Source organism: Pseudomonas sp. WS 5412 (assembly GCF_012985615.1).
GTDB classification, from domain to species: domain Bacteria; phylum Pseudomonadota; class Gammaproteobacteria; order Pseudomonadales; family Pseudomonadaceae; genus Aquipseudomonas; species Aquipseudomonas shahriarae.
The window spans coordinates 57,108-113,352 of the sequence record NZ_JAARMB010000021.1 but is presented as its reverse complement, the minus strand read 5'-3'; the positions used below and the strand labels follow the sequence as shown (position 1 = coordinate 113,352).

Below are 56,245 nucleotides of genomic sequence, written 5' to 3'. Positions count from 1 at the left end.
ACGCCAGGTGTTGTAGGCCATCAGCAGCATGCCGCCCAGGAAGAACACCCCACCGGCAAACCGCACCACAAACCCCGGGTGGCTGGCCTGCAAGGCCTCGACGAACGAGTAGGTGAGGGTGCCGTCGTCGTTGACCGCCCGCCACATCAGGCCCTGGGTGATGCCATTGACCCACATCGAGGCGATGTACAGCACGGTGCCGATGGTTGCCAGCCAGAAGTGCAGGTTGATCAGCGGCACGCTGTACATCTGCTCGCGGCCGAAGACTTTCGGGATCATGTGGTACAGCGAGCCAAAGGTGATCATCGCCACCCAGCCCAAGGCACCCGCGTGGACGTGGCCGATGGTCCAGTCGGTGTAGTGGGACAGGGCGTTGACCGTCTTGATCGCCATCATCGGCCCCTCAAAGGTCGACATGCCGTAGAACGCCAACGACAACACCAGAAACCGCAGGATCGGGTCGGTGCGCAGCTTATGCCAGGCACCCGACAGGGTCATCATGCCGTTGATCATCCCGCCCCAGCTGGGCGCCAGCAGGATCAGTGACATGGCCATGCCCAACGACTGCGCCCAGTCTGGCAGCGCGGTGTAGTGCAGGTGGTGGGGGCCGGCCCAAATGTACAGGGTGATCAGCGCCCAGAAGTGCACGATGGACAGGCGATAGGAATACACCGGCCGCCCGACTTGCTTGGGCACGAAGTAATACATCATCCCCAGGAACCCGGTGGTCAGGAAGAACCCTACTGCGTTATGCCCGTACCACCACTGCACCATGGCGTCGGTGGCGCCGGAATACACCGGGTAGGACTTGAACCAGTCCACCGGGATGGAAAGGTGGTTGACCACGTGCAGCATAGCGATCACCACGATAAACGCGCCGAAAAACCAGTTGCCGACGTAGATGTGCTGGGTCTTGCGTTGTACCACGGTGGTGAAGAACACGATGGCGTAGGCCACCCACACCACAGTCATCCACACCGCGCCGGAGAATTCGATCTCGGCGTATTCCTTGGTGGTGGTGTAGCCCAGGGGCAGGGTGATCAGCATGATCACGATCACCGACTGCCAACCCCAGAACGTAAAGGCGGCGAGCCAGTCGCTGTACAGGCGCACCTGGCAGGTACGTTGGACCGCGTAGTAGCTGGCGGCAAATTGCGCGCTGCCGGCAAAGCCGAAAATCACCAGGCTGGTGTGCAGCGGCCTTAACCGGCCGAACGTGGTCCAGGGCAGGTCCAGGTTCATGTCCGGCCATACCAGTTGCGAGGCGATCCAAACGCCCATGGCCATGCCGATAACGCCCCAAACCACGGTGGCGATGACGAATTGACGGACAACCTTATAGTTATAGGCCTGCCCGGTTGATGCTGTGCTCATGGTCAGTCTTCCACGGTTTCAAGTCCCGGGCACTGTAGGAAATCCATGAAAAACAAAACAGGCTCAGAAAAACTACATTAATACGGATCAGAATCTATCCCTTAAAACATGGGGTATTCCGTGGCTGATATGGTTTTTTAGTTTTTAGCTGAATCTGTGACGTCTTGAGCTGTAGGTGCATAGTCGCCCCCATTGAAACCGCTGCCGTCGAGCGCGGTCAGCCATGATGAGGTAGCGAGATGTATCGGTACGATGAGTACGACCGGGCTCTGGTCTTCGAGCGTGTGGCGCAGTTTCGTGATCAGGTCGAACGGTTTGTCGCTGGCGACTTGAGCGAAGAGGAATTCCTGCCGCTGCGCCTGCAAAACGGCCTGTACCTGCAAAAGCATGCCTATATGCTGCGGGTGGCGATTCCCTACGGCACCCTCGGTGCGCAGCAGCTACGCACCCTGGCGAGCATTGCCCGGGATTACGACCGCGGCTACGGCCACTTCACCACGCGCCAGAACATGCAGTTCAACTGGATCGAGTTGCAGCAGGTCCCCGACATCCTCCAGCGCCTGGCCGAAGTCGACATGCATGCGATCCAGACCTCGGGCAACTGCGTGCGCAACATCACCACCGAAGCCTTTGCCGGGGTGGCCGCCGACGAACTGCTGGACCCGCGCCCGCTCGCAGAGATCCTGCGGCAATGGTCGACCATCAACCCCGAATTCCTGTTTTTGCCGCGCAAGTTCAAGATCGCCATCTGCTCGGCCCGCCAGGACCGGGCGGCGATCATGATGCATGACATCGGCCTTTATCTATATCAGGACGCCGACGGCCAGATGCTGTTGCGCGTGCTGGTGGGCGGTGGCCTCGGGCGCACGCCGATCCTCGGCTTGCAGATTCGCGATGGCTTGCCCTGGCAGCATCTGCTGTCGTATGTCGAAGCGGTCCTGCGCGTGTACAACCGCCATGGTCGGCGCGATAACAAATACAAGGCGCGGATCAAGATCCTAGTCAAGGCCCTGGGTATCGAGGCGTTTTCCCGGGAAGTGGAGGAGGAGTGGCAGCACCTGCGCGATGGCCCGGCGCAATTAACCGAGGATGAGTACCAGCGCGTGGCCTCGGCCTTTGTACCACCGGACTATCAGGCCCTGCCCGATACCGACCTGGACTTTGGCACGCACATGGCCGACAGCCCGGCGTTCGCGCGCTGGGTGACACGCAATGTGCAGCCCCACAAAGTACCCGGCTATAGCAGTGTGGTGCTGTCCACCAAGCCGGGGATCGCCGCGCCGCCGGGCGACGTGAGTGCCGCGCAGATGGACGCCGTGGCGCAGTGGGCCGAACAGTTCGGCTTCGGTGAAATCCGCATCGCCCATGAACAGAACATCGTGCTGCCGGATGTGCCCAAGGCGCAGTTGCATGCCTTGTGGACCCTGGCCTGCGAGCAGGGCCTGGGCAGCGCCAATGTCGGCTTGCTGACCGATATCATCGCCTGCCCGGGCGGCGATTTCTGTGCCCTGGCCAACGCCAAGTCGATCCCCATCGCCCAGGCGATCCAGCAGCGCTTCGACAACCTCGACTACCTGCATGACCTGGGCGATATCAGCCTGAATATCTCCGGCTGCATCAATGCCTGTGGGCATCACCATATCGGCAATATCGGCATCCTGGGGGTCGATAAAAATGGCAGCGAGTGGTACCAGATCACCCTGGGCGGTGCCCAGGGCAAGGCCAGCGCGCTGGGCAAGGTGATTGGCCCATCGTTCAGTGCGGCACAAATCCCGGATGTGATCTCCCGCCTGATCGCCACCTACGTCCGCTACCGGGAGAGTGACGAGCCCTTTATCGACACCGTGCAACGCATCGGCCTGGAGCCGTTCAAGGAGCGGGTGTATGGCAGCGTGGTACAACCGGCATGAACAATCTGTTGAGCCTGGAACAGGGCGTGGCGCGTATCAAGCACGATGACCCCTGGACCCTGGTGCGCGATGCACAAGTACCGCTGCCCGAGGGTGCACTGATTCTGCCGCTGGCCCTGTGGCTGAGCCGGCGCATTGCGCCAGACCCGCCACAGGACGCGGTGTGGCTCGGCCCGGATGATGAAGTGGAACACCTGCAGCCGTGGCTGGATGTGCTGCCGCTGATTGCCCTGGACTTCCCCAGCTTTCGCGATGGCCGAGCCTACAGCCAGGCCTACCTGCTGCGCACCCGCCTGGGCTGGCAGGGTGAGTTGCGGGCGGTGGGGGATGTGCTGCGCGACCAGCTCAGCCATATGCGCCAGTGTGGCTTCGATGGGTTCGCCGTGCGCGAGGACAAGTCGGCCGCTGACGCGCTCAAGGGCCTGGCGGGCATGAGTGTGAGCTATGGCCGCTCGGTGATTGAGCCGCGGCCGCTGTTTCGGCGGCGCTGAGGTTAAGCAGGAGCGCCCAACTGCGGGGCAAATCGAAGCTGCGAAATAACCCGCACTTGGGGGCTGGAGGCAGGTTATTTCTGAGGAATTGGCTATACCTGTAACTTCACGTTTCGGCGATAAACGCCAAGGAGTTGCGCCATGAAGTTAGGGCTGATGATCAGTGCGTTGTGTATTGCCTCACTCGGGGTGTCCGGTTGCGCGAGTAAAGTCCCGCAGCCGGACGAGTATTCGGGGTTTCTTTCGGACTACAGCCAGTTGAAGGAAGCCAAGTCGCCATCGGGCGTAGAGGTGATGCGCTGGGTCGATCCCAAGCTGAATCTGAAACGCTACACCTCGGTGTATATCGAGCCGACCCAGTTTTTCCCCAAGCCCCAAGCCACGGCGCAAATCCCCGAAGACACCTTGCGCAGCATCAACGAGTACTACAACCAGGCGCTAAAGCGTGAGCTGGTCAAGTCATTGCCATTGGCCAGCGCTCCGGGCCCCGGGGTGATCGTGGTACGGGCGGCGATCACGGCGGTCAGTCGCAAGACTGAAGGCCTCAAGCCCTATGAATTCATTCCGGTGGCCCTGGTGGCAGCAGCGGTGAGTACCGGCACAGGGATTCGCGACCAGGAAACCACCTTGGGCACCGAGGCGCAGTTTCTCGATGGTGACAGTGGGCGGGTGCTTGCCCAGGTTGTGCGCAAAGGCACTGGCAAGCCGCTGGACAACGATAGCCAGGTCATGAGAGCGGCTGACGTGAAGGGGGTGATAGACGGCTGGGCGGCTGATTTGCACCAGTCCTACTCCAAGTTCAAGGCCAAATAGCGAGCGCGAACAGTGGCTTGTGGTGAGCGGGCTGGCCCCAGTCTCGTTTCAGGGTCGCTTCGCGCCCCAGCGGGAGCAAGCCCCCTCGCCACAACAAGGCCGCCTACGGACACCTGGGTGCGATCAGCCGCCCACCAGCATGCCTTTGACTTTGTCGCGCAGTTGCTCAATGGAGAACGGCTTGGCAATCATCTGCACACCGCCAGGCAACTCGATGTTTTCGGCATAGCCACTGGCAAGCAGGATGGGCAGGGCTGGGCGCAATGTGCGGGTTTTTACCGCCAGTTCCTTGCCATTCATGCCCGGCAGGCCCCAGTCGGTCATCATCAGGTCGATCACATGGGCGCTGTCTTCCAAGAACGCCAGCGCCGCTTCGGCGTCTGCAGCCTCAAGCACCTTGAACTCCAATTCTTCGAGGACATCGACGATCAACATGCGCACGATGGCGTCGTCTTCGACGACAAGGATGGTGGAGGCTGCGGACATAGTGAGGGTTCCCAGATAGTGGAGGTACAGGTCTTGAGCAGTTGAAAGACCATCCTCTAGTGAGTTGCGTCGATCCCGGCAAGTTCCCGAAACAGGGCGGGCATTGTGCCGATAATCAGGCTTGATGTCCTGGCTGTGTCGTTGAAATACGGCAGAAACATAGCCCTTGTGGTCGATTTTGGGGCAAACTTCCGGTTTTTCCGCACTTGGCCAAGGCACGCCCATGACTCCCGCTTCGTCAGTCGATGAAAACAGCTTCCGCAAACTCCTGAGCCGCAACGTGGCTTTGCCGTTGGGTGTGGGCGTGCTCAGCGCGGTGTTTTTCGTGTGCCTGATCACCTATCTGTTGTCGGTTATCCAGTGGGTGGAGCACACGGACCGGGTGATCAATAACCTTAATGAGACCGCAAAACTGACGGTGGATCAGGAAACCGGCATGCGCGGGTTCCTGATTACTGGCGACGAGCATTTCCTCGACCCCTACGAGGTGGCCAAGCCGCGGATCATTTCCGATCTGCGCAATTTGCAGTCGTTGGTCGCGGATAACCCCCAGCAAGTGGATCGTCTCAAGCGCCTGGAGTCATTGCAGCTGGAGTGGAACAAGTACGCCCAGACGATGATCGACATGCAACGGCAAAACGGTGACTACCGTGGCGCGGTGAAGGCCGGGCGGGGTAAGCGTCTGACCGACGAGATCCGCAAGGAATACGACGCAGCGATTGCCATGGAGCAGCAGTTCCGGCTCGAGCGTAATGAGGACGTGACCCGCACCACGGTATTCAGCGTGGCGATTTACTTGCTGTTCGTGTTGGGCTTGAGCGGCTTCCTGGCCTATGTCGGAAGGAAGAATCTATTAGCTCTTTCAGACAGTTACAGTGCCAACCTGGCCTCGCAGATGAAGATTGCCAAGCGCCTGGAACAGCAGGCCTGGCTGCGCAACGGCCAGACCGAGCTGGCCGAACAGGTGCTTGGTCAACTGACCCTGAACCTGCTGGGGCGCAATATCCTGCAGTTCTGTGCCCAATACATGGGCTCGGTGGTGGCCGCGCTGTATGTGCGTGAGGAGCACGGTGGCCTCAAGCGCGTGGCGACGTATGGCTTCTCTCGTGAGCAGGAGCAGCAGGAGCAGGCGATCTACCGCGACGAGGGCATCGTCGGCCAGGCTGCCCAGCAGCATCGCTTGATTCGCCTGGATGATGTGCCGGTGGACTACTTCAAGGTCAGTTCCGGCCTGGGCGATGGCGCACCGCGCAGCGTACTGGTGGTGCCGACCAGCGATGATGATCGGGTCAACGGGGTGATCGAGCTGGGCTTTCTGCGCGCACTGGACGAGCGCGATGTGGAGTTGCTGGAACTGATCGCCGGCAATATCGGCACGTCCATCGAGGCGGCGCGCTATCGCCAGCGCCTCCAGGAAGTGCTGGCCGAGACCCAGCAGCTCAATGAAGAGCTGCAAGTGCAGCAGGAAGAGCTCAAGACCGCCAACGAGGAGCTGGAAGAGCAGTCGCGCATCCTCAAGGAGTCCCAGACCCACCTGGAAACCCAGCAGGCCGAGCTGGAACAGACCAACGAACAGTTGGCCGATCAGGCCCAGATCCTCGCCGACCAGCGCGACGCCATGGACCGCAAGAACGTCGAGCTCAATCGCGTGCAGGTCGAGCTGGAGGAGCGCGCCGATGAGTTGCAGCGCTCGAGCAAGTACAAGTCCGAATTCCTGGCCAATATGTCCCATGAGCTGCGTACGCCGCTCAACAGCTCGCTGATCCTGGCCAAGTTGCTGGCGGAGAACTCCGAGGAAAACCTCAGTGCCGAACAGGTCAAGTTTGCCGAGTCGATCTACTCGGCGGGTAACGACCTGCTCAACCTGATCAACGACATCCTGGATATCGCCAAGGTCGAGGCCGGCAAGCTCGATATGCGCCCCGAGAACACCAGCGTGGCGCGCCTGGCCGAGGGCTTGCGCGGGATGTTCGAGCCGTTGGCCAGCGACCGCAAGCTGGGTTTCCAGGTGGAGGTCCAGGCCGGCGCGCCACTGATGCTGTTCACTGACCGCCAGCGTCTGGAACAGATCCTCAAGAACCTGCTGTCCAATGCGGTCAAGTTCACCGAGAAGGGCCAGGTCAGCCTGACCATTTCCCGTCAGCCGGGGGAGGGTATCGCCTTTACCGTGCGCGACTCCGGGATCGGCATCGCCCTGGACCAGCAGGAAAGCATCTTCGAGGCGTTCCGCCAGGCTGATGGCACCACCAACCGTCGTTATGGCGGTACGGGCCTGGGGCTGTCGATTTCCCGTGACCTGGCCACCTTGCTTGGCGGCTATATCAATGTCACCAGTGAGCCGGGCCAGGGCAGTATCTTCACCCTGGTGCTGCCGGAGCAGTATGTGGAGCGCGACGAAGACGCGCCGGCTATCGAGCAGCCGCGGGCCGTGACGGTTGCTCCCGCACCCGTGGCGCCAGTGAAGATTTCGCCGCTGCCGATGGCTGACGAAGCATTGATACCGCGTTTTGCCGACGACCGCGAGCTGGCACCGTTCGCCACCCGTTGCATCCTGGTGGTGGAAGATGAGCCGAACTTTGCGCGGATCCTCTTCGACCTGGCCCATGAACTGGGCTACCACTGCCTGGTGGCCCATGGTGCGGACGAGGGCTACAACCTCGCCGAGCAGTACCTGCCCGACGCGATCCTGCTGGACATGCGCCTGCCTGACCACTCCGGGCTCACCGTGCTGCAACGCCTCAAGGAGCACGCCGAGACCCGCCACATCCCGGTGCATGTGATTTCCGTGGAGGATCGCGTGGAGGCCGCCATGCATATGGGCGCCATCGGCTATGCCGTCAAGCCCACCACCCGCGAAGAGCTCAAGGACGTGTTTGCACGCCTGGAGGCCAAGCTGACGCAGAAGGTCAAACGCATCCTGCTGGTGGAAGACGACGACTTGCAGCGCGAGAGCATCGCCCGCCTGATCGGCGATGAAGACATTGAAATCACCGCCGTCGGCTTCGCCCAGGAAGCATTGGACCTGCTGCGCAGCACGGTCTACGACTGCATGATCATCGACCTCAAGCTGCCGGACATGCTCGGTAACGAGTTGCTCAAGCGCATGGCCACCGAGGATATCTGTTCGTTCCCGCCGGTGATCGTCTACACCGGGCGCAACCTGACCCGGGACGAAGAGGCTGAGCTGCGCAAGTATTCGCGCTCGATCATCATCAAGGGCGCACGTTCACCTGAACGGTTGCTGGATGAAGTGACACTCTTTTTGCACAAAGTCGAATCCCAGCTGTCCCAGGAGCGGCAGAAGATGCTCAAGACCGCCCGCAGTCGCGACAAGGTCTTCGAGGGGCGCAAGGTGCTGCTGGTGGACGACGATGTACGCAACATCTTCGCCCTCACCAGCGCCCTGGAGCACAAGGGCGCGATTGTGGTCATTGGCCGTAACGGCCGTGAGGCCATCGAGAGACTCAATGAGGTCGAGGACATCGACCTGGTGTTGATGGACGTGATGATGCCGGAGATGGACGGCTACGAAGCCACCGCCCTGATCCGCCAGGATCCACGCTGGCGCAAGCTGCCGATCATCGCGGTGACGGCCAAGGCGATGAAAGACGACCAGGAACGCTGCCTCGCGGCGGGCTCCAACGATTACCTGGCCAAGCCCATTGACCTGGACCGCCTGTTCTCGCTGATCCGGGTGTGGTTGCCCAAGATGGAACGCATTTAAGTGGAAATACACTAAGTGGATCGAAGTACTGATATTGAACTGCGCTTGCTGATCGAGGCGATTTACCTCAAGTACAGCTATGACTTTCGCGACTACTCAGGGGCTTCGGTCAAGCGCCGTGTGGCCCATGCCTTGCGCCAGTTCGACTGCAAGACCATTTCGGCCTTGCAGGAGCGGGTGTTGCACGATCCCACGGCCTTTATGCAGTTGCTGCAGTTCCTGACCATTCCGGTCAGCGAGATGTTTCGTGATCCGTCGCACTTCCTGGCAATTCGCCAGGAAGTGGTGCCACTGCTCAAGACCTATCCGTCGATCAAGATCTGGATCGCCGGTTGCAGCACGGGGGAGGAGGTGTACTCCATGGCTATCCTGCTGCGTGAGGAGGGGCTGCTCGAACGCACGATCATCTATGCCACTGATATCAACCCCAGCTCCCTGGAAAAGGCCAAGCAGGGGATCTTCTCCCTGGAGAGTGTGCGAGCCTATACCCACAACTACCAGCAGGCGGGCGGGCAGCGGTCGTTTGCCGATTACTATACGGCGGCCTACGATTACGCAATCTTCGACAAGACTCTGCGCGAGAACGTAACGTTCGCCGACCACAGCCTGGCGACGGATAGCGTATTCTCAGAAACGCAATTAATTTCATGTCGTAACGTACTGATTTATTTCAATAAAAAGTTGCAGGATAGGGCCTTTGGATTGTTTCATGAGTCACTGTGTCATCGTGGCTTCCTGGTGCTGGGCAGTAAGGAAACCCTGGACTTCTCCGCCTACAGCAAACAGTTCGAACCCCTGGTCAAGCAAGAACGGATCTACCGCAAATCATGAATGAAGCAGCTGCCAGCCCGGCCTTGGTGTCGGGTGTCCAAGCCATTGTCGTTGGCGCTTCCGCCGGCGGGGTCGAGGCGTTGCTGAGTGTTTTCGGGGCCTTGGCGCCCGGGTTCAACCTACCGATCATCGCCGTGCTGCACTTGCCGGATGAACGTCGCAGCCAGTTGGCAGAAGTCTTTGATCGGCGTCTGGCAATACCGGTAGTAGAAGCCCGGGACAAGGAAACGATCCAGCCCGGCACCCTGTATTTTGCCACCCCTGGCTACCACCTGTCGGTGGAGCATGACCACAGCCTGTCCTTGAGCCAGGAAGAGCGCGTGCATCACTCCCGCCCGGCCATTGATTATCTGTTCGAGTCGGCCGCCGACGTCTATGGCCCGAACCTGCTGGCGATCCTGCTGACCGGCGCCAACCAGGATGGCGCGCGCGGCCTGGCCCAGGTCAAGCAGCTCGGCGGTACCACCGTCATCCAGGACCCTGCGGAGGCCCGGGTGGCCGTAATGCCCATGGCGGCCCTGGCGCTGCATACCCCTGACCATATTCTCACCTTGAGCCGCATTGGCGATTTGCTGGCTTCCCTGGAACCCTCCTCATGCTAAGTACTATCCAGGCCAAACTGCTGATCGTCGACGATCTGCCGGAAAACCTGCTGGCCCTTGAAGCGCTGATCAAGCGCGAGGACCGTCATGTCTACAAGGCATTGAGTGCCGACGAAGCTTTGTCGCTGCTGTTGGAGCACGAGTTCGCCATGGCCATTCTCGACGTGCAGATGCCCGGCATGAATGGCTTCGAACTGGCCGAAATGATGCGCGGCACCGAAAAGACCAAGAACATTCCCATCGTGTTTGTCAGCGCCGCCGGTCGTGAGCTCAACTACGCCTTCAAAGGCTATGAGAGCGGTGCGGTGGACTTCCTGCACAAGCCGCTGGACATCCATGCGGTCAAGAGCAAGGTCAATGTGTTCGTCGACCTGTATCGCCAGAGCAAGGCCATGAAGCTGCAGGTCGAAGCCCTGGAGCACAGTCGCCGCGAGCAGGAACTGTTGCTCAACCGCCTGCAGGCGACCCAGGCGGAACTGGAGCAGGCGGTGCGCATGCGCGATGACTTCATGTCGATCGTCGCCCACGAGGTGCGCACGCCCCTCAACGGCCTGATCCTGGAAACCCAGCTGCGCAAGATGCACCTGGCTCGGGATAACGCGGCCGCCTTTACCCTGGACAAGATGCACGCCATGGTCGACCGCGATGAGCGGCAGATCCAGAGCCTGATCCGCTTGATCGAAGACATGCTCGACGTCTCGCGGATCCGCACCGGCAAATTGTCGATCCGCCCGGGGCATTTCGACCTGGCGCAGTTGGTGCGCAACCTGCTGGAGAACTTTGCCCCACAAGTGGCAGCGGCCGAGTCGTCGGTGCAACTGGATGCGCCGCAGCCGGTGGAGGGCAAGTGGGATGAGTTTCGTATTGAGCAGGTGGTCTCCAACTTGCTGACCAATGCCCTGCGCTACGGCGCCAAGAGCCCGGTGACGGTGCGGGTGTACGCCGAACATGACGAGGCCAGGGTGGAAGTACGGGATCACGGCATCGGCATCAGCGAAGACAATCAGAAGCGGATTTTCCAGCAGTTCGAGCGGGTGTCCGCCAACCATGCGGTGGCAGGGCTGGGCCTGGGGCTGTTTATCTCTGAGCAGATCGTTGCGGCCCACGGCGGCACGATTGAAGTCGAGAGCCGGATAGGCGAGGGCGCATTGTTCCGTGTGTGCCTGCCTTTGGCGGGCGCGGCGTGAAATCAATCGTCAGCCAGACGCAACCTCTGCGTGACCCAAGGGTCGTATCAGCAGCAATTGACCGGACAAAGGCTTCCCATGAGTGAAGATGCGCAAGATGTTGTACTGATCGTCGAGGACGACGAGTCGATCATGTTCGTATTGGGCGAGTACCTTTCGGGCCTGGGGTACCGGGTACTGAAGGCCATCAACGGCGAGCAGGCCTTTGAAATCCTCGCTTCCAAGCCCCACCTGGACTTGATGGTGACTGACTATCGCCTGCCTGGCGGAATTTCCGGGGTGCAGATTGCCGAGCCCGCGATCAAGCTGCGGCCGGAGCTGAAGGTGATCTTTATCAGTGGTTATCCGCAGGAGATCCTCGACTGCAATAGCCCGATTACGCGCAATGCACCGATCCTGGCCAAGCCGTTTGATCTGGATACGTTGCAGGAGCATATCCAACGGTTGTTGGCGTGAAGTAAAAAACCAGCACTGGCTTGCCGATAATCAGCATGCAGCCGTCTTCACCAAGGCCCGCGTGCTACGCGCACCTGCTGCCTGATCGCTGTGCGATGCGGGAGCCTGGCTCCCGCTGTGCTCATCCGTGTCACGTCGCAATCATCTCCCGCACCTTCGCCGTCAGCAGGTCGAAGGTAAAGGGCTTGGTGATCAACTGCATGCCCGGATCCAGGAACCCCCCGCGCACCGCCGCATGCTCGGCATACCCGGTAATGAACAACACCTTCAAGTCCGGGCGAATCTGCCTGCAGATCTCTGCCAACTGGCGACCGTTCATCCCCGGCAACCCTACATCACTGATCAATAGATCAATGCGCTGGCTGGATTCGATAATCGGTAGCGCACTGTCAGCATCCGCGGCTTCGACAAAGGCATAGCCCAGCTCACTCAGCACCTGGCTCACCAGCACCCGTACCGCCGGGTCATCCTCGACGATCAGCACGGTTTCACCGGCGTTGGCGAATGGCGGCAGGGTCGAGTCGAGGGGGACATCGGCGGTGACTTCACCGACAAAGCGCGGCAGGAACAGGCTCACCGTGGTGCCTTTGCCGACCTCGCTGTGGAGGATCACATGGCCATGGGACTGGCGGGCGAAGCCGTAGATCATCGACAAACCCAGGCCGGTGCCCTGGCCGATGGGCTTGGTGGTGAAGAAGGGGTCGAAGGCTCGGTTGATGACGTTTTCCGGCATGCCGCAGCCGGTGTCACTGACACTCAGCTCCACGTAGTCGCCGGGGGTTAAAGTGCCGTAGGCGGCGGTAAACACGTTGTCGAGGTGGCGATTACGGGTTTCCACCACCAGCCGACCACCATCAGGCATCGCGTCCCGGGCATTCAGGGCCAGATTGAGCAGGGCGCTTTCCAGTTGATTGGGGTCGGCTTCGGCGGTCCACAGCTGCCCGCTCAACTGCATGTCGAGCACGATGCTTTCATTGAGGCTGCGTTGCAGCAGTTCGCCCATGGAGGTCACCAGTTGGTTGATCTCCACCGGCTTGGAATCCAGCGACTGGCGGCGGGAAAACGCCAGCAGGCGGTGGGTCAGGCCGGCGGCGCGGTTGGCCGAGGTCACACCCAGGTCGATCAGGCTGTCGAGGTCATCCAGGCGGCCCCGGGCCAGGCGCCGGCGCAGCAGCTCCAGGCTGCCGATAATCCCGGTGAGCATGTTATTGAAGTCGTGGGCGATGCCGCCGGTCAATTGACCGACGGCTTCCATTTTTTGTGACTGGCGCAAGGCTTCTTCGTTGCTGCGCAATTGCGCAGTGCGTTCTTCGACTTGTTGTTCAAGGGTTTCCAGGGTGCTTTGCAGGCGCAGTTCGCTCTGGCTCAGGTCGATCAGGCGGTCGCGGGCTTCGTACTGTCGTCGCCGCCCGCGCAGGGCGGTGGTCACCAGACTGATCAGGGTCACCGGGTGAAACGGCCGCTCCAGCAAGGTGATGTTGCCCAGCCTGGCACTCAAGTGCGATGAGGCGTTCTGTTCGGTGCCACCATGGTGGGTCAGCAGTACGATGGGCAGGTCCGACCAGGCTGGCTGCTGTTGCAGATACTCCAGCAGCGGCTCCAGCCCGACTCCGTGCAACGCTTCGGCGGCGATGATCAGCAGGCCCGCGCCTTGTTCCAGTTCATCGCAGAGCGATAACAGGTTGGGGGCTGCAATGCCGCTGAAACCTGCTTCGTTGAGCATCATCAGCGCCAGCGTGCTGTCCCGTCCCAAGGGCGCGAGAATGATCGCGCGCTCGGAAATGGCCGGCAGGCTGCTCACAAGCGCTCATCCTTGAGCAGCGGGTTGCCGGCACCCATGTAGGTGGGGACGCCGCGCAGCACGCCCTGGAAGGCTTCAATGGGCTCGCCGATAGTCATGCCCTGGCTGCCGATGCGGTATTCGCGAATGGTCGATTCATGGCTGCCGGTGCGTTTCTTGATGATGGAAATGGCCCGTCGCACTTTGCCCAGGGCCTCGAAGTAGCGCAGCAGGATCACGGTGTCGGCCAGATAGGTGATATCCACCGGCGCTTGCATGTCGCCGACCAACCCGTGCTGGGCCACGGTCATGAAGGTCGCTGCGCCCCGGCGGTTGAGGTACAGCAACAGCTCGTGCATGTGCAGCACCAAGGCGTTTTCCTCGGGCATGGCCGCCTGATAACCGTTGATGCTGTCGATAACCACGGTCTTGATCTGGCGCTCATCCACGCAGCGCCGTACCCGGTGGGAAAATTCTCCGGGCGACAGCTCGGCGGCGTCTACCTGCTCGATCAGCAGATTGCCGGTGGCTTGTAGGGCAGCCAGGTCGATGCCTATGTTGTTCATGCGGTCGAACAACAGGCCCAGTTCTTCATCGAAAATAAACAGAGCGGCTTTTTCGCCACGGGCCACTGCGGCAGCGGCGAAGATCATCGAGATCAGCGACTTGCCGGTACCGGCAGGGCCGAGGATCAGGGTGCTGGAGCCGGTCTCGATACCGCCGCCCAGCAGCGCATCCAGCTCGCGAATGCCGCTGGTCAGGGTCTGGCGGTTGTAGCCACTGCGGTGCTCGGCGGCCACCAGACGCGGGAACACATGCACGCCGTCTTGCATAATGGTGAAATCGTGGAAGCCGCCGCGATACTTCTGGCCCCGGTACTTAACCACCCGGACCCGGCGTCGTTCCGCGCCGTAGTTGGGGGTCAGTTCTTCCAGGCGGACCACCCCGTGGGCCACGCTGTGCACGGTTTTATCCAGGGATTCGGTGGTCAGGTCATCCAGCAGCAGCACGGTGGCGTCGTAGCGCACGAAGTAGTGCTTGATCGCCAGGATCTGCCGGCGATAGCGCAACGAGCTTTGCGCCAGCAGGCGGATTTCCGAGAGGCTGTCGATCACCACGCGGGTCGGCTTGACCCGTTCCACCACCTCGAAGATCTGCCGGGTGGCCTCGCCCAGCTCCAGGTCGGAGGAGTACAGCAGGCTTTGCTGATGCTCGGCATTGAGCAGGCTTTCGGGTGGGGTCAGTTCAAAGATATGGATATGTTCATCCAGCTCCCAACCGTGGGACTGGGCACCCTGGCGCAGCTCGCGCTCGGTTTCCGACAGGGTGATATACAGCGATCGTTCCCCGGCCTTGGCCCCGGCCTGGAGAAAATGCAGGGCCACGGTGGTCTTGCCGGTGCCGGGCTCACCTTCGAGCAGGAACAGATGGCTACGCGATAGCCCCCCGGAAAGAATGTCATCAAGACCTTCGATGCCGGTGGCCGCCTTTGCTGTGAACAGCTCTTTGGATGTAGACAAGAAGTGCCCTCGGGTCACGTATAAGTTGAGCGGCGTGCCGGCTAAGGCGCGCCATATTCACTTGACCGTGGGGCTGTGGGGCGGTTCAACGTATTCTCGTTTTTGTGCAGGCCAATCCACAGTTTTCAATGCCTGCAGCGCTTCAAAGGCCCTGCTGCAGCGCGGGATCGTCCGGGTTTTGCTGCTCCAGTTGGGCCAGCAGTACCTGCACGTTCTGCAACTGGCCGCTTTCCTTCCAGTAGTTGATCAACAGCACCCGCGCCTTGCGGTTGGCGGGATGGCGCTGGACGATTTCTTCCAACTGGCGCTGGGCGGCTTCCAGTTCCTCCTGGTCATGCAAGGTGGTGGCCAGGTCGTAGCGGTAATCCTGATTGTCGGGCTCCAACTCCACCGCCTTGGACAGGCCCAGCAGTGCGTATTCCCGTTCGCCATGGTGCAGCAGCCACATGCCCAGGGCGTGTTGCAGATAGGCTGACTCGGGGTGGGCTTGCAGTTGGGTGGCGAGGATCTGGCGCGAGTCATCGACCTTGCCCTGTTTATCCAGCAACTCGATGCGTGAAACCACCGCCGGCAGGTTGTCCGGGTCCAGGCGCAGCGCCTGCTCCAGGGCATGTTGGGCCTCGGGCAACAGGGCGCTGTGGATGTACAGGCGCGCCAGCTGGATCCAGCCATCAGGGCTTTCGGGCTGGGCCTTGAGGTACTTTACATACTCATCCAGCACGAGCTGCAAGGGGCCGAAATACAGGCCCAGGGTGTCGGGCGACAGGCCCAGCAGGGCGTTGGCGGCGGCAAATCGCACGCTTTGCTCGTCATCCTCGAGCAACGGGCCCAGCAACAGGGTGCGTTGGCCGCTGGGCACCAGGCCGACAATGCTGGCAATGGCTGCCTGGCGCACCAGGGGGGATGGGTGGCTCAAGTCCTTGTCCGCCAGCTTCAAGGCCTGGGGGCTTGGGTAGTTGTGCAATTCGCTGTGCAGGGCGGCGCGGCGCACGTCGGACAGGTCTGGTCGCGCCAGTTGCTGATAGAGCACGCGCGCGGCGCCGGGTTCGCCGTTATGCGCTTTTTTCAGGGCTTTGGAGTAACCGTGGGCAACAGCCGGCGGCACGGACACGCTCGGGCTGCGGGAGAAATACCAAAAAACCAGTACCACCAATAACAGGGCGCTCAGGCCGATGATCGCGTAACGGCGTGACTTTGACATGCAGGCGTCCGAAAGCTGGGCAGCTAGTGCAAAGCGCTCAGCTTCGGTCAGACACCGGCGAGTGTCAAACCCGCGTCACGTCAGCACATAGTCCACGGGCTCCAGGGGCGCTGGCAGGGCAGTTTCGCCCAGGGCGGCGAGGATCTCCCGTTCCAGGGTGCGCACGATGGCATTGCACGGCAGGTCGTTCTCGTCGAAGCCGAAGGGGTCCTCCAGGTCATCGCCGATTTCATCCAGACCCAAGAAGGTGTAGCTGACGATGGCAGTAAAAATCGGCGTCAGCCAACCCAGGGGCTCGGCCATGGCAAAGGGCAGCAGGATGCAGAACAGATAGATGGTGCGGTGCAGCAGCAACGTGTAGGGGAAGGGCAGCGGTGTGCTCTTGATCCGTTCGCACGCCGCCTGGACTTGGCTGAGCCCCACCAGGCGGGTTTCCAGCTGGGTGTAGCGCCAGTCGCTGATCCGCCCCTGTTGCGCGGCATCCGAGCAGTGGGCGCCGAGGGTTTGCAGGATCCGGTCCGGCAGGTTCGGGTGGCCGGGCTCGACATTGACCCACGACTGGGTGGCACGGGCCTCGTCTTCCAGGCGCAGGCGCGCCACCAGGCCATGGGCAAAACCACACAGGCCGCGCAACAGGCCCTCGCGTTCGCCTGGCTGGGTAAAAACCTGGGTTTGGCGGATCAGCGAGCGGATTTCAATGACCATCTGCCCCAGTTGCTTGCGGCCTTCCCACCAGCGGTCGTAGCAGGCGTTGTTGCGAAAACTCATGAAAATCGACAGCGATAGCCCGAGCAGGGTGAACGGCGTGGCGTTGACCTTGGAGAAGTAGGCCGGGTGCAGGGTTTCCACCAGCACGATCACCGAGGCCAGCAGGGTCACCAGCAGGCTGCGCAGGGCAATACGCTTGGCAATCGAACCCTTGAGGGAGAACAGGATGCCGAACAGGTTGGGTTTGGGGCGAACAATCATCGAGGGGCTTCTTCGTGGCGCAGGCCCTCAGATTAGAAGCCGGCGGGCGGGGCGTCCAATCGCTTGCGTTGACCGGCTGATTGTTGGCCTCTATGACGCAACGGTTTGGTCCATGGCGCCATTGGCCAAACCAGTCAGCCACATTGAAAGCTTTGACCATTGTCCCTGCGCCGCTCTGGCGCCACTATTTCCCCTGATTCAACCCCGCAAAAGCACGCCCCCCAAAACAACAAAAGACACAGGGATTTGCCACGATGCGCGATTATTTGGCTGCTACCACCCAGTTCAACTACCAGCAAACCGTCGAGGCCGCACTGGCCGGCCACTTGCAGGCGCTCAACGCCTGCGTCGAATGCTGCGACCGGCACGCGTTGCCGGGGCGCATTGCGTTGTTTTGGGAGGGCAAGGATGGCCGCAGCGCCACCGTGACCTTCAGCGAATTGCAGGATCAGGCGGCGCGCTTGGCCAACTTCCTCCTGGCCCAGGGCGTCAAGCGTGGCGACAAGGTCGCCGGCCTGTTGCCACGCACTGCCGAATTGCTGGTGACGGTGCTCGCCACCTGGCGCATCGGCGCGGTCTATCAACCGCTGTTCACGGCCTTTGGCCCCAAGGCCATCGAGCATCGCCTGAACAGCTCCGGCGCGGCGCTGGTGGTGACCGACGCGGTCAACCGCAGCAAGCTTGCCGAAGTCGCTGACTGCCCGACCATCGTCACCGTGGCCGGCGCCAAGGGCGAAGGCATTGTGCGCGGCGATTTCAGCTTCTGGGCCGAGTTGCCCAACTATTCGAATGTGTGCGAACCGGTACTGCTGGGCGCCGATGATCCATTCCTGCTGATGTTCACCTCTGGCACCACCGGCCCGTCGAAATCCCTGGCCGTGCCGCTCAAGGCCCTGGTTGCGTTCCAGAGTTATACCCGCGACGCCGTGGACCTGCGCCCCGAAGATGCGTTCTGGAACGTCGCCGACCCGGGCTGGGCCTATGGCATCTACTTCGGTGTGACCGGGCCGTTGTCCATGGGCCATCCGATCACCTTCTACGATGGCCCGTTCACCCTGGAAAGCACCTGCCGGGTCATCAACAAATACGGGATCACCAACCTGACCGGTTCGCCCACGGCCTACCGCCTGCTGATCGCCGGTGGCGAACAGTTCGCGCGCTCGATCAAGGGCCGGTTGCGCATTGTCAGCAGCGCCGGCGAGCCGCTGAACCCGGAAGTGATCCGCTGGTTCGCCGATAACCTGGGGGTGACCATCCACGACCATTACGGCCAGACCGAACTGGGCATGGTCCTGTGCAACCACCACGGCCTGGAACACCCGGTGCATGTCGGCTCCGCCGGCTTTGCCTCGCCGGGGCACCGCATCGTGGTACTGGACGACAACCACCAGGAACTGCCCGCCGGCCAGCCCGGCATCCTGGCGATCGACCGCGAGCAGTCACCGATGTGCTGGTTCGCCGGCTATGAAGGGGTCAAGACCAAGGCCTTCGTCGGCAAGTACTACTTGAGCGGCGACACCGTGGAATTGAACCCCGATGGCAGCATCAGTTTTGTCGGGCGCAGCGACGATGTGATCACGACGTCTGGCTACCGGGTAGGACCGTTTGATGTGGAAAGCGCCTTGGTCGAGCACCCGGCGGTGATCGAAGCCGCGGTGGTCGGCAAGCCGGACGCCGAGCGTACCGAACTGGTCAAGGCTTTTGTGGTGATCAACAGCCAGTACCGCGCCGACGCCGCGTTGGCCGAGGAACTGCGCCTGCATGTGCGCAAGCGCCTGGCGGCCCACGCCTACCCACGGGAAATCGAATTTGTCAGCGACTTGCCCAAGACCCCAAGCGGCAAGCTGCAGCGGTTTATTTTGCGTAACCAGGAAATCGCCAAGGTCCAGGCAGCGACCACGGCTTGATCCCTCTTTAAGGAAACAACGATGCAGATTGAAAACAAGGTATTTATGGTCAGCGGCGGCGCTTCGGGCCTCGGCGCGGCTACCGCCGAAATGCTGGTGGCTGCGGGTGCCAAGGTGATGCTGGTGGACCTGAATGCCGACGCCGTGGCGGCCCAGGCTGCAAAACTGGGCGCGCAGGCGCGCAGTGTGGTCGCGGATATCAGCCAGGAAGCGGCCGCTGAAGCTGCGGTACAGGCCACGGTGGCGGCGTTTGGCGCCCTGCATGGCCTGGTCAACTGCGCGGGCGTGGTGCGTGGCGAGAAAATCCTCGGCAAGAATGGGCCCCATGCCCTGGCCAGCTTTGCCCAGGTGATCAACGTCAACCTGGTCGGCAGCTTCAACCTGCTGCGCCTGGCCGCAGCGGCGATTGCCGAAACCACGGCGGATGCCGACGGTGAGCGCGGGGTGATCATCAACACCGCTTCGGTGGCGGCCTTCGACGGGCAGATCGGCCAGGCCGCCTACGCGGCGTCCAAGGGCGCGATTGCCAGCCTGACCCTGCCGGCCGCCCGTGAACTGGCGCGCTTCGGCATCCGCGTAATGACAATCGCCCCGGGCATCTTTGAAACACCGATGATGGCCGGCATGACCCCGGAGGTTCGTGACTCCCTGGCGGCCGGCGTGCCGTTCCCGCCACGCTTGGGCAAACCGGCCGAATACGCCGCGCTGGCCCGGCATATCATTGAAAACAGCATGCTCAATGGCGAGGTGATCCGTCTTGACGGCGCCTTGCGCATGGCGGCCAAGTAAGGAGGATTTGTCATGACTCAGCTCCACGATCCGATTGTTATTGTCAGTGCCGTACGCACGCCCATGGGCGGCTTCCAGGGCGACCTCAAGGGCCTGACCGCGCCGCAACTGGGCGCCGCCGCGATTCGTGCGGCTGTCGAGCGCGCCGGTATCGCCCACGACGCCGTGGATGAAGTGCTGTTCGGTTGCGTGCTGCCCGCCGGTCTCGGCCAGGCCCCGGCACGCCAGGCCGCGCTGGGTGCCGGCCTGGATAAATCGACACGTTGCACCACCCTCAACAAAATGTGCGGTTCGGGCATGGAGGCGGCGATTCTCGCCCATGACTCGCTGCTGGCCGGCAGCGTGCAGGTGGTGATCGCCGGCGGCATGGAAAGCATGTCCAATGCCCCGTACCTGCTGGATCGGGCCCGTAGCGGCTACCGCATGGGCCATGGCCGGGTGCTTGACCATATGTTCCTCGACGGCCTCGAAGACGCCTATGACAAGGGCCGCCTGATGGGCACCTTTGCCGAGGATTGCGCCGAGGCCAATGGCTTTACTCGCGAAACCCAGGATGCGTTTGCCATTGCCTCGCTGACCCGCGCCCAGCAGGCGATCAGTGCCGGGCGTTTCAGCGCCGAGATCGTCCCGGTGCAGGTCACCGTGGGCAAGGAACAAAAGACCATCACTGACGACGAGCAGCCGCCCAAGGCGCGCCTGGACAAGATCGCCACCTTGAAGCCGGCGTTCCGCGAAGGCGGCACGGTGACGGCGGCCAACTCCAGCTCGATCTCCGACGGCGCGGCGGCCTTGCTGATGATGCGCCAGTCCGAAGCGCAGAAGCGTGGGCTCAAGCCTCTGGCAGTGATCCACGGCCATGCGGCCTTTGCCGATGAGCCGGGGCTGTTCCCGGTGGCGCCGGTGGGGGCGATTCGCAAGCTGATGAGCAAGACCGGCTGGGACCTGGGCGATGTCGACCTGTTCGAGATCAACGAAGCCTTTGCCGTGGTCAGCCTGGTGACCATGAGCAAGCTGGAAATCCCCCACGACAAGGTCAACGTCCACGGTGGCGCGTGTGCCCTGGGGCATCCGATTGGCGCATCCGGCGCGCGGATCCTCGTGACCCTGCTTTCAGCGCTGCGCCAGCGGGGCCTCAAGCGCGGCGTTGCAGCCATCTGCATCGGCGGCGGTGAAGCCACCGCCATGGCCGTCGAATGCCTGGATTAAGGAATTTTTATGTTGCCCAATGACGAACAACTGCAAATCAGCGACGCGGCCCGGCAATTCGCCCAGGAGCGGCTCAAACCGTTCGCTGCCGAGTGGGACCGCGAGCATCGCTTCCCCAGGGAGGCTATCGCTGAGATGGCCGAGCTGGGCTTTTTCGGCATGCTCGTGCCGGAACAGTGGGGCGGCTGCGACACCGGCTACCTGGCCTATGCCATGGCCCTGGAAGAGGTCGCTGCCGGTGATGGCGCCTGCTCGACCATCATGAGCGTGCACAACTCGGTGGGCTGCGTGCCCATTCTCAAGTTCGGCAATGACCAGCAGAAAGAACAATTCCTCAAACCCCTGGCCAGCGGCGCAATGCTCGGTGCGTTTGCCTTGACCGAGCCCCAGGCCGGGTCCGATGCCAGCAGCCTGAAAACCCGCGCGCGTCTTGAGGGCGATCATTACGTGCTCAATGGCTGCAAGCAGTTCATCACCTCCGGGCAGAACGCCGGGGTGGTGATTGTGTTTGCCGTGACCGATCCTGCGGCCGGCAAGCGTGGGATCAGCGCGTTTATCGTGCCCACTGACTCGCCGGGCTACACCGTCGCGCGGGTCGAGGACAAGCTGGGCCAGCATGCGTCCGATACCTGTCAGATTCTGTTTGAGGATGTGAAGGTGCCGGTCGCCAACCGCCTGGGCGAGGAGGGCGAAGGCTACAAAATCGCCCTGGCCAACCTGGAGGGCGGTCGCGTGGGTATTGCCGCGCAATCGGTGGGCATGGCCCGTGCGGCGTTCGAAGCTGCCCGGGATTACGCCCGTGAGCGGGAAAGCTTCGGCAAACCGCTGATCGAGCACCAGGCTGTAGCGTTTCGCCTGGCGGACATGGCCACCCAGATCGCTGTGGCCCGGCAGATGGTGCACTACGCGGCGGCCCTGCGCGACAGCGGCAAGCCTGCGCTGGTGGAGGCTTCCATGGCCAAGCTGTTTGCCTCGGAAATGGCCGAGAAAGTCTGTTCTGCCGCCTTGCAAACCCTGGGTGGATACGGTTACCTGAGCGACTTCCCGTTGGAGCGGATCTACCGTGATGTGCGGGTCTGCCAGATTTATGAAGGCACCAGTGATATTCAGCGCATGGTCATTTCGCGCAATCTTTGAAGAGGAACGGATCAATGAGTTATGAAACCATTTTGCTCGACGTTCAAGGCCGTGTCGGGCTGATTACCCTCAATCGCCCCCAGGCGCTGAATGCCTTGAACGCGCAATTGGTCAGCGAAGTGAACCAGGCCCTGGACAGCCTGGAAGCCAATCCCGACATCGGTTGCATCGTGTTGACCGGCTCGAAGAAAGCCTTTGCCGCTGGCGCCGACATCAAGGAAATGGCCGAGCTGACCTACCCGCAGATCTACCTCGACGATCTGTTCAGCGACAGCGACCGTGTGGCCAACCGCCGCAAGCCGATCATCGCGGCGGTCAATGGTTTTGCCCTGGGTGGCGGCTGTGAACTGGCCTTGATGTGCGACTTTATCCTGGCCGGTGACACGGCCAAGTTCGGCCAGCCGGAAGTCAACCTCGGCGTCCTGCCGGGCATGGGCGGCACCCAGCGCCTGACCCGTGCGGTGGGCAAGGCCAAGGCCATGGAGATGTGCCTGACCGGGCGTTTTATCGACGCCGTGGAGGCCGAGCGTTGCGGCATCGTGGCGCGGATTGTGCCGGCGGACGAACTGCTGGACGAGGCGCTCAAGGTTGCGGCGCTGATCGCCAGTAAATCGGTGCCGATCAGCATGATGGTCAAGGAAAGCGTGAACCGCGCCTTTGAAGTCAGCCTGTCGGAAGGCGTGCGCTTTGAGCGCCGGGTGTTCCACGCCGCCTTCGCGACCCAGGATCAGAAGGAAGGCATGGCCGCGTTCGTGGCCAAGCGTGCGCCGCAGTTCAAGGACCAATAAGCCCCTGACCAACTGCCCCGTGGCGAGCGGGCTAGCCCGCGTTGGGATGCGTAGCCGCCCTGAAATCCGGCCCCGCGTGTTCAACTGAAGCAATGCGCTGGGTGTATTGGGGCTGCTACGCAGCCCGGCGCGGGCAAGCCCGCTCGCCACAACCGTTGCGCTGGCAAGGCAAATAGGGTCATGCCAAAGCGCTTTATCGCCTGTAACATGAGGCCCTGATACGCCCCAGATACAATTTTCAGGTTTCAGGAACCCGTCATGACCCAGAAGCAACGCTTGATTTACTCGATTCTGATTTCCCTGGTCGTCCTCGGCACGATGTTTGGCCTGTCCTATTTGCAGAACATCGGCGCCATCAGTGAGAAGACGTTCCAGTACATCGCCATTGCCGTGGCGGTGATTGTGGTGGTGATCAACGGCATCATGCGCCGCAAGGTCAAGCCCAACCTGTAAGTCAGGCGCTGGTCGCCAGGACCTTGGCAGCCTCTTCATGGAGGCTGTAGCTTTTGTCGCTGTTGAGGGTGATCACGCCCTCGCTGCACAGGCGCTTGAGCACCTCGCGCACACTGAGAAACGACAGCGGGATGCCCAGTTCCAGCAAGTGGCTGTGCACACCCCGTACACCCAGCGAGCGGCCGTTGTCGGCGGCGGTGAGCAGGGCGTCGATGACTTTCAGCCGGATCAGGCTGGTACGCAACCCAAAACACTTGAGCAGATGCCGGATGCGTTGGTTGCCTTGATGCTCGGGGGCCTTGCCGAAGGCTTGGTTACTTGCGCCGAAAGCGGCGTCGTGTGCCATAAAATGTCCGTCCGTGGGCAGTTGCGGGTTGTGCATGCAAAAACTCCTTATCAGAGCCTGATCAGGAAAACGATGGTGCTCTCTAGTTAATAAGACGTATGAGCCACGCAAATCATGAAGTCCAAGCCGGATAAATTTTCTCGGTCTTACGTCTGTCACCTTCCTGGCGCCGGTAAATAAGGCGCGCGCGGCCTAAATTTCTGCGGATTTCTACGTCTTTATCCATGGGCTGGTGTTGGCGAGTCGGCCCCGCCTTGGGCGTTCAATTTGGTTTGATGATGGGGTCTGCGTGATTATTTCCAACGGGTTGTCCAGGGTTTGCGTGGCGGGTGTGTTGCTGGGGGTGAGCCTGTGTGCGACGGCCCGCCAGGTGAGCGACGTGCAGGCGGGTACGCTGAGCGCCGATATCCGCCGCACCGGGTTTGGTATCCCGCATATCCGCGCCAACGATGAGCGCGGCCTGGGCTATGGCATCGGCTATGCCTACGCGCAGGACAACCTGTGCCTGCTGGCCAACGAAGTGGTCACGGTCAATGGCCAGCGCGCCCGCTACTTCGGTGCCGAGCAGGCGACCCTGGAAGAGCGCAACAACCTGACCAGTGATGTGTTCTTTACCTGGCTCAATACGCCCGAAGCAGTGACGGCTTTCTGGAAGGCGCAGACCCCGCAGATGCAGCAGCGTCTTGCCGGCTATGCGGCGGGTTACAACCGCTACCTGCAAGAGCGCGGGGCCAAGGACCGACCGATGCAGTGCCAGGGCGCCTGGGTGCGGCCGATCACGACCGATGACCTGGTCAAGCTGACCCGGCGGTTGCTGGTGGAAGGTGGTGTCGGGCAATTCGCCGAGGCCTTGGCGGGGGCGACGCCACCCCAGCCAGGCGTGGCGGTGCAGAGCGATGTGCGAGCGTTTGAGGTCGCCACCTTGAAGCAGCAACGCTTTGCCCTGGATCGCGGCAGCAACGCGGTGGCGGTGGGTAGCGAGCGCTCGTTCAACGGGCGCGGCATGTTACTGGCCAACCCGCATTTCCCGTGGATCGGCGGCATGCGTTTTTATCAGATGCACCTGACCATTCCTGGTCAGCTGGACGTAATGGGCGCCGCCTTGCCAGGCCTGCCGGTGGTCAATATCGGCTTCAACCAGCATGTGGCCTGGACCCATACGGTGGACACATCCAAGCATTTCACCCTGTATCGCCTGACCCTGGACCCGAAGGACCCGACCCGCTATTTGCTCGACGGCAAGTCGATCCCCCTGCAGAAAACCCAGGTAACGGTACAGGTCAAGGGTGCCGAGGCCCACACCCAAACGGTCTACAGTTCGCAGTTCGGGCCCGTGGTGCAATGGCCGGGCAAGCTCGACTGGAACGCGCAATACGCTTTCAGCCTGCGCGACGCCAACCTGGGCAATGACCGCGTGCTGCAGCAGTGGTACGCGATGAACCAGGCCCGCAGCCTCAAGGACTTGCAAGCCTCGGTACACCGTCTGCAAGGCATTCCCTGGGTCAACACCCTGGCGGCGGACGATCAGGGGCAGAGCCTGTATATGAACCTGTCGGTGGTGCCGAACGTCAGTGCAAAAAAACTCGAACAATGCAGCGACCCGCGTGCCGGTCTGCAGATGATCATGCTTGACGGTGCCCACAGTGCCTGCGCCTGGGATATCGACCCGCGCGCCGCCCAGCCGGGGATCTTCGCCGCTGGTCAACTGCCGCAGCTGGCGCGCCGGGACTACGTGCAGCACTCCAACGACTCGGCCTGGATGGCCAACCCCAAGGCCCCGCTGGCCGGTTTTTCGCCGGTGGTCAGCCAGGATCACATTGCCTTGGGCGCACGTTCGCGTTTTGCCTTGCAGCGCTTGCAGGACCTGGACACACAGCCGATCACCGTCGCCGATTTGCAACACATGGTGCTGGATAACCAGGTGTACCTGGCTGGGCAGGTGATGCCGGATCTGCTCAAGTTCTGCGCGCAACAGACGGATGCCGCCCTGAAAACCCTGTGTACCCGCCTCAAGGACTGGGACCAGAAGGCCAACCTCGACAGCGGCCTGGGCCTGGTGCATTTCTTCCAGGTCATGGAGCACCTGCAGCAAGTGCCGCAGGTGTGGCGCGTTGCGTTTGACCCGGACCACCCACAAACCACCCCGCGTGGGTTGCTCATCGAGCGGCCGGAGGTGGCCAAGGCGTTGCGTGAGGCAATGCTGGCGTCAATGGCGCAGGTGAGTGAATCGGGGTTGAAAGAAGGCACTCGTTGGGGCGATATCCAGGTCTCGGGCAGCACCCCGATGCACGGTGGCCCGCAGGAACTGGGGATCTACAACGCCATGCAAAGCGTGCCGAGGGCCGATGGCAAGCGTGAGGTGGTCAGCGGCAGCAGTTACTTGCAGATCGTCACCTTCGACGACCAGGGGCCGAAAGCGGAAGGCGTGTTGGCGTTCTCACTGTCCAGCGATCCGGCGTCGCCGTACTTCAAGGACCAGACCCAGGCGTTTTCCGCGAAAAAGCTCAGCCCGTTGCCGTTTACCGAACAGCAGATCAAGGCTGACCCACAGTATCAACGGCAGTTGATCCACGAGTAGGGGCTTTATTGGCCGAGCAGGTGCGCCACGGCGGCAAACGCCTGGTCATGGCGTGCCTGCCAATCCCCGCCAATCACCTTGTACGGTTGCTGATGCTGCTCCAGCCAGTCGCGGCTGGCCTGGAAGAAGGCCCGGCGGTCGGCCAGGTCCGGCTGGCAGCGTTGACCGTCGGCGGTCCAGCCAATGCCTTCGGGCGACAGCAACAGGTGCAGGTCGTAATGGCGGGCCAGCAGTGCCTCGTCGAGCCACGCGGGGGCATCGCCAAACAGCGTCAGGCTCCACAGCTTGTTGGTCAGCAGGTGAGTATCGAGTATCAGCAGTTGCGGCTGCCGGGCACGGCCGGCATCTTCCCAGGCCAGTTGGCCACGGGCGATGTCCGGGATGTCGGCGAGGGTCGTATCACGCTGGTAGTGGTCGATGAAATAGCGCACATACTCGCCCACCAGCACCGCACCGAAATGCGCCTGCAACTGCTCGGCCAGCCAGCTTTTACCGCTGGACTCGGGGCCTGCCATCACCAGCACCTTCATGTGCGCAACGCCGGATCGGCGCGCCATTCGCGCCAGCCTTGTACGGCAATCACTGTGAACAGGGCATAGAGCGCGGCCGTCAGGTACAGCCCCTTGTAGACAAACAGGCCGACAAAAATCACATCGACCACAATCCATAGTGCCCAGCATTGCACGCGTTTTTGCGCCATCCACATCTGCGCCACCAGGCTGAAGCCGGTCAGGGCGGCGTCCAGCCAGGGTTGTGCAGCATCGGTCCAGTGCGCCATGGCGGCGCCCAGCAACAGGCTGCCGACTGCGCCAACCGTCAGGCTCAGGAGGATAGCCTGGCTGCCAAGACTGCTGACCTGGCGCCCTTGCTTGACCTCGCCGGCACGGGTCCATTGCCACCAACCGTAGACCTGCAGGCCGGCATACACCACTTGCAGCAGCATGTCGGAATACAGCTTCACCTCGAAGAACACCCAGGTGTACAGCAGCACCATGACCAGGCCGATCGGCCAGCACCACGGGTTCTGCTTGACCGTCAACCAGACGGCAATCACCCCCAGCGCGGCGGCAAACAGTTCAAGCCCGGACATGGGATTCCTTGGAAGAGTCGAAGAGGAGGGCGATTGTACCCAACCGGCCGGGCAAAATCCTGTCCAGGCCGGGGGCTAATTATGGGAAGAGGGATTGCTGTGGCAAACCCGCTCGCTGTGGCGAGCGGGCTGCTGTCGGGAGGAGGGCTAGACCTTGAACTGGCGCAGCAGGCCGTTGAGTTCTTCGCTCAAGTCCTTCAGATGCACGCTGGCCTCGCTCGATTGCTGGGCCGCCAGCGCAGTGCTATGGGACAGGCCGGCGGCCTGGGTCACGTTCTGGTTGATGTCTTCCACCACGTGGGCCTGTTGCAGGGTCGCGCTGGCAATCGAGGCGTTCAGGCCGTTGAGGTTGCGCAGGGCCTGGCCGATGGCATTCAGGCTGGCGCCCGCCTGGCCGGCTTGTTCGATGGTCAGTTGCGAGGCCTGGTGGCTGTCGCTGATGACCTTGACCGCTGCTTCGGAATGCCCTTGCAGGCGCTCGATCATGTTCTGGATTTCGGCAGTGGATTTTTGCGTGCGCTGGGCCAGCAGGCGCACTTCGTCGGCGACCACGGCAAAACCACGGCCTTGTTCACCGGCGCGGGCCGCTTCGATGGCGGCGTTGAGAGCCAGCAGGTTGGTCTGCTCGGCAATCGAGCGAATCACCTCCAGCACCCCGCCAATCTGCGTGCTTTCGGTGGACAGGGTGCGGATCACTTCCACCGCCTGGCTGATGGTGCCGGACAGCGCGTCGATCTGTTGCAGGCTGCCGTCGATATTGACTTGGCCCTGTTCGGCCTGGGTCTGCGCGTCACGCATTTCGCTGGCGGCGTGCTCGGCATTCTTCGCCACGTCCTGGACGCCGTAGGTCACTTCATTGATGGCAGTGGCCACCAGTTCCATTTGCTGGGATTGTTGCTGGCTGCGGTCATGGGCTTGGCTGGCATTGCTGCCCAGCTCGGCGGACGACTGGGCCAGGGCATTGGCGCACACCTGCAACTGGCTGACCACCTGGCGCAGTTTGGCGGTGAAGGTGTTGAAGTGTCGGGACAGTTGCGTGACTTCGTCCTGGCCGTGGGTGTCGAGGCTGCGGGTCAGGTCGCTTTCGCCACTGGCGATGTTGGCCATGGCATGCACCGCTTCCTGCAACGGGCGCACGATGCTGCGGGCAATCAGCACCACCAGCAGGGCCATGATCAGGGCAATGCCCAGGCCGATCAGTGAGGCTTTCCAGACCTGACCGCGAAATTGTGCCTGTACGTCGTCCACGTAGACGCCGGAGCCAATAATCCAGCCCCAGGGCTCGAACAACTGGATATAGGAGGTCTTGGCCACGGGCTCAGCCGCGCCGGGTTTCGGCCAGCGGTAATCGACCATGCCGACGCCCTTGGCCTTGGCCAGAGTGACGAACTCATTGAAGATCGCAAAGCCGTCCGGATCGCGGATGGCCGAAAGGTTCTGGCCGTCTAGCTTGGGGTTGGCCGGGTGCATGATCATCACCGGCGTCAGGTCATTGATCCAGAAATAGTCGTTCTGGTCGTAGCGCAGACCGCGCACCACACTCAAGGCTTGTTTCTGCGCGGCCTCGCGGGTCAGCACCCCGGTGGTTTCAAGGCCGTGATAAAAATTCAGAATTCCGCTGGCAGTCTGCACCACATGCTGGGTTTTCTGGCTCTTGGCCTGGTAGAGGTCGTCGTGGATCTGCTTGAGCATCAGCAAACCCAGGGTCATCAACATCAACACGGCGACTATCAGGATCATCCAGAGGCGCCGGCTGATCGACATATTGCGCAAACTGTTCATAGTCTTGTCACTCCGCGTTCTTATAATTTTCGGTGCTGCGTTGATCGGCCAGTGATAACGCGAAGCGAAATCCGGGCTTGTCTGATAGGCTTTCGGCCCGGAATCAAAAAACCTGAGTACTGCCTGATTTTTCACAGAATTTTGGCAGGTCAGCCTTGATCCTGCTCGCGGCCTTGCCGCGTGCTCATCGTTAGTGAACACCTAGAAAATATCAACGAGGCATGCCGTCGCATGACCTTTGGGGGAATAATGGATCTTTGGACCGCCTTTCAGGCATTGATACTTGGCATTGTCGAAGGGCTGACGGAGTTCTTGCCGATCTCCAGTACCGGGCACCAGATTATCGTCGCCGACTTGCTCAACTTCGGTGGCGAGCGCGCCATGGCGTTCAACATCATCATTCAACTGGGCGCCATCCTGGCGGTGGTCTGGGAATTCCGGCGCAAGATCCTCGACGTGGTGACCGGCCTGCCGACCCAGCGCAACGCCCAGCGCTTTACCGTCAACCTGCTGATCGCCTTCCTGCCGGCGGTGGTGTTGGGGGTGATTTTTGCCGACCTGATCCACGAATACCTGTTCAACCCGATCACGGTGGCCACTGCGCTGGTGATCGGCGGGGTGATCATGTTGTGGGCCGAGCGTCGCGAGCATGTCATCCATGCCGAAACCGTCGATGACATCACCTGGAAAGACGCCTTGAAAGTGGGCTTTGCCCAGTGCCTGGCGATGATCCCAGGGACGTCGCGTTCCGGCTCGACCATTATCGGTGGCCTGTTGTTTGGCCTGTCGCGCAAGGCTGCCACCGAGTTTTCCTTCTTCCTGGCGATGCCGACCATGGTCGGGGCGGCGGTGTACTCGGGCTATAAGTACCGTGACCTGTTCCAGTCTGCGGATCTGCCGGTGTTTGCCGTCGGTTTTGTGGTCTCGTTCATCTTCGCGATGATTGCAGTGCGTGGCTTGCTCAAGTTCATCGCCAGCCACAGCTATGCAGTGTTTGCCTGGTACCGCATTGCGTTCGGTTTGCTGATCCTGGCCACTTGGCAGTTCGGCTGGATTGACTGGGCGGCGGCCAAGGCGTGATGACAATCCAGCATCCGCGCTTCAAGGCCCTGGTGTTTGTGCTGTTGTGTGCCGTGCCGTTGTTTGGCGCGGCACTGCTGGCGTATCGCGGGGTGTCGCTGATCCCGTTGGCGGCCTATGGCCTGGTCAGCGTGGTGACGTTTTGCCTGTACTGGAGCGACAAGCGCAAGGCCCAGAGCGATAGCTGGCGCACCCCGGAGAAGATCCTGCATGCCATGGAGCTGGCCGGTGGTTGGCCGGGTGCCTTGGTTGCGCAGCAGGTGTTCCGGCACAAGACGCGCAAAGTGTCTTATCAAGTGGTGTTCTGGCTGATTGTGTTGCTGCACCAGGTGTTCTGGATTGATCGGTTGTTTCTGGGCGGCACGCTGCTGGCAGTCTTCTAGCCGCGTGGGGCTTGAGAGCGAAGCTGCGCCCACCGGGGTATGTGCATATATCGATGATCAAGTTGTGTACAAGACGACCTGGACTGGCTTACTCGTCCAGCCTCAGGCCGATCTGCGTGCGTTTGGGCAGTTTGCTCACCACCAACTGGTGGGAGCGCTGCAGCAAGCCGCGCAGTTCTTCGCCGCCCAGTGGGTAGGGCAGCTGCATGATGATCCACTGCGCCCGCGCCAGGTACGGCGCCGGGTGGATGCCGGGGCGGTCGACGTGGCCGAGGAACAGTTCTTTGTCGACCTTGAACGCCAGGGAGTCGCCGCGCAGGTTCTGCAGGGCGAACATCTTGTTGCCGGCAATCGAGAACACCCGCACACCGCCCCACTTGTAATCCTCCCGTGCACCGGGCAAGCCCAGGCAGAACTGGGCGACGTCGTCTTCGGTCATGCTCCGGGTACTCATAGCAGTCGATCTCCGCAACTGTTGAAGGCATGGGCCAGAAAGTCGATCCAGGCGCGCACCGCTGGGGATACGCCGCGTCGATGCGGGTACACCGCTTGCAGCCAGCCACCGGGCAGCGACCACTCGGGCAGCAGTTGCACCAGTTGGCCACTTTCCAGCTCCTGCTCGCAATACATCATGGGCAGCACGGTGAAGCCGAGGCCGGCGAGGGCGCTGGCCTTGCGCACCAGGAAGTCGTCGATGCCCAGGCGGGCCTCCATCGCCAGGTCGGTGGCATTGCCGGCAGGGTCGAGCATGCGCAGGTGGACCATACGGTCGGCTTCCAGGGCGCCCAATACCGGCAGGTGTTTGAGGTCGGCCGGGCTGTTGATCTGGCGGTCGCGCACAAACTCGGGGCTGGCGACCATGGCCGTCTGCGCCTGACGCAGGCGACGGGTCACCAGCAGTGGGTCTTCGTCCCCCAACTCGCGCACACGCAAAGCTACGTCTACACCCTCGGCCACCAGGTCGACGCGGCGATTGATCAGCATCATCTCCAGTTGCACCAGCGGGTGGGCCGCGAGGAATTGCGCCACCACCGTCGGCAGGATTTCGTGGGCCAGGCCCACCGGGCAACTGACCCGCAGCCGGCCCCGGGGTTCGCTGGACATGTTGACCACGGCTTCGTCGGCCATTTCCGCTTCCAGCAGCATCGCCTGGCAGTGCCCCAGGTAGCGTTCGCCGACGGCCGTCAGGGTCAGTTGCCGGGTGGTGCGCTGTAAGAGGCGGGCGCCGAGGCGTTCTTCCAGTTCGGCAATGCGCCGCGACAGCCGCGACTTGGGGATGCCCAGCAGCCGGCCAGCCGCCGCGAAGCCACCGGCTTCCACCACCTTGGCGAAATAGTAGAGGTCATTGAGGTCTTGCATGTTGGGCCTATTGTCCTGTCAGTGGGACGAACTATCGCATTTTAACCGGCTAATCTGCTATTGGATTGATCTGTAGGATTCTCTCCATCAGATCGCCGGTGGCGATCCTCACTTGGAGATCCCACATGAAACTCTTGCATATTGATTCCAGCATCCTCGGTGACAACTCGGTATCCCGCCAGTTGAGCGGCGAAGTGGTCAAGGCCTGGCAGGCGGCTGAGCCGGGTGTCGAAGTGACCTACCGTGACCTGGCCAGCGAAGGTATCACCCATTTTTCCGGGATTACCCTGGGCGCGTTGGGCACCGCCGCCGAGTTGCGTGATGCCGTACAGAAGCACGAAGCCGACCTGAGCGCCTCGACCCTGGCCGAGTTCCTGGCTGCCGACGCGGTGGTTATCGCCGCGCCGATGTACAACTTCACCATTCCCACCCAGCTCAAGGCCTGGATCGATCGCATTGCCGTCGCTGGCCAGACGTTCCGCTACACCGAAGCCGGCCCGCAAGGCCTGTGCGGCAACAAGAAAGTCATCGTGGTCTCCACCGCCGGTGGCCTGCACGTTGGCCAACCGACCGGCGTCGGGCACGAGGACTACTTGAAAGTGCTGCTGGGCTTCTTCGGTATCACTGATATCGAGTTCGTACGTGCCCACGGCCTGGCCTATGGTGACGAAGCGCGCAGCAAGGCGTTGAACGATGCCAATGCGCTGATCAGCGAGCAGTTGTTCGTCGCGGCGTAAGCACGAGCGCCTTTCAATCTGATTCGGGCTGTCTAAACTCTGTATTCTGCTAGCTTCAATGCCGGCGGAATACGGAGTTTTTTGTTTTGAACCGGCGAATATGGCGCAGCTTATGCAACACCGGGTCATACCGCCCGAGGCTGCATCGGCCTGCAGGCGTCACCCAGCACAGGTGGACATCCCCATGATGCGTCTTTGTGCAGTCTTGCTGGTTTCCCTGCTCGGCGGCCTCGTTTCAGTGCACGCCGCTGTCGCCCCGCACCCCCATTGGAGCGTGGGCTATCACCGCATGAGCTTTCTTGACCCGCTGGATTCGCAGCCGATGAAAGCCATCGCGTTTTATCCGTCCACGGGTGATGAACATCTCAGTCAGGTGGGGGCGTATCGCGTCGCCGCCGCCGAGGACGCCAAGGTCGCCATCGGCCGCTTCCCGTTGCTGATGCTGTCCCATGGCAACACCGGCACGCCCCTGGCTTTGCACGACCTGGCGACGTCGCTGGCGCGCAAGGGGTTTGTGGTGGTCGCCGTGCTGCACCCGGGCGACAACTATAAGGACCACAGCCGCCTGGGTACCTTGAGTAACCTGTATGGCCGGCCGATCCAGATTTCTGCGGCGATTACCGCGACCCTGGGCGACCCGATGCTGTCGCCGTTCGTCAACGTGGGCCAGGTAGGGGTGATTGGCTATTCGGCGGGCGGCGAGACGGCGCTGATCCTGGCCGGGGCCAAGCCGGATTTCGAGCGTTTGCGCCGCTATTGCCAGGAGCGTCCTGAAGACCGCGACGCCTGTACCTCTAAGGGTGAGCTGGTGGTCGACCGCGATGACCTGCAACCCCAGGCCGACCCACGGATCCACGCGTTGATGCTGATGGCGCCGCTCAGCCTGATGTTCGGTCGTCAGACCCTGGGCGACGTGCATGTGCCGGTGCTGCTGTACAGCGGCGATGGCGACAAGCTGGTAGCCGTGGATAAAAACGCCGCCGCCCTGGCGCGCAAGCTGCCACAGCCGCCGGATTTCAAACTGTTGGCCGGGGCTGGGCACTTTATTTTCATGGCCCCTTGCGATGACGAGCAACTGGCGCTGATGCCGGCGCTTTGTACCGATGCCGATGGGGTGGACCGCGAGGGTATTCACCGCGACCTGATCTCCGAGGCCGGGCGTTTTTTCGGGCGCACCCTCGGCCAGCACTCGCGGGCCGGGATACAGACTGCGGATCAGTAGGCCCGGCGCATCAGCAGCCAGGTCAGGCCCAGGCCCGTGACGGACAGTAGCGCCGCGCAAAAGAAAATCCACGAGTAGCCCAAGTTCAACGCCACCGCACCCATCAGCGGTCCGGCAATCGCCAGCGCCAGGTCAAAAAACACCGCATAGGCACTCAGCCCGGCGCCCCGGCTGCTGTTGGGCACCTGTTTGATGGCTTCGACGCCCAGTGCCGGGTACACCAACGACAAGCCAAACCCGGTGAGGCCGGCGCCGATCAGGGCAATGGCGGGCGAGGGCGCGAGCCACAGCAGGGTCAGGCCGAGGGTTTCCAGGGTCATGCAGGCAATCGCCGCGCGAAACCCGCCAAAACGGCTGATGCTCGAGATAAACAGCAGGCGCGAGAGGATAAAGCAGATGCCAAACACCGTCAGGCACCAGGCGGCGCCGGTCCAGCCGCGATTGAGGTAGAACAGGGCAATGAAGGTGGTCAGGGTGCCGTAGCCAATGGACGCCAGGCACAGGCTGGCACCAAACGGCGCGATCCGCCCGAACACCGCCCAGAACGGCAGGCGCTCGCCGCGCACCACCGGCACCGAGGGTTTTTTGCGGATCAGCACCAGGCCCAGGGCTGCCAGCACGGCCAGCGCGGGACCGAGGCTGTTGTAACCGTATTGCGCAACCATCACCACGCCCAGCGGCGCGCCAATGGCGATGGCGCCATAGGAGGCGATGCCGTTCCAGGAGATCGAGCGCGCGGTGTGTTCGGCGCCGACCTGGCCCATGCACCAACTGATGGTGCCGACACCGATCAGGCCCTGGGCCACGCCCAGCAACACGCGACCGACCAGCAGAATCCCCAGGCTCAGGCTGGGCAGGCTGTGCAGCAGCGTGGCAAAAAACGTCAAGACACCGCTGAGCAGAATACCGCTCAAGCCCAGCACGATCGCGCGCTTGGTGCCGACGTTGTCCGACATGCGCCCGGCCATGGGGCGGCTGAGGAGGGTGGCCAGGTACTGTGAACCGATGGTTACGCCGGCCACCACGGCGCTGAAACCCAGTTGTTCATGGACATAGCCGGGGATCACCGCAATCGGCAGGCCAATGCAGATAAACGCGATAAAGGTATAGAAGACGATGGAGACGATCTGCAGGGTGATCGACAGGGAGCTGGGGGCGGCTGGCATGGAGGCTCATTCGCGGCAGGGCGGTGAACGCATCATGGCAAGGGCGTGGAAGAAAAGGAAGCAGGCTAACAATCATCGGCCCTGACGCGCCGTTGGTCGAGCCTGGAAATGCAAAAAGCCCCGTCACTGCTGACGGGGCTTTTACTTGCAGCGTGTGGCTAACCGCTATTGGCGACCCTTAAAACACCACGCCCTGGCTACGCAGGTAGTCGTCATAGGTGCCGCTGAAGTCGATCACGCCGCTTGGGCTCAGCTCGATGATGCGGGTGGCCAGGGACGATACGAACTCACGGTCGTGGCTGACGAAGATCAGCGTGCCCGGATAGTTTTCCAGCGCCAGGTTCAGCGCCTCGATGGATTCCATGTCCAAGTGGTTGGTCGGTTCGTCCATGACCAGCACGTTGGGCTTTTGCAGGATCAGCTTGCCGAACAGCATGCGACCTTGCTCACCACCGGAGATGACCTTGACCGACTTGAGGATCTCATCGTTGGAGAACAGCATGCGGCCCAGGGTGCCGCGGATCACTTGTTCGCCCTGGGCCCACTGGCCCATCCAGTCGAACAGGGTGACGTCGTCTTCGAAGTCGTGGGCGTGGTCTTGGGCGTAGTAGCCCAGTTCGGCCGCATCGGTCCACTTCACGCTACCGGCGTCCGGGGTCAGTTCGTTGACCAGGGTGCGCAGCAGGGTGGTCTTGCCGATACCGTTCGGGCCGATGATCGCCACGCGCTCGCCGGCTTCAACCTGGAAGCTGAAGTCCTTGAACAGGGTCTTGCCGTCAAAGCCTTTGGCCATGCGCTCGACGATGACCGCCTGGCGGTGCAGTTTCTTGGTCTGTTCGAAACGGATGAACGGGCTCACACGGCTCGAAGGCTTGACTTCGGCCAGTTGGATCTTGTCGATCGCCTTGGCGCGGGAAGTGGCCTGCTTGGCTTTCGAGGCGTTGGCCGAGAAGCGGCTGACGAACGATTGCAGTTCGGAGATCTGCGCTTTCTTCTTGGCGTTGTCCGACAGCAACTGCTCGCGGGACTGGGTCGCCACGGTCATGTACTCGTCGTAGTTGCCCGGGAACAGGCGCAGCTCGCCGTAGTCCAGGTCAGCCATGTGGGTGCACACGCTGTTCAGGAAGTGACGGTCGTGAGAGATGATGATCATCAGGCTGTTACGCTGGGTCAGGATGTTTTCCAGCCAACGAATGGTGTTGATGTCCAGGTGGTTCGTCGGTTCGTCGAGCAGCAGCACTTCCGGATCCGAGAACAGCGCCTGGGCCAGCAATACGCGCAGCTTCCAGCCTGGAGACACTTCGCTCATCGGGCCGAAGTGCTGCTCGATGCCGATACCCAGGCCCAGCAGCAGTTCACCGGCACGGGATTCGGCGGTGTAGCCGTCCATTTCGGCGAACTCGGTTTCCAGCTCGGCCACGGCCATGCCGTCTTCTTCGCTCATTTCCGGCAGCGAGTAGATGCGATCGCGCTCGGCTTTGACCTTCCACAGCTCTTCGTGACCCATGATCACGGTGTCGATGACATTGAATTCTTCGTAGGCGAACTGATCCTGGCGCAGCTTACCCAGGCGCACGTTCGGCTCCAGCATGACCTGGCCGCCGGACGGGTCGAGGTCGCCACCGAGGATTTTCATGAAGGTCGACTTGCCGCAACCGTTGGCACCGATCAAACCATAACGGTTACCGGCGCCGAACTTGACCGAGACGTTCTCAAACAGCGGCTTGGCGCCGAACTGCATGGTGATGTTAGCTGTGGAGATCAATTACTTTACCTATCAATAGCTTGGGGTGCGCTTATTTGGGCCGGGACCCATTCGGAGCCCGGGCCAACGGGCATGCGTCAACAGCGACATCAAGGCGTGAAGCCCAGTCGCCGAGCAGAAAATATGGGGTGTATGTTGGAATTTGGCGCGCATTGTCGCATATGTGCGGCGTGAGTTATATGACAGGCAGGCGTGTCGGGCCGCTGGAAGTGCCTGGTTTGTCTTTTTTTTGCGGAAATTTTTACAAAAAGCATCGAGTTGTATCGAAACTGTATCGACCGTCCGATCTGTGTTTGTTAACAGTTGAACATCCAATGACCGTGGATTAAGTTTCCAGCGTTCGCCCTGCAGTGATGGCTCTTTACCGGTTCAAGGATGGCGAGGCTGTCGGTGCGGGGCGAACTCCCTTCTGTTTTCTTGACGGCGCTCATCGCCATCGTGGTGCGCACGTTCAATGGTTTGGAGACGCAATGGACACGCTGTCTGCTCAACAGGCAATCGCCAGCAACAAGGCCGCCTGGAACGAATCCGCCGAACACCACAAAGCTACCGAGCACTGGCAAAGCCTGCTCGCGGATGTCGGCGCGCCTGATTTCTCCTGCCTGGATCCCACCCTGACCACCCTGTTAATGCAGGTGGGCGTCAAGGGGCGGGATGCCGTGCAACTGGGTTGCAATAACGGCCGTGAAAGCCTGTCGCTGTATGGGTTGGGCGCCAGCAGTGTGGCGGGGGTCGACCAGTCCGATGCATTTCTGGCACAGGCGGCGGAGCTGGCAAGTCGCTCACCCCATGCGCCCGAGTTTATCGAAGCCGATATTCATCATTTGCCCGAGCGGTTGCAGGGGCGTTTTGATATCGCCCTGATCACCATCGGGGTGTTGAATTGGATGCCGGATATCGGGCTGTTCATGGGGCATGTCGCCAGCACCCTCAAAGACGGCGGGACGCTGGTGATCTACGAGACTCATCCGATCCTGGAAGTGTTCGACCCCGAAGCGCCGAACCCGATGCTGCCGGTCACCTCATATTTTCGCCGCGAGCCTTTTGTGCAGCACGAGGCGATTGTCTATGAAGGCCCGAGTAACAGCGCAGCCGCGGCGTCTTACTGGTTCGTGCACACCTTAGGCGAGGTTGTCAGCGCGGCCATCGCGGCAGGCTTGCAGATCAGCCACCTGCAGGAGTACCCGCACTCCAATCGCGAAGAGCTCTACGACCAGTACGAGAACCAACCGGCGCAACTGCCGATGTGCTACACCCTGACCGCCGTCAAGCGCCCGGCCTGAAGGCAAAAAAAGGCCCGCTGGGGCGGCGGGCCAAGGGATTCATCTGAGGAGTTGGGTCTAACCTAGCGCGCCAAACGTGAATACTTCGTGAAAATCCTGTCGCAAAAACGAATGCCCCTCATCCGTTCATGACCGGCGTACGAAAGTGCGCATTGTCTGCCCTGGCGTCGTACTGAAACGCGTCGGCCGGGGCATGCCTTCATCCGCCGCGATAAACACAAAGCGCTCATCATCCAGGGTGTAACTGGCGGGCAGGTGCTTTCCGGCGTCGGCACCGATGGCGTCGATCCAGGTGATGCTCTTGGGCGTGGTGCTGGCGTCCAGGGTAAAACTGCCCTGCAGTAATACCTCGCCATCTTGGGTCATGACCCGAAACTGATCCCCCTCGATTGTGGTCAGCGCACCGGGCGCACTGTGTTCATCCGGTGGGTTGGCGATGCCGCTGTCTTCCAGGGCGATTTGTTCCCAGGTGCCTTGCAGGGCTTGTTTATCCTTTTCGGTCGGGCACGGCGTGGAGCGGGAAGGGGACGAGGGCATGTAAAAAATCCTTTTTGATGCGACATGTAAATGGCGGGCCCGCCAACAGCAAGAAATGCTCCGTAGCAAGTTCCGTTAAAAGATTTTGCAGGAAATTTCCCAAAGTTGTGCTGCGGTCGGTTTTTTTCCTTTGCCAGCAGATATTTAAAGCGATTCTGACATATCGTGAGCGCGGTGGTTTCCGATATGTCGTCTACGCTGATCAATGCCGTATATGACATTATTTTTTCTAAAGGAAAACAATCTGAGTGCGGTAGGGATTTTTTCAGTGACGCAATGGTCGGATAACCGTCGCCTCGTGTCGTATTGGCTATATCCAGGGCGTTGTCCCTGTATTTTCAGTTGGTTATTCAGATCTATCGTGTAGTGGGCAGCCAGCGTCCACTTTTAGAAGGGTGTCCCCATTTTGAACAGAGCTCCCCAGGTGCAAGCCCCCGTGGTGTCCGATGAAATTGATTTATTTGATCTGTTCCACTCAATCTGGCGACAAAAGAAACTGGTCATCGGTTGTACCCTGTTTGCCGGCGTGATTGGCGTTGGCTATGCGTTGCTGGCGCCCCGTGAATATCAGGTCAGCAGCGTGCTGCGCCCGGCGGCTATCAATGAGCTGGATGCCCTCAATCGCTCCGAAGTCTACAAATTGCCACCAGCGGACGCACTGGCCAAAGTCGGCGCGCAACTGGATTCGTATGACGCACGACTGAGCTTCTTCAAGGCCAACCCCGCGTTGTTCCAGGCGTTTCAGGAGCCAGGGCGCAGCCTTGAACAGAGTTTCGAAGCGTTCAACCGTAACTCGATCAAGCTGATCCTGCCCGATCCGAAAAAATCCGACTCCCTGAGCAGCTATATTCGTCTTGAACTGCAATACCCCACGGACATTGACGGGGTGGCGATTCTCAACGGCTTTGTTGATTACGCCATTGCCGCAGAGCGTGAGCAGGTGGGCGCCGACCTCAAGGTGATCGTCAACAACCGCCTTACCGAGCTCAAGGGCAAGATTGACGCGGCGCGCTCCAATTATGAAACCGACAAGGAATCGAAGATCGCCAAGCTGCTGGAGGGCGACAAGCTCAAACGCGCACAGCTGGAAGATGAACTCAGTGCCTTGCGCCTGCAGATGAAAATGCAGCGTTCCAACCGCCTGGCAGAGTTGAATGAAGCGATCTCGATTGCCAAGTCCATGGGCATCAAGAACCCGACCACACCTTCGTCCATGGCCGATGCCGGGCGTAGTGGCTCCAGTCAGGTGATGCGTACCGAGGTCAATAACCAGCAGATTCCCCTGTACTTCCTCGGCACCGATGCCCTGGAAGCCGAGCGTACGGCCCTGCAGCAGCGTACCAATGACGACTTCACCAATAGCCGTGTTGCGGAAATCGGCAAGGAGCTGCAACTGCTGGAGGTCAATCGCCAAGTCGAAGTCATGAAGCGGCGGGGCAATGAAGATATTTTCCTACAGGACGTCGAGCCCTTGCGTGCTGAAGTGGCACGCCTGCGTGGCCTGAATATTGATATGAGTGCGTTGAAACTGGTGACCATTGACCGGCGCGCGCAAGAGCCGCTGAGCCCGATCAAACCGAAAAAAGTCCTGGTGGTTGCATTGAGCCTGGCAGTCGGCTTGCTGCTGGGGATGTTCGTTGCGCTGGCTCGCCATCTGGTCCTGACGCGGCGCCAGACTGTGGCCTATTCAGGCCTGCACGATGACCGCTTTACCCGGCGTGAACGCAAGGATGACTCGCCATTGGGCTGAGTCACACCGGACCTTTCCCGGGCTGCGTCGCAGCCCGGCACTCCCGCCACCGCCCGTTCGAGGTGGCGCGGCTATACAGTCGGAAGACACCTTTTCACAATTCTTAGTTAACCTTTGGTTACAAACTATGGCTAAAATAACTGCCATTGGCCACTATCCGAATTGTCTCCAAGACGGTCGTGGGTCTGTTAATGAATTGTGATTTCAGGTGCTGCATTTTCCATCCCCAGCCCGGTAGGGCCTGGCGGAGCAGCCTGTACTCTTCTGATATGTGACGAATTCCCGTGAAACTCATTATTGTTGCTCTGTACGTTGCGTCCATTGCGTATGTCCATCTGCGTGGCCGGGTGCGACATAAGCTGGGCCGTCAATTAAGCGACCACTCCACCTTCCTCGCCCCGGTCAATTGCTTCCTTTACCTGTTCTCCAAGCTGCCCGGCCGGCCGTACCTTGCCCCCAGTGACTTCCCCGACCTGAGCCCGCTCCAGGAGCATTGGCAGGAGATCCGCGAGGAAGGCCAGAACCTGATGCGCGCCGGCGAGATCAAGCGCTCCGACCAATACAACGACGTGGGCTTCAACTCGTTTTTCAAATCGGGCTGGAAGCGTTTCTACCTCAAGTGGTACGGCGACAGTCACCCCTCGGCCATGAAGCTGTGCCCGCGCACTACCGAGCTGGTGCAAAGTATCGGTTCGATCAAGGCGGCGATGTTTGCCGAACTGCCGCCAGGTTCCAGGCTGGTCCGCCATCGCGATCCTTATGCTGGCTCCTATCGCTACCACCTGGGGCTGGATACGCCCAACGATCCAGGCTGCTACATCAACGTGGACGGTGAGAATTATTACTGGCGTGACGGCGAGGCGGTGATGTTCGATGAGACCTACATCCACTACGCCGAAAACACCACGGCGCAAAACCGCATCATTCTGTTCTGCGATATCGAGCGGCCGATGAAATATCGTTGGGCGGCTGCATTCAATCGCTGGTTCAGCCGCAACGTCATGGCGGCCGCCGGCTCACCCAATGATGCCGGGGACAAGACCGGTGGCTTGAACCGCGCCTTCACCCGCCTGTACAAGATCCGCTTGCGGGGCAAGGAGCTGAAAAAGCGTAACCGCACCCGCTATTACCTGGAAAAGTGGGCGATCTTTGCCGGTTTGGCAGTGATTTTTATCCTGATCTGAGCATCAGCCCCCTTGCCACCGGGGGGCTCTATTCAGGCGGCTGGGCCCCCAGCTTCTGCCACATCTTCTTGCTGAGCCGCTGGCGGTTGGCATAACCCGCCCAGGGATCGGCTTTCAGGCTGTTTAAGCGCGCCTGCAAATTCGTCACATTCCATTGCTGGGCGCTGCGCAGGCTGTCGAGTTCATCTCGGCTGATTGGCACGGAAACCGGCAGCCCCGGGCGGGCACGTACCGAATAGGCGGCGACGGTGCTGGCACCGCGGCCATTGCGCAGGTAGTCGATAAAGATCTTGCCGATGCGGTTTTTGGGGCCGCTGGTGGCGGTAAAACGCTCCGGCAGTTGCTGTGTCATGAACAGCGCAACGGCCAACGATGTTGTCCTTGGTGTCCTCCTTGCCGGTGGTCTTGTTGATGCGCTTATAGCCCACGGGGTCCATGCTGCGTTTGTCCAGCCAGTCGAAATCCACGCCCTGGGCCGAGGTGGCCGAGACCAGCGACACGGGGATGTGTACCAAGCCGAAGCTGATTGCGCCTTTCCATATTGCCCGTGGCATAGCCGTGCTTCCTGATGGGGAATGGTCTTCAGGTGACCTGCAGCCGCTGGCAAAAGTTTCGGCTGTCGGCCGGTTGGCACAGGGGCATTCGAAAAGCCGTGTTACACCTGCCTGGAAAGTATTTAGTTACCAAATCCGAACCCAGGGCGTAGCGTGTTATCGAATGCAGGTATTCCTCGCCCTATAGAGGTTTTGTCATGAACAGCCGTACACGCAGCCTTGCAGTACTGGCCCTGGGCCTTGCCTTGAGTGGCGGGTTGCAGGCGCAAAACCTGCCCGGCAACAACAACCCGTATAACAGCCCGATCAAGCGGGCCAATCCCAATAGCATGCAGGGCACCCAGCCCAATACGCCCGCCGCCCGCGGTACCTACACCGCGCCGGTACCGCGGCCGCCGACCCTGGAAAACGGCGGTATCGGCAATCGCTATCCGCAACGTGATGCAGCGCCCACACGCCCTGCCACCCAACCTTCAGCCCCGACACAAGATGCCAATGGCAATCGCCGGCCCTGAACGCAAGGAACCCCACGTATGTTTCTACGCAAAACCCTTTTAGCGACCTGCTGCGCTGCCGCCCTGGCAAGCGCGCTGCCCGCATTGGCCGCCGAGACCCGCCAGTTCCCCAGCGAGCAAGGCAGCCTCACCGCGACCCCGATTGTCAAAGGCCTGGACCATCCCTGGGCGGTGGCGTTTTTGCCCGACAAGCAAGGTTTCCTGGTCACCGAGCGGCCGGGCGCGCTGCGCTATGTGAGCAGTGATGGCAAATTATCGGCGCCGTTGAGTGGCGTGCCGCAGGTCTGGGCCAAAGGGCAGGGCGGTTTGCTGGATGTGGTGGTGTCACCGGATTTCAAGGAAGACCGCCTGGTCTACCTGTCCTACGCCGAAGGTGGCGGCAAGGGCGGTACGGCCGGCACTGCGGTAGGCCGTGGCCGTTTGAGCGATGACTTGAGCGGCCTCAAGGACTTCCAGGTGATCCTGCGCCAGGAGCCCAAGCTCTCTACCGGTAATCACTTTGGCTCGCGCCTGGTGTTTGACCGAGATGGCTACCTGTTTGTGACCCTGGGCGAGAACAACGATCGGCCCACGGCTCAGGACCTGGACAAGCTGCAAGGCAAGGTGGTGCGCATCTACCCGGATGGCCGCGTGCCGGATGACAACCCGTTTGTCGGCCAGCCGGGAGCGCGGCCGGAGATTTGGTCCTATGGCCAGCGCAACCCCCAGGGCGCGGCGCTGAACCCGTGGACTGGCACCCTCTGGGAAAACGAACACGGCCCGCGTGGCGGCGATGAAATCAATATCATCGAACGTGGCAAGAACTATGGCTGGCCCCTGGCGACCCACGGCATCAACTATTCCTTGCTGCCGATTCCCGAGGCCCGTGGCAAGACAGCCGAAGGCACGGTCGGCCCCCATCATGTGTGGGAAAAGTCACCGGCCATCAGCGGCATGGCGTTCTACGACGCTGACCGCTTCAAAGCCTGGCAGCACAACCTGTTTATCGGCGCCCTGGCCAGCCAGGAACTGATTCGCCTGCAGTTCGAGGGCGACAAGGTGATCCACGAAGAGCGCCTGCTGGGCGAACTGAAGGCGCGTATCCGCGATGTACGCCAGGGCCCGGATGGTTTCCTGTACATACTCACGGATGAGGAGGATGGCGTGTTGTATCAGGTGGGGTTGAAGCAGGATTGACGGGCATTGCAGGAGCCGGCAAGGACTGGACGCCCCCCGGCTCCTACAAGGTTACAGCCCCAGTTCGGACAGCCCCGGATGATCATCCGGGCGCCGTCCCAGCGGCCAGTGGAACTTGCGTTCGCTTTCCTTGATCGGCATGTCATTGATGCACGCATGCCGATTGGACATCAGACCGTCCTGGTCGAACTCCCAGTTCTCGTTGCCGTAGGAGCGGAACCAGTTGCCGGAATCGTCGTGCCATTCATAGGCATAACGCACCGCGATGCGGTTGCCGGTAAACGCCCACAACTCCTTGATCAAGCGGTAGTCCAGTTCCCTGGCCCATTTGCGCGTCAGGAAGTCCTTGGCCTGCTCGCGGTTATGGGCGAATTCGGCGCGGTTCCGCCACTGGGTGTCCAGGGTGTAGGCCAGCGACACGCGTTGCGGGTCACGGGAGTTCCAGCCGTCTTCGGCGAGACGGATCTTTTCAATGGCCGATTGCTCGGTAAAGGGCGGTAAGGGCGGACGCACGTGTGCATTGGCGGTCATTTGACTGCTCCTTTGGATCGTTAGTTGTTAAACCCGTACAACTTTCAAAGTGCCAATAAGTTCTGCGCCATGCATTGCGCATTATCAGCGGCGGTGACATCGCCCATGATCAGGGCGATGGTAATGGCGCCATCGACCAGGATCAGCAGTTGCGCGGCCTGCTGCTCCGGGGCCGGGGTGCCATGTGCCTCGCACAGTTCAAGCAAATACTCGAACAGTTTCTGTTTGTGTGCCTTGGCCAGTAAACGTACCGGGTCTTGCGGGTTACCGGTTTCGCCGCTGGTGTTGATAAAGGCGCAGCCGCGAAAGTCCGCAGAGCCGAACCAGGTCTTCAGAGCGCTGAACACGCCGAGCAAGCGGGCGCCGCTGCCGGCGTATTGCTCGACCTCGCTGCGCAGCCACTGCAACCAGCGCTCATCGCGCCGCTGCAGGGCGGCGATCACCAGTTCGTCCTTATTGGCAAAGTAGCGGTAGATACTTTTCCTGGAGACGCCGGCGGTTTTCACCAACAGATCCATACCGGTGGCCGCAATGCCGTGCCGATAGATCAACTTTTCGGTGACGTCCAGAATAATGTCGCGGGTTTCACTGCTGGTCATATTGTTCATGCTGCAAACAGTAGAACGATCGTTCTTCTTGGTCAATCAATTATTTTCAGTGGCCAGTGGGCAGACCTGAGGACCCCCATGGTGTAAGCTCTCGGGCTCTTCGGATTCGATCATTGCGAGCCCTATGCCGTCGTTATTCAAACGTTCCCTGTTGCCCAAGTTGCGCGGTTTCCCCCTGGCCACCGACGCGATTGAGGTGCTGTCCGGCGCTGCCGAGTTTCGCCGCTGCCTGCTGGAGCAAATCGCCCAGGCCCAACACCGCATCTACATCGTCGCGTTGTACCTGCAACAGGACGAAGCGGGCCAGGAGGTGTTTGACGCGCTGCACGCCGCCAAGGCCGCACGGCCCGAACTGGATATCGTGGTGATGGTGGATTGGCTGCGTGCCCAGCGCGGGTTGATCGGTGCGGGCAAGCAGCCGGGCAACAGCGCCTGGTACCAGGCAATGACTCAGTCACATCCGACACATGTGCCGGTGTATGGGGTTGCGGTGCAGACCCGCGAGCTGTTTGGCGTGCTGCATCTGAAGGGCTTCGTGATCGACGACAGGGTGCTGTACAGCGGCGCCAGCCTGAACAATGTGTATCTGCACAAGTTCGATAAATACCGCTTCGACCGCTATCACCTGATCCACAACAAGCCATTGGCCGACTCCATGCAGCACCTGGTGGAACACGGCCTGGTGGCGGCCAAGGCGGTACACCGCCTGGACCTGCCCAACCTGCCCACCACCCGCAGCCTGCGCAATGACATCGGCGACCTGCGCAGCCGGCTCAAGCACGCGACCTATGACACCACGGCCGGCCAGGCTGGGATTGGTGGGTTGTCGGTCAGCCCGTTGTTGGGAGTGGGCAAGAACAACCCGCTGAGCCGGGTGATCTGCGAGCTGATCGCCAGTGCCCAGCGGCAGTTGACCATCTGCACCCCGTATTTCAACCTGCCACTGCCGGTGACCCGGGAAATCAACCGGGCCCTGGCCCGTGGGGTGAAGATCGACATCATCGTCGGCGACAAGACCGCCAACGACTTCTACATCCCGCCCAGCGAGCCTTTCAAAATCATCGCCGCGCTGCCGTATCTCTACGAAATCAGCCTGCGCCGCTTTGCCAAGCGCCACCAGCGCATGATCGACAGTGGCCAACTCAACCTGCACCTGTGGCGCGACGGGGATAACACCTATCACCTCAAGGGCATGTGGGTCGACGAACGCTATACCTTGCTCACCGGCAATAACCTCAACCCCCGGGCCTTTCGCCTGGACCTGGAAAACGCCCTGCTGATCGACGATCCCCAGGGCCAGTGGTTGGCGCCACGGCGCCGCGAGCTGGAGGACATTTTCCAGCACGCCACGCGGATCCAGGGCTACCAGCAGTTGCAGACACTGGTGGATTACCCTGAAGCCGTCGGCAAGTTCCTGCGCCGGGTCAGTCGCGTCCGAGTCGAGCGCTTGCTTTACCGGATCCTCTAGTGGCGCGGTGCCGGCCAGAGTGCAATGAGCAACAGCAGGGCAGCGGCGACCAGGTAGGGTAGCCGCGGTTCGACGGCATAGATCAGGGTCCCGGCCAGTGGCCCGACTACCACGCCCAACCCTTGCGCCGCCCCCACCGATCCGGCAGTGGCGCCTTGTTCCGAGGCGTCCACCGCGTTGGCCGCCAGGGCGGCGAACGATGGGAAGATCCAGCCCATGCCGGCCGCCGAGACGAAGAAACACAGCCATAGGATCCACGCCGTATCGGCGAACATGCTCCCGGCAAACCCCAGGGCCGAAACAAGCGCGCCGACGCGGATCAGCCGCAGGGGTGGCCATTCCAGCTTGCGCACCAGCAATTGCGAGCAGATCAAGGCCAGGCCGACCATGGTCAGGGCGATCCCGGCGGTTTGTGCAGCGTCGGCGGGGTTCATCTGCAGGCGATCCAGGGCAAAAAAGCCCACCGTGATCTGGGCAATCGACACGCAGAGCATCGCCGCAAAGGCCACGACCAATGGCCGGCGCAAGCGTGGGTCCGAGAGGTTGACGGCCTTGGGCGGTTGTTTGAGGTGCAATTCCTGGCGCGGCAGCTTCATCAGCAACACCAGAAACCCGAGCATCGGCAGCAGCGCCATCACATAAAACGGCAGGCTCAGGCTGTGGCGGGCCAGCAGCGCGGCAATCGCCGGGCCCAACACCAGGCCACAGGCGTTGGCCGCCCCCAGCGAGGCCATGGCCTTGGCGCGATGGGCCGGCTCGATATTGTCCGCGATCAGCGCATAGCCCCCCACTGGGATCGCCGCGTAAAACACCCCGATCAACCCGCGCCCGAGCACCAGCCCGATAAATGCCAGCATCGCCGAGGGCAGCAGTTGCAGGGAGGCGTCGATAAACACGCACAGGGCCCAATAGGCCAGGGTGAAGCCCCCGGTGCCCAGCAACAGCACGCGCCGCCGACCCAGGCGATCACTGGCCTGGCCCCAGGGCCGCGCCAAAAGCATCCAGATCACACCGGACACCGTCACCGCCGCGCCGGCCTGCCAGGTCGCCAGCCCCAGCACCCGGGCGATGGGGCCGATCAGCGAGACAAACGCCATCATCGCCATGGTGCAGGCCATATTGGCCAGCAGCAGGGGGCGCAGGTTGAAGGGAGTGGGCGGGGCGGCATCAAGGCGGGTGGCCGAATGAGGCATGGGAAATCTTCCGTGAGTGGGAATCTATGGAACGTTATAGGTAAGACGGTTAAACGCACAGCGCGATTAACCCGGATGATAGGGATCTACAGCTGTGGGAGTGGGCTTGCTTGCGATGGCGGTGCTTCAGTCACTATGGTCGGTGATTGAATCACCGCCATCGCAGGCAAGCCAGCTCCCACATTTGATTGTGGTGTGGCGAACATTTTCTGCACCTTTGAGCCCCCACATTTGATTTGTGGTGTGGCGAACATTTTCTGCTCGCTGAGACCCCTGTGGGAGCAGGCTTGCCCGCGATGGCGGTGGGTCAGGCTCAGAGCCGCTAGCGTTGAGGTGTCAGTTCAAACCCAGTTTGCCACGCAGGGTCGACAGGTCTTCGGCCAGGGTGTTGACCGGGCCCACCAGGGCCTTGCGGTCGCTTTCCTTGACCTTGTCGTAGGTTTCAAAGCCGCCATCGGCAGTTTTGTATTTGGCCAGGATGGTGTTCACCGTGGCGAAGTTCTTGTCGACCTTGGCCAAAAACGCCTTGTCCTGCTGTTCGATCTGCCCACGGAACAGGTCGACGATCTTCTTCGCTCCGTCGATATTGCCCTGGAAGTCATACAGGTCGGTGTGGCTGTAGCGGTCTTCTTCGCCGGAAATCTTCGTGGCGGCCACTTCTTCGAGCAATGCGGCAGCGCCGCCGACGACTTTTTCCGGCGGGAAGGTCAGACCGGCAACGCGGGTTTGCAGATCCTTGACGTCCGTGTTCAAGCCGTCGGCAAGGGTGCCCAGGCCCTGGGTAGTGTTTTCGGCAAACAGGCTGTATTCAATGCGGTGGAAGCCGGTGAAGTCTTCGGCTTTCACACCTTTTTCGTGGTCGTCGACCCGTGAGTCGATCGATGCATCGAGGTCGCTGAACAGCTCGGCGATGGGCTCGATGGATTCGTAGTAAACGCGGGTGGGTGCGTAGAGTTTTTTCGCGGTGGCCAGGTCACCTTTTTTCACCGCGTCGGTGAAGGCTTGGGTCTGGGTCACCAGTTCCTCGATCTTGTCGGTGACATAGATCTTGTAGTCCGACACCGGGCCCACCAGATCCAGGGGCGCCGGCGCGGCAAAGGCCGCGAGCGGAGAAAGGCTCAATAACAACGCAAGAGACGACATGTTCATAGGGCGGTTTCCGCTGTGGAGGGTTAGGTCTTGGCAGTGCTGTGCAGCAAGGTTCGGCCGATGAAATCCTGCGGCCCGGTGGCGCCCGGCAAGGTGAAGAAATACCCGCCGCCCACTGGCTTGAGGTATTCCTCCAGGGGCTCGCCATTGAGCCGGGTTTGTACGCTGATAAAGCCTTTCTCCAGGTCCGCCTGATAGCAGATAAACAACAGGCCCATGTCCAGCTGGCCGTTCTTGTTGACGCCGTTGGAGTAGTTGAATGGCCGACGCAGGATCAGGTTGGCCTGGGTCGCGGCCGTGCGCGGGTTGGCCAGGCGGATATGGGCATCGAGCTTGGTCAGTTTGCCGGCCGGATCCTTGCTGTAGTTGGGCACCTGGGCTTCGCTGTGACCGTCCATGGGCGCGCCGCTGGTCTTGATCCGACCGATGATGCTTTCCTGCTCCTGCAAGGGCGTGCGGTCCCAGCGTTCGACGAAATTGCGGATGATCCGCACCGCCTGGTAGCTGCCATGGGCGGCCCACGCGGGCTCGTCACTGCCGGGCTGGACCCAGACCAGTTGGTCCATGGTTTTGGTGTCGTTGGAGTCGGGGTTGGCCGAGCCATCGCGAAAGCCCAGGAAGTTGCGTGCGCTCTGCGCCGGTTGCCCGGCACGGGCAGGGGCCTGGGGCGGTACGCTGCCTTCCTGTTTCCAGCGTACCAGCAGCAGGTCCGGCAGGTTTTTCACGATATCGCGCAGGGCGTGGATATTGGTGTCGGGGGTGTTGGAGCTGAACTGCAGGCTCAAATCACCGTGGCACTGCGCCGGTTCCAGGGCGTCGTTGGGGAAGCCGACCATGCGGATCAGGCGCTTGGGTTTGGCGGCGGCCAGGCCGAAACGCTCGTCGAACAGCGATTCACCCACCGATACGGTGATGGTCAGGTTATCCGGGCTGACCACCGGGCCGAGGATCCCGGAGTCGCTGGGCGGCAGTTTCGGGTCGACTTGCGGCACGCTGCCGCCGGTCATCAAAAAACGGATGCGCTGGTTGAGGGTGCGAAACAGGCGCTCCAGGTCTTCGCGGTCGCTGGCCAGGACGTCGAACGCTACCAGCATGCCGCAGGCCGGGCGGGGGGTGACGATGCCGCTCTGGTGCTTGCCGTGGAAGGCCTGGTGGTCCTGGGTTTTTTCGCTGCTGGGCGCGGTGGTGACCTGGGCTGCGCCGGCTGCCATTGCCGGGCAACTGAGGCTGCTGCCGGCAATCGCGGCGCCGGTGGCGGCCATCCCGAGCAACACACGGCGGCGTTGGGCGTTGAACTGTGGTGAATCACTCATGTGTTTGGTCGTCTTCACTTAAGGCCGGAGAGGCCAAGGGCTGGGTCGATTCCATCGAGTGCGGCGGCCAGAGCCTTGGCCTTGTCGGCGATCAGCTGGCGCTGAGCGGCGGTAACGCGGTTGTAGCTGCGGTAATGGCCATCGACCTGCAAGTCGTCGAGTTGCGCGGCGAAGGCGTTGATCGCGCTATCAATTCCCGGCAGCAGGTCGGCGGCGGACTTGGTCAACAGCGGCCGCATCAGGTCCACCACCTTGCGCGTCACCGTCAGGTTGGCGGCAAAACCGTTGAGGTCGAGGTGGCTGTAGCGCTCCTCTTCGCCACTGGCGGCGCGCACGTCGGCCAGGCTGTTGAGGTTGCGCACCAGGATGCTTACCAGTTGCTCGGGCGGCAGCGACTGCGCCAACAACTGTTGCTTGAGGGTGGTGACATCGGCCAGCAGACGCTGGGCAATCGGTGTCAGGTCGCCGAGAGTGTGCTGCTCGAACAGGCCATATTCCAGGCGATGGAAGCCGCTGAAGGCTGGGTCTTGTTCACGGTTCTCGAAGTAATCGGCGCGGGCATTGATCGCGTTGTCCTGCTCGGCCAGGCGCTGGGCCGCCGGGGCCAGTCGTTGGTAAGCCTCGCGAGCCGGCAGGTACAGGGCCTGGGCCTGGGCCAGGTCGCCGGCGGAAATCGCTTGTTCAAGGGCGCTGACGGCCTTGATCAAAGCGCCACCCTGGCTGCTCAGGTACACGCGAAATTCCGACAGCGGGCCGATAAAGGCCACCATCGAGGGCTTGGCTTTGGCCTGGGCGTCAGACTCGGCCGTCGGGGTTACATGCAGGGTGCCGCGTGGGTTGCTCAACAGGCCGCAGGTGATGGCGTAGTCGCCCGGCAGCAGGTTGGCGTTGATCACCTGGCTCAAGCCCGGCGCAATGTTTTCGCGCTCTTCGACCACCAGCACGCCGTCAAGGATTTCCCACTCCACCGCGCGATCCGAACGGTTGATGATGCGAAAACTCGCACGGCCCGCCGGTACGGTCAGGGCGTTGGGTTCGCAGGCGTGGGCGTGGATGATCACGGCGATTTCGTTGTGATTGACCTGGCGCTTGGCGGCGGCCAATTGCGCGGCGTAGTAGAACAGGCCGCCGGCGGCGATCATCACGATCACCGAACCGGCGACCGCCCAACGCAACGCGCGGGGTGGTGAGGCAGGGGCTGGGTTTGGCAAGGGACGACCTTACTGGCTGGAGACGGAAGAAGAGGTGGCTGGCGCGGCGGGCATAAAGAACATCGCCAGCGCCAGTACCAGGTAAATCAGGTAGGCGCCCAGGGTGCTGACGGTCGGTGCGTCCTGGTAGCCGAACATGCCGGCCAGCACCGACCCCAGCGGGCCATCCATCGGCAGGGTTGCGCTGAAATCGAACAGCACGCCTTGCAGGTGGTTCCACACCCCGGCTTCATGCAGGGCCTGCACCGAGTTGGCAAGGATCCCGGCGGCCACCACCAGGATGAACAGCCCGGTCCAGCGAAAGAACGCACCGAGGTTCAGGCGCATGCTGCCGCTGTAGATCAGGAACCCGACGATGGCCGCCAGCACCAGGCCGAGCAGGGCGCCGATGGGCGCGGCGGGGCCTTCGCTCTGTTGGAACACCGCCAGCAAGAAGAACACCGTCTCCAGGCCTTCACGGGCCACGGCGAAAAACACCATGGCGATCAGGGCAAGCACCTGGTTGCGCGAGCCGGCCAACGCATGATCCAGGGACTGGTGCAGGGAGTGCTTGATCGAGCGTGCGACCTTGCGCATCCAGAACACCATGGAGCTGAGAATCCCCACGGCGACCAGGCCGACAATGCCTTCGAACAGCTCTTGCTGTTTTTGCGGGAACTCGGCGCTGACCAGCTCCAGGCCACCGCCGACCAGCAGGGCCAGGGCGGCGGCGAGAAATACGCCGATCCATACCGCTGGCATCCATTGGCCACGGCCGGTCTGTTGCAGGTAGCTGGCGATGATGCCAACGATCAATGCGGCTTCAATGCCTTCGCGCAGCATGATGAGAAAGGGGACGAGCATCGGGCACCGCAACGTAATTAGTTAGGGTGCTAAGTTGTAACATAATGATACTCATTACTAAACAGAGGATCTTGACGTTTTCTGAACGCGGCCTGAACAGCCCTCTATGTCGTTGCTGCGTGGGGTATGTGTTCCTTACAAGCCAACACGCTCCTACAATGGCCGACCTACAAGATTGAGCCCTGGCCCATGTCGGAAAAAGACACAATCTCCATCCACCTGGTTCGTGAAGCCCTGTTGCAGAGTTGCGCCCCCGGTGCGGCGACGTGGGAGGCCCTGAGCAAGGTCGGGATCGACCCCGCGTTGCTGGAGCAGCCCGCCGCCCGGGTTCCGGCGCTGGCATACGCGCGGCTCTGGCGCTTGCTGGCGCGGCGCCGGGATGATGAGTTCTTTGGCATGGACCCGCGCAAGTTGAAGTCGGGCAGCCTGGGGTTTTTGTGTCGTGCCTCCATGGCCCAGCCCACCCTGGGCGAGGCCCTGGAAACCGGCCTGGGCTTCCTGTCGTTGATGCTTGAGCACCTTCCCGCGCAGATGGTGCGTCAGCAAAGCCTGGCGGAAATCGTGCTGCTGGAACCTGAGCCGGAACCACGGCGCGCGTTTACCTACTTTTGCTACTGGATGATCGTCCACGGCGTCGCCTGCTGGCTGGCCGGCCGACGCATCCCGATCCTGGCCATCGAATTGCGCAGTGCGCAGCCGGCGTTTTGTGATGATTACCAGGTGATGTTTTCCGACAACCTGCGCTTTGATCGCACCCGTACCCGCATGATTTTTTCGGCAGACTGCCTCGACCTGCCGGTCAAGCGCAGCCCCGAGGAACTCAAGCGCTTCCTGGCCCAGGCGCCCGCCAACATCCTGGTCAAATACCGCGACCCGGACAGCCTGGCGATGCGCATCAAACACGACCTGCGCCAGCGCCCGGCCCAACAGTGGCCGGAAACCGACAGTCTGGCCCATGAGTTGTGCATGTCCGCCTCGACGCTGCGCCGGCGCTTGGCCGAAGAAGGGCAGACGTACCAGGGGCTCAAGGACAGCGTGCGCAAGGAGCTGGCAGTGGTGTGGCTGGCCGAGGCCGATATCAGCTTCGTCGAGATCGCCAGCCGCCTGGGTTTTGCCGATGTGAGCTCGTTCTACAAGGCCTTTCGCAAATGGTCGGGCTCCAATCCCGGGCATTACCGCAGCTTGATCCTCACGGAATCCAGCTGAGTTGGATCAGCGCAGCTCCTACCTTTGATCTTTGTGACCGTCTTTAAGCAAAGGGTTTGACCGGTTTCACGCAGGCAAAAAAAGCCCCGTGACCGAATGGACCACGGGGCAAAAATTGGTTGGATGCGACCAACCAAAGGAGCTCTTTACATCATTTTGCGCTGGCGACCACCGTCTCCGGCTGCCAGCCGCCACCCAATGCCTTGTAGATCGCCACGATGCCGCGATACAGGTCCACTTCGGCCAGGGCCTGGGCGTCTTCGGCCGCCAGGCGTTCACGCTGGGCGTCGAGCAGCACGAGGAAGTCGGCGGTGCCTTCGCGGTAGCGAATCTGCGCCAGGTCGGCCGCGGCACGGCTCGATTCGCTCTGGCGGATCAGCGACACCAGGCGCTGCTGGCGCTTGCCGTAGTCGCTGAAGGCGTTCTCTGACTCTTCCAACGCCAGCAGCACTTGCTGCTCGTAGGTGGCTAGGGCGCCATCGGCTTCGGCATCCGCACCGCGCAAGCGGGCGCGTACGCTGCCCAGGTCAAAGGCGGCCCAGGTGATGCTCGGGCCCAGGGCCCAGGCATTGGCGGCGGATGAGCCGATCTGCGAGCCACGGCCAGCGGTAAACCCGAGGAAACCACTGAGGCTGACCCGTGGAAACAGGTCGGCCTTGGCCACGCCGATTCGCGCGGTGGCGGCCGCCAGTTTGCGTTCGGCACTGAGAATGTCCGGGCGCCGTTGCAGCAACTGCACCGGGTCACCAATCGGCAAGGCCTTGGCAATCGCCGGCAGGTTGGCCGGGCTCAGGTCCACGCTGAGTTTGTCCGGGCGCTGGCCGAGGAGGGTGGCGATGCGATTGCGCTCGCGCACCTGCTCGGCCTGCAATCGCGGCACGCTGGCTTCGACCGCTGCCAGGCGCGCATCGGCACGCACCACGTCCAGTTGGTCGCCGACGCCGGCGTCACGCAGGCTTTCGGTGATGGTGCGCGAATCCTGCTGGTTCTTCAGGTTGGCCAGGGCGATTTTTTCCCGCAGTTGCGCCCCGCGCAGTTGGCCGTAGGCGTCCACCAGTTCGGCAATCATGCTGACCTGCAGTTGATAGAGGTCGGCTTCGGCAGCCTGCTGGTCAGCGTCACTGGCTTCGAGGTTGCGCTGAATGCGGCCAAACAGGTCCAGTTCCCAAGCCATGTCCAGGCCCAGGTCATAGCGTTCGCTATTGACCCGGCGGGTGGTCTGGCCTGGGATCTGGCCCTTGGCCAAATCGCTGCTGGCACGGCTGGTGATGGTCGGCATCGCGTCATTGCTGGCGTCATCGCGAATCGCCCGGGCAGCCCGCAGGCGGGCAAACGCTACTCGCAAATCCCGGTTGCCGCTTAGCGATTGGGTCACCAACTGGTTAAGGATCGGGTCCTCGAACTGTTGCCACCAGATGCCTTCGAACTTGGCGTGGTCGTACTGCTTGGCATCGGTGGCGGCCGTGATATTGGCCGCCTCCAACTGCTGGGCTTTATAGTCCGGGCCGACGGCACAGGCGGCGAGCGCCAGTACCAGCAGGCTCGGCAGGAACACTTTCACACTCATTGCTGTGTCTCCAGCTGCAAGGCCTTGGCCGCTTTGCGTGCTTCGCTGCGCTCCACATAACGGCGGATCAACACGTAGAACACCGGCGTCAGCAACAGGCCGAAGAAGGTCACCCCGATCATCCCGGAGAACACCGCCACACCCATCGCATGACGCATCTCGGCACCGGCGCCGCTGGAGAACACCAGGGGCACCACGCCCATGATGAAGGCGAACGAGGTCATCAGGATCGGCCGCAGACGCAGGCGGCAGGCTTCCAGCACCGCAGCCAGCGGGTCGAGGCCTTCTTCCTGTTTATCCTTGGCGAACTCGACGATCAGAATCGCGTTCTTACAGGCCAATCCCACCAGTACGATCAAGCCGATCTGGGTAAAGATGTTGTTGTCGCCACCGGACAGAATCACCCCGGTAATGGCCGATAGCAGGGTCATCGGTACGATCAGGATCACCGCCAGTGGCAGGCTCCAGCTTTCGTACTGGGCGGCCAGTACCAGGAACGCCAGCAGTACGCAGAGCGGGAACACGAACAGCGCGGTGTTGCCCGAGAGGATTTGCTGGTACGTCAGGTCGGTCCACTCGTAGGTCATGCCGTTAGGCAGTTCTTCTTTGAGCAGTTTTTCGATCGCCGCCTCTGCCTGGCCCGAGCTGTAGCCGGGTGCAGCGTTGCCGTTGATCTCGGCGGTGATAAAGCCGTTGTAGTGCATCACGCGGTCCGGCCCCGAGGTGTCACTGACCTTGATAAAGGTCGCCAGCGGGATCATCTCGCCCTTGTTGTTGCGCACTTTCAATTGGCCGATCTGATCCTGGTCCAGGCGGAACTGCTGTTCAGCCTGCACGTTGACCTGATAGGTCCGGCCAAAGCGGTTGAAGTCGTTGGCATACAACGAGCCCAGGTAGATCTGCAGGGTGTCGAAGATGTCGCTGATCGCCACGCCGTGGGTCTTGGCTTTTTCCCGGTCGATAGCAGCATCGACCTGGGGCACGTTGACCGTGTAGCTGGTGAACAGGCCAAACAGTTCCGGCAC

51 protein-coding genes and 2 pseudogenes (2 of these 53 only partly in view) are annotated in these 56,245 nt (G+C 61.5%); 27 read left to right on the top strand and 26 right to left on the bottom strand.

The window, feature by feature from the left end; translation table 11 throughout:
* Positions 1–1,374, bottom strand: partial view of a cytochrome-c oxidase, cbb3-type subunit I gene (ccoN, locus tag HBR94_RS23380; RefSeq protein WP_170045618.1) — the 5' portion only. Its footprint begins 54 nt before the window's first position; 1,374 of the gene's 1,428 nt are visible here — the first part of the coding sequence; the start codon lies at positions 1,372–1,374; the stop codon falls past the left edge of the window.
* Between the two features lie 239 nt (positions 1,375–1,613).
* Here ccoN and HBR94_RS23375 point away from each other — a divergent pair, with 239 nt between their 5' ends.
* From HBR94_RS23375 to HBR94_RS23365, 3 genes are all read left to right on the top strand, one after another.
* Positions 1,614–3,284, top strand: a complete 1,671-nt coding sequence (locus tag HBR94_RS23375; protein ID WP_057440076.1) for a nitrite/sulfite reductase — start codon at positions 1,614–1,616, stop codon at positions 3,282–3,284.
* Positions 3,281–3,775, top strand: a complete 495-nt coding sequence (locus HBR94_RS23370; protein WP_057440077.1) for a DUF934 domain-containing protein — start codon at positions 3,281–3,283, stop codon at positions 3,773–3,775. The genes HBR94_RS23375 and HBR94_RS23370 overlap by 4 nt, the downstream gene beginning before the upstream one ends.
* A 141-nt stretch (positions 3,776–3,916) precedes the next feature.
* Positions 3,917–4,588 carry a DUF3313 domain-containing protein gene (locus HBR94_RS23365; protein WP_057440078.1) on the top strand — a complete coding sequence of 224 codons (672 nt, stop codon included), beginning with the start codon at positions 3,917–3,919 and terminating at the stop codon, positions 4,586–4,588.
* Positions 4,589–4,711: 123 nt separating this feature from the next.
* On the opposite strand, the gene HBR94_RS23360 is transcribed toward HBR94_RS23365, so the two are convergent.
* Positions 4,712–5,074, bottom strand: a complete 363-nt coding sequence (locus tag HBR94_RS23360; RefSeq protein ID WP_057440079.1) for a response regulator — start codon at positions 5,072–5,074, stop codon at positions 4,712–4,714.
* Positions 5,075–5,297: 223 nt separating this feature from the next.
* Here HBR94_RS23360 and HBR94_RS23355 point away from each other — a divergent pair, with 223 nt between their 5' ends.
* The 5 genes from HBR94_RS23355 to HBR94_RS23335 all read left to right on the top strand — a co-directional run bounded on the left by HBR94_RS23355 (position 5,298) and on the right by HBR94_RS23335 (position 11,874).
* Positions 5,298–8,798, top strand: coding sequence for a response regulator (locus HBR94_RS23355; protein ID WP_057440080.1), 3,501 nt, complete (start codon positions 5,298–5,300; stop codon positions 8,796–8,798).
* 15 nt (positions 8,799–8,813) lie between these two features.
* Positions 8,814–9,629, top strand: coding sequence for a protein-glutamate O-methyltransferase CheR (locus HBR94_RS23350; RefSeq protein WP_057440081.1), 816 nt, complete (start codon positions 8,814–8,816; stop codon positions 9,627–9,629).
* Entirely contained in the window at positions 9,626–10,231 is a 606-nt protein-coding gene (locus HBR94_RS23345) for a chemotaxis protein CheB (RefSeq protein WP_057440082.1), read from the top strand. The genes HBR94_RS23350 and HBR94_RS23345 overlap by 4 nt, the downstream gene beginning before the upstream one ends.
* Positions 10,225–11,418: a hybrid sensor histidine kinase/response regulator gene (locus HBR94_RS23340; protein WP_057440083.1), complete on the top strand. Its 1,194-nt coding sequence runs from the start codon at positions 10,225–10,227 to the stop codon at positions 11,416–11,418. Before HBR94_RS23345 ends, HBR94_RS23340 begins: the two co-directional genes overlap by 7 nt.
* A gap of 78 nt (positions 11,419–11,496) precedes the next feature.
* Entirely contained in the window at positions 11,497–11,874 is a 378-nt protein-coding gene (locus HBR94_RS23335; protein ID WP_057440084.1) for a response regulator, read from the top strand.
* Positions 11,875–12,004: 130 nt separating this feature from the next.
* Here HBR94_RS23335 and HBR94_RS23330 read toward each other — a convergent pair whose 3' ends face one another.
* The 4 genes from HBR94_RS23330 to HBR94_RS23315 all read right to left on the bottom strand — a co-directional run bounded on the left by HBR94_RS23330 (position 12,005) and on the right by HBR94_RS23315 (position 17,344).
* Positions 12,005–13,675, bottom strand: a complete 1,671-nt coding sequence (locus HBR94_RS23330; protein WP_170045617.1) for a response regulator — start codon at positions 13,673–13,675, stop codon at positions 12,005–12,007.
* Positions 13,672–15,174 carry an ATPase domain-containing protein gene (locus HBR94_RS23325; RefSeq protein ID WP_057440121.1) on the bottom strand — a complete coding sequence of 501 codons (1,503 nt, stop codon included), beginning with the start codon at positions 15,172–15,174 and terminating at the stop codon, positions 13,672–13,674. The genes HBR94_RS23330 and HBR94_RS23325 overlap by 4 nt, the downstream gene beginning before the upstream one ends.
* Before the next feature lie 142 nt (positions 15,175–15,316).
* Positions 15,317–16,375, bottom strand: a complete 1,059-nt coding sequence (locus HBR94_RS23320; RefSeq protein WP_057440085.1) for a HEAT repeat domain-containing protein — start codon at positions 16,373–16,375, stop codon at positions 15,317–15,319.
* A gap of 75 nt (positions 16,376–16,450) precedes the next feature.
* The gene (locus HBR94_RS23315) at positions 16,451–17,344 is read right to left on the bottom strand and encodes a bestrophin family protein (RefSeq protein ID WP_170045616.1); all 894 of its coding nucleotides are present in this window, start codon (positions 17,342–17,344) and stop codon (positions 16,451–16,453) included.
* Positions 17,345–17,598: 254 nt separating this feature from the next.
* Here HBR94_RS23315 and HBR94_RS23310 point away from each other — a divergent pair, with 254 nt between their 5' ends.
* From HBR94_RS23310 to HBR94_RS23285, 6 genes are all read left to right on the top strand, one after another.
* The gene (locus HBR94_RS23310; RefSeq protein WP_170045615.1) at positions 17,599–19,251 is read left to right on the top strand and encodes an AMP-binding protein; all 1,653 of its coding nucleotides are present in this window, start codon (positions 17,599–17,601) and stop codon (positions 19,249–19,251) included.
* A 21-nt stretch (positions 19,252–19,272) separates the two neighbouring features.
* On the top strand, positions 19,273–20,040 hold the full coding sequence (locus HBR94_RS23305; protein ID WP_057959755.1) for an SDR family NAD(P)-dependent oxidoreductase: 768 nt from the start codon (positions 19,273–19,275) through the stop codon (positions 20,038–20,040).
* A 12-nt stretch (positions 20,041–20,052) separates the two neighbouring features.
* Positions 20,053–21,246, top strand: coding sequence for an acetyl-CoA C-acyltransferase (locus HBR94_RS23300; RefSeq protein ID WP_057959754.1), 1,194 nt, complete (start codon positions 20,053–20,055; stop codon positions 21,244–21,246).
* Positions 21,247–21,255: 9 nt separating this feature from the next.
* The gene (locus HBR94_RS23295) at positions 21,256–22,383 is read left to right on the top strand and encodes an acyl-CoA dehydrogenase (protein ID WP_120732928.1); all 1,128 of its coding nucleotides are present in this window, start codon (positions 21,256–21,258) and stop codon (positions 22,381–22,383) included.
* A gap of 14 nt (positions 22,384–22,397) precedes the next feature.
* Positions 22,398–23,171, top strand: coding sequence for an enoyl-CoA hydratase (locus HBR94_RS23290; RefSeq protein WP_115128145.1), 774 nt, complete (start codon positions 22,398–22,400; stop codon positions 23,169–23,171).
* A 258-nt stretch (positions 23,172–23,429) separates the two neighbouring features.
* Positions 23,430–23,624, top strand: coding sequence for a hypothetical protein (locus HBR94_RS23285; protein WP_057440092.1), 195 nt, complete (start codon positions 23,430–23,432; stop codon positions 23,622–23,624).
* A gap of 1 nt (position 23,625) precedes the next feature.
* Here the strand turns inward: HBR94_RS23285 and HBR94_RS23280 are convergent, their stop codons facing one another.
* Positions 23,626–24,006, bottom strand: coding sequence for a hypothetical protein (locus tag HBR94_RS23280; RefSeq protein WP_057440093.1), 381 nt, complete (start codon positions 24,004–24,006; stop codon positions 23,626–23,628).
* A 253-nt stretch (positions 24,007–24,259) separates the two neighbouring features.
* Between HBR94_RS23280 and HBR94_RS23275 the strand changes: the two genes are divergently transcribed.
* Entirely contained in the window at positions 24,260–26,548 is a 2,289-nt protein-coding gene (locus HBR94_RS23275; protein ID WP_170045614.1) for an acylase, read from the top strand.
* A gap of 5 nt (positions 26,549–26,553) precedes the next feature.
* On the opposite strand, the gene HBR94_RS23270 is transcribed toward HBR94_RS23275, so the two are convergent.
* The 3 genes from HBR94_RS23270 to HBR94_RS23260 all read right to left on the bottom strand — a co-directional run bounded on the left by HBR94_RS23270 (position 26,554) and on the right by HBR94_RS23260 (position 29,420).
* Positions 26,554–27,078: an AAA family ATPase gene (locus HBR94_RS23270; protein WP_115128148.1), complete on the bottom strand. Its 525-nt coding sequence runs from the start codon at positions 27,076–27,078 to the stop codon at positions 26,554–26,556.
* Positions 27,075–27,638 (bottom strand): nicotinamide riboside transporter PnuC, encoded by a 564-nt coding sequence (gene pnuC / locus HBR94_RS23265; protein WP_057440095.1) that lies wholly within the window; start codon positions 27,636–27,638, stop codon positions 27,075–27,077. Before pnuC ends, HBR94_RS23270 begins: the two co-directional genes overlap by 4 nt.
* 147 nt (positions 27,639–27,785) lie before the next feature.
* Entirely contained in the window at positions 27,786–29,420 is a 1,635-nt protein-coding gene (locus tag HBR94_RS23260) for a methyl-accepting chemotaxis protein (RefSeq protein WP_170045613.1), read from the bottom strand.
* Positions 29,421–29,669: 249 nt separating this feature from the next.
* On the opposite strand from HBR94_RS23260, the gene HBR94_RS23255 reads away from it, so the two are divergent.
* Positions 29,670–30,500, top strand: a complete 831-nt coding sequence (locus HBR94_RS23255; RefSeq protein WP_170045612.1) for an undecaprenyl-diphosphate phosphatase — start codon at positions 29,670–29,672, stop codon at positions 30,498–30,500.
* Entirely contained in the window at positions 30,500–30,883 is a 384-nt protein-coding gene (locus HBR94_RS23250; protein ID WP_170045621.1) for a DUF1294 domain-containing protein, read from the top strand. The genes HBR94_RS23255 and HBR94_RS23250 overlap by 1 nt, the downstream gene beginning before the upstream one ends.
* Before the next feature lie 88 nt (positions 30,884–30,971).
* Here the strand turns inward: HBR94_RS23250 and HBR94_RS23245 are convergent, their stop codons facing one another.
* On the bottom strand, positions 30,972–31,322 hold the full coding sequence (locus HBR94_RS23245) for an MmcQ/YjbR family DNA-binding protein (protein ID WP_057440098.1): 351 nt from the start codon (positions 31,320–31,322) through the stop codon (positions 30,972–30,974).
* Between the two features lie 11 nt (positions 31,323–31,333).
* Positions 31,334–32,242: a LysR substrate-binding domain-containing protein gene (locus HBR94_RS23240; RefSeq protein ID WP_057440099.1), complete on the bottom strand. Its 909-nt coding sequence runs from the start codon at positions 32,240–32,242 to the stop codon at positions 31,334–31,336.
* 125 nt (positions 32,243–32,367) lie between these two features.
* Between HBR94_RS23240 and HBR94_RS23235 the strand changes: the two genes are divergently transcribed.
* The gene (locus HBR94_RS23235; protein WP_169961015.1) at positions 32,368–32,979 is read left to right on the top strand and encodes an FMN-dependent NADH-azoreductase; all 612 of its coding nucleotides are present in this window, start codon (positions 32,368–32,370) and stop codon (positions 32,977–32,979) included.
* Between the two features lie 184 nt (positions 32,980–33,163).
* Positions 33,164–34,201, top strand: a complete 1,038-nt coding sequence (locus HBR94_RS23230; RefSeq protein ID WP_128593702.1) for a dienelactone hydrolase — start codon at positions 33,164–33,166, stop codon at positions 34,199–34,201.
* Here the strand turns inward: HBR94_RS23230 and HBR94_RS23225 are convergent.
* The gene (locus HBR94_RS23225) at positions 34,195–35,367 is read right to left on the bottom strand and encodes an MFS transporter (RefSeq protein ID WP_115128153.1); all 1,173 of its coding nucleotides are present in this window, start codon (positions 35,365–35,367) and stop codon (positions 34,195–34,197) included. The genes HBR94_RS23230 and HBR94_RS23225 overlap by 7 nt on opposite strands.
* A 178-nt stretch (positions 35,368–35,545) precedes the next feature.
* Positions 35,546–37,132: an ABC-F family ATPase gene (locus HBR94_RS23220; RefSeq protein ID WP_071610063.1), complete on the bottom strand. Its 1,587-nt coding sequence runs from the start codon at positions 37,130–37,132 to the stop codon at positions 35,546–35,548.
* Between the two features lie 470 nt (positions 37,133–37,602).
* Here HBR94_RS23220 and HBR94_RS23215 point away from each other — a divergent pair, with 470 nt between their 5' ends.
* Positions 37,603–38,415: a class I SAM-dependent methyltransferase gene (locus tag HBR94_RS23215; RefSeq protein WP_170045611.1), complete on the top strand. Its 813-nt coding sequence runs from the start codon at positions 37,603–37,605 to the stop codon at positions 38,413–38,415.
* A gap of 126 nt (positions 38,416–38,541) precedes the next feature.
* On the opposite strand, the gene HBR94_RS23210 is transcribed toward HBR94_RS23215, so the two are convergent.
* Complete coding sequence (locus tag HBR94_RS23210) at positions 38,542–38,952, bottom strand: TIGR03067 domain-containing protein (protein ID WP_115128154.1); 411 nt, start codon at positions 38,950–38,952, stop codon at positions 38,542–38,544.
* 406 nt (positions 38,953–39,358) lie between these two features.
* Here HBR94_RS23210 and HBR94_RS23205 point away from each other — a divergent pair, with 406 nt between their 5' ends.
* Complete coding sequence (locus HBR94_RS23205) at positions 39,359–40,702, top strand: Wzz/FepE/Etk N-terminal domain-containing protein (RefSeq protein ID WP_170045610.1); 1,344 nt, start codon at positions 39,359–39,361, stop codon at positions 40,700–40,702.
* A 284-nt stretch (positions 40,703–40,986) separates the two neighbouring features.
* Entirely contained in the window at positions 40,987–41,886 is a 900-nt protein-coding gene (gene lpxO, locus HBR94_RS23200; RefSeq protein ID WP_057440106.1) for a lipid A hydroxylase LpxO, read from the top strand.
* A 28-nt stretch (positions 41,887–41,914) separates the two neighbouring features.
* Here lpxO and ligD read toward each other — a convergent pair.
* Both ligD and HBR94_RS23190 read right to left on the bottom strand, forming a co-directional pair.
* Positions 41,915–42,253: pseudogene (gene ligD, locus HBR94_RS23195) on the bottom strand (ATP-dependent DNA ligase); the annotation flags it as partial.
* Between the two features lies 1 nt (position 42,254).
* Positions 42,255–42,386: pseudogene (locus HBR94_RS23190) on the bottom strand (Ku protein); the annotation flags it as partial.
* Between HBR94_RS23190 and HBR94_RS28795 the strand changes: the two are divergent.
* The 3 genes from HBR94_RS28795 to HBR94_RS23180 are packed head-to-tail and all read left to right on the top strand — an operon-like array spanning position 42,322 to position 44,131.
* Positions 42,322–42,627, top strand: a complete 306-nt coding sequence (locus HBR94_RS28795; protein WP_233096761.1) for a hypothetical protein — start codon at positions 42,322–42,324, stop codon at positions 42,625–42,627. The pseudogene HBR94_RS23190 and the gene HBR94_RS28795 sit on opposite strands and share 65 nt — an antisense overlap.
* Before the next feature lie 10 nt (positions 42,628–42,637).
* Entirely contained in the window at positions 42,638–42,955 is a 318-nt protein-coding gene (locus HBR94_RS23185) for a hypothetical protein (protein WP_169961018.1), read from the top strand.
* A gap of 18 nt (positions 42,956–42,973) precedes the next feature.
* On the top strand, positions 42,974–44,131 hold the full coding sequence (locus HBR94_RS23180; RefSeq protein ID WP_170045609.1) for a PQQ-dependent sugar dehydrogenase: 1,158 nt from the start codon (positions 42,974–42,976) through the stop codon (positions 44,129–44,131).
* A gap of 51 nt (positions 44,132–44,182) precedes the next feature.
* On the opposite strand, the gene HBR94_RS23175 is transcribed toward HBR94_RS23180, so the two are convergent.
* Together HBR94_RS23175 and HBR94_RS23170 are read right to left on the bottom strand one after the other, a co-directional pair.
* Entirely contained in the window at positions 44,183–44,662 is a 480-nt protein-coding gene (locus HBR94_RS23175) for a nuclear transport factor 2 family protein (protein WP_057440109.1), read from the bottom strand.
* Positions 44,663–44,706: 44 nt separating this feature from the next.
* Positions 44,707–45,270: a TetR/AcrR family transcriptional regulator gene (locus HBR94_RS23170; protein WP_057440110.1), complete on the bottom strand. Its 564-nt coding sequence runs from the start codon at positions 45,268–45,270 to the stop codon at positions 44,707–44,709.
* A 124-nt stretch (positions 45,271–45,394) separates the two neighbouring features.
* On the opposite strand from HBR94_RS23170, the gene pssA reads away from it, so the two are divergent.
* Positions 45,395–46,738, top strand: coding sequence for a CDP-diacylglycerol--serine O-phosphatidyltransferase (pssA, locus tag HBR94_RS23165; RefSeq protein ID WP_170045608.1), 1,344 nt, complete (start codon positions 45,395–45,397; stop codon positions 46,736–46,738).
* Here the strand turns inward: pssA and HBR94_RS23160 are convergent.
* The 5 genes from HBR94_RS23160 to efeU form a co-directional block, all read right to left on the bottom strand.
* Complete coding sequence (locus HBR94_RS23160; RefSeq protein WP_057444795.1) at positions 46,735–47,931, bottom strand: MFS transporter; 1,197 nt, start codon at positions 47,929–47,931, stop codon at positions 46,735–46,737. The genes pssA and HBR94_RS23160 overlap by 4 nt on opposite strands.
* A gap of 336 nt (positions 47,932–48,267) precedes the next feature.
* Positions 48,268–49,080 (bottom strand): iron uptake system protein EfeO, encoded by an 813-nt coding sequence (gene efeO, locus HBR94_RS23155; protein ID WP_115128161.1) that lies wholly within the window; start codon positions 49,078–49,080, stop codon positions 48,268–48,270.
* A gap of 23 nt (positions 49,081–49,103) precedes the next feature.
* Positions 49,104–50,393, bottom strand: coding sequence for an iron uptake transporter deferrochelatase/peroxidase subunit (gene efeB / locus HBR94_RS23150; RefSeq protein ID WP_170045607.1), 1,290 nt, complete (start codon positions 50,391–50,393; stop codon positions 49,104–49,106).
* Positions 50,394–50,407: 14 nt separating this feature from the next.
* Entirely contained in the window at positions 50,408–51,535 is a 1,128-nt protein-coding gene (gene efeO, locus HBR94_RS23145; protein ID WP_262383421.1) for an iron uptake system protein EfeO, read from the bottom strand.
* A gap of 78 nt (positions 51,536–51,613) precedes the next feature.
* Positions 51,614–52,447 carry an iron uptake transporter permease EfeU gene (efeU, locus tag HBR94_RS23140; protein WP_057959736.1) on the bottom strand — a complete coding sequence of 278 codons (834 nt, stop codon included), beginning with the start codon at positions 52,445–52,447 and terminating at the stop codon, positions 51,614–51,616.
* 189 nt (positions 52,448–52,636) lie between these two features.
* Between efeU and HBR94_RS23135 the strand changes: the two genes are divergently transcribed.
* Positions 52,637–53,653, top strand: a complete 1,017-nt coding sequence (locus tag HBR94_RS23135; RefSeq protein WP_170045605.1) for an AraC family transcriptional regulator — start codon at positions 52,637–52,639, stop codon at positions 53,651–53,653.
* Between the two features lie 151 nt (positions 53,654–53,804).
* On the opposite strand, the gene HBR94_RS23130 is transcribed toward HBR94_RS23135, so the two are convergent.
* Together HBR94_RS23130 and HBR94_RS23125 are read right to left on the bottom strand one after the other, a co-directional pair.
* On the bottom strand, positions 53,805–55,220 hold the full coding sequence (locus HBR94_RS23130; protein ID WP_170045604.1) for a TolC family protein: 1,416 nt from the start codon (positions 55,218–55,220) through the stop codon (positions 53,805–53,807).
* Positions 55,217–56,245 carry the 3' end of an efflux RND transporter permease subunit gene (locus tag HBR94_RS23125; RefSeq protein ID WP_120732962.1) on the bottom strand. It continues 2,151 nt past the right edge of the window, so only the last 1,029 of its 3,180 coding nucleotides appear in the window; its start codon lies off the right edge, out of view — the gene reads right to left on this strand; the stop codon is at positions 55,217–55,219. Before HBR94_RS23125 ends, HBR94_RS23130 begins: the two co-directional genes overlap by 4 nt.

What these genes read in the sequence shown, in the direction of transcription:
- HBR94_RS23135 (WP_170045605.1), top strand. Translation starts at nt 52,637, where the DNA reads ATGTCGGAAAAAGACACAATCTCCATCCACCTGGTTCGTGAAGCCCTG.
- HBR94_RS23260 (WP_170045613.1), bottom strand. Translation starts at nt 29,420, where the DNA reads ATGAACAGTTTGCGCAATATGTCGATCAGCCGGCGCCTCTGGATGATC.
- HBR94_RS23225 (WP_115128153.1), bottom strand. Translation starts at nt 35,367, where the DNA reads ATGCCAGCCGCCCCCAGCTCCCTGTCGATCACCCTGCAGATCGTCTCC.
- HBR94_RS23295 (WP_120732928.1), top strand. Translation starts at nt 21,256, where the DNA reads ATGTTGCCCAATGACGAACAACTGCAAATCAGCGACGCGGCCCGGCAA.
- HBR94_RS23285 (WP_057440092.1), top strand. Translation starts at nt 23,430, where the DNA reads ATGACCCAGAAGCAACGCTTGATTTACTCGATTCTGATTTCCCTGGTC.
- efeO (WP_115128161.1), bottom strand. Translation starts at nt 49,080, where the DNA reads ATGAACATGTCGTCTCTTGCGTTGTTATTGAGCCTTTCTCCGCTCGCG.
- HBR94_RS23160 (WP_057444795.1), bottom strand. Translation starts at nt 47,931, where the DNA reads ATGCCTCATTCGGCCACCCGCCTTGATGCCGCCCCGCCCACTCCCTTC.
- pnuC (WP_057440095.1), bottom strand. Translation starts at nt 27,638, where the DNA reads ATGTCCGGGCTTGAACTGTTTGCCGCCGCGCTGGGGGTGATTGCCGTC.
- pssA (WP_170045608.1), top strand. Translation starts at nt 45,395, where the DNA reads ATGCCGTCGTTATTCAAACGTTCCCTGTTGCCCAAGTTGCGCGGTTTC.
- HBR94_RS23340 (WP_057440083.1), top strand. Translation starts at nt 10,225, where the DNA reads ATGCTAAGTACTATCCAGGCCAAACTGCTGATCGTCGACGATCTGCCG.
- HBR94_RS23250 (WP_170045621.1), top strand. Translation starts at nt 30,500, where the DNA reads ATGACAATCCAGCATCCGCGCTTCAAGGCCCTGGTGTTTGTGCTGTTG.
- HBR94_RS23270 (WP_115128148.1), bottom strand. Translation starts at nt 27,078, where the DNA reads ATGAAGGTGCTGGTGATGGCAGGCCCCGAGTCCAGCGGTAAAAGCTGG.
- HBR94_RS23355 (WP_057440080.1), top strand. Translation starts at nt 5,298, where the DNA reads ATGACTCCCGCTTCGTCAGTCGATGAAAACAGCTTCCGCAAACTCCTG.
- HBR94_RS23180 (WP_170045609.1), top strand. Translation starts at nt 42,974, where the DNA reads ATGTTTCTACGCAAAACCCTTTTAGCGACCTGCTGCGCTGCCGCCCTG.
- HBR94_RS23235 (WP_169961015.1), top strand. Translation starts at nt 32,368, where the DNA reads ATGAAACTCTTGCATATTGATTCCAGCATCCTCGGTGACAACTCGGTA.
- efeO (WP_262383421.1), bottom strand. Translation starts at nt 51,535, where the DNA reads ATGATCGCCGCCGGCGGCCTGTTCTACTACGCCGCGCAATTGGCCGCC.
- HBR94_RS23245 (WP_057440098.1), bottom strand. Translation starts at nt 31,322, where the DNA reads ATGACCGAAGACGACGTCGCCCAGTTCTGCCTGGGCTTGCCCGGTGCA.
- HBR94_RS23310 (WP_170045615.1), top strand. Translation starts at nt 17,599, where the DNA reads ATGCGCGATTATTTGGCTGCTACCACCCAGTTCAACTACCAGCAAACC.
- HBR94_RS23365 (WP_057440078.1), top strand. Translation starts at nt 3,917, where the DNA reads ATGAAGTTAGGGCTGATGATCAGTGCGTTGTGTATTGCCTCACTCGGG.
- HBR94_RS23185 (WP_169961018.1), top strand. Translation starts at nt 42,638, where the DNA reads ATGAACAGCCGTACACGCAGCCTTGCAGTACTGGCCCTGGGCCTTGCC.
- HBR94_RS23255 (WP_170045612.1), top strand. Translation starts at nt 29,670, where the DNA reads ATGGATCTTTGGACCGCCTTTCAGGCATTGATACTTGGCATTGTCGAA.
- HBR94_RS23170 (WP_057440110.1), bottom strand. Translation starts at nt 45,270, where the DNA reads ATGAACAATATGACCAGCAGTGAAACCCGCGACATTATTCTGGACGTC.
- HBR94_RS28795 (WP_233096761.1), top strand. Translation starts at nt 42,322, where the DNA reads ATGCTGCGTTTGTCCAGCCAGTCGAAATCCACGCCCTGGGCCGAGGTG.
- HBR94_RS23240 (WP_057440099.1), bottom strand. Translation starts at nt 32,242, where the DNA reads ATGCAAGACCTCAATGACCTCTACTATTTCGCCAAGGTGGTGGAAGCC.
- HBR94_RS23315 (WP_170045616.1), bottom strand. Translation starts at nt 17,344, where the DNA reads ATGATTGTTCGCCCCAAACCCAACCTGTTCGGCATCCTGTTCTCCCTC.
- HBR94_RS23320 (WP_057440085.1), bottom strand. Translation starts at nt 16,375, where the DNA reads ATGTCAAAGTCACGCCGTTACGCGATCATCGGCCTGAGCGCCCTGTTA.
- HBR94_RS23280 (WP_057440093.1), bottom strand. Translation starts at nt 24,006, where the DNA reads ATGCACAACCCGCAACTGCCCACGGACGGACATTTTATGGCACACGAC.
- efeB (WP_170045607.1), bottom strand. Translation starts at nt 50,393, where the DNA reads ATGAGTGATTCACCACAGTTCAACGCCCAACGCCGCCGTGTGTTGCTC.
- HBR94_RS23375 (WP_057440076.1), top strand. Translation starts at nt 1,614, where the DNA reads ATGTATCGGTACGATGAGTACGACCGGGCTCTGGTCTTCGAGCGTGTG.
- HBR94_RS23345 (WP_057440082.1), top strand. Translation starts at nt 9,626, where the DNA reads ATGAATGAAGCAGCTGCCAGCCCGGCCTTGGTGTCGGGTGTCCAAGCC.
- HBR94_RS23305 (WP_057959755.1), top strand. Translation starts at nt 19,273, where the DNA reads ATGCAGATTGAAAACAAGGTATTTATGGTCAGCGGCGGCGCTTCGGGC.
- HBR94_RS23300 (WP_057959754.1), top strand. Translation starts at nt 20,053, where the DNA reads ATGACTCAGCTCCACGATCCGATTGTTATTGTCAGTGCCGTACGCACG.
- HBR94_RS23360 (WP_057440079.1), bottom strand. Translation starts at nt 5,074, where the DNA reads ATGTCCGCAGCCTCCACCATCCTTGTCGTCGAAGACGACGCCATCGTG.
- HBR94_RS23230 (WP_128593702.1), top strand. Translation starts at nt 33,164, where the DNA reads ATGATGCGTCTTTGTGCAGTCTTGCTGGTTTCCCTGCTCGGCGGCCTC.
- HBR94_RS23175 (WP_057440109.1), bottom strand. Translation starts at nt 44,662, where the DNA reads ATGACCGCCAATGCACACGTGCGTCCGCCCTTACCGCCCTTTACCGAG.
- efeU (WP_057959736.1), bottom strand. Translation starts at nt 52,447, where the DNA reads ATGCTCGTCCCCTTTCTCATCATGCTGCGCGAAGGCATTGAAGCCGCA.
- HBR94_RS23290 (WP_115128145.1), top strand. Translation starts at nt 22,398, where the DNA reads ATGAGTTATGAAACCATTTTGCTCGACGTTCAAGGCCGTGTCGGGCTG.
- HBR94_RS23210 (WP_115128154.1), bottom strand. Translation starts at nt 38,952, where the DNA reads ATGCCCTCGTCCCCTTCCCGCTCCACGCCGTGCCCGACCGAAAAGGAT.
- HBR94_RS23130 (WP_170045604.1), bottom strand. Translation starts at nt 55,220, where the DNA reads ATGAGTGTGAAAGTGTTCCTGCCGAGCCTGCTGGTACTGGCGCTCGCC.
- HBR94_RS23370 (WP_057440077.1), top strand. Translation starts at nt 3,281, where the DNA reads ATGAACAATCTGTTGAGCCTGGAACAGGGCGTGGCGCGTATCAAGCAC.
- HBR94_RS23215 (WP_170045611.1), top strand. Translation starts at nt 37,603, where the DNA reads ATGGACACGCTGTCTGCTCAACAGGCAATCGCCAGCAACAAGGCCGCC.
- HBR94_RS23335 (WP_057440084.1), top strand. Translation starts at nt 11,497, where the DNA reads ATGAGTGAAGATGCGCAAGATGTTGTACTGATCGTCGAGGACGACGAG.